The organism is Neptuniibacter sp. 2_MG-2023, from assembly GCF_030547495.1.
GTDB lineage: Bacteria > Pseudomonadota > Gammaproteobacteria > Pseudomonadales > Balneatricaceae > Neptuniibacter.
The window spans coordinates 173,015-230,685 of sequence record NZ_JAUOQC010000003.1 but is presented as its reverse complement, the minus strand read 5'-3'; the positions used below and the strand labels follow the sequence as shown (position 1 = coordinate 230,685).

Annotated in this window: 50 protein-coding genes and 1 other RNA gene (2 of these 51 running past the window's edge); 37 read left to right on the top strand and 14 right to left on the bottom strand. The window is 41.8% G+C overall.

From position 1 onward, the window contains the following. Window positions 1–825: the 3' portion of an EAL domain-containing protein gene (locus Q4486_RS04925; RefSeq protein WP_303417159.1), read on the top strand. It extends 393 nt beyond the left edge of the window; only the last 825 of its 1,218 coding nucleotides appear in the window; its start codon lies beyond the left edge, outside the window; it ends in the stop codon at window positions 823–825. A gap of 1 nt (window position 826) precedes the next feature. Here the strand turns inward: Q4486_RS04925 and Q4486_RS04920 are convergent, their stop codons facing one another. The 3 genes from Q4486_RS04920 to purM are packed head-to-tail and all read right to left on the bottom strand — an operon-like array spanning window position 827 to window position 3,270. Continuing rightward, the gene (locus tag Q4486_RS04920; RefSeq protein ID WP_303518563.1) at window positions 827–1,540 is read right to left on the bottom strand and encodes a DUF3108 domain-containing protein; all 714 of its coding nucleotides are present in this window, start codon (window positions 1,538–1,540) and stop codon (window positions 827–829) included. 12 nt (window positions 1,541–1,552) lie between these two features. Next, window positions 1,553–2,203 (bottom strand): phosphoribosylglycinamide formyltransferase, encoded by a 651-nt coding sequence (gene purN / locus Q4486_RS04915; RefSeq protein ID WP_303518562.1) that lies wholly within the window; start codon window positions 2,201–2,203, stop codon window positions 1,553–1,555. An 8-nt stretch (window positions 2,204–2,211) separates the two neighbouring features. Beyond that, window positions 2,212–3,270 carry a phosphoribosylformylglycinamidine cyclo-ligase gene (gene purM / locus Q4486_RS04910; RefSeq protein WP_303518561.1) on the bottom strand — a complete coding sequence of 353 codons (1,059 nt, stop codon included), beginning with the start codon at window positions 3,268–3,270 and terminating at the stop codon, window positions 2,212–2,214. Window positions 3,271–3,465: 195 nt separating this feature from the next. On the opposite strand from purM, the gene Q4486_RS04905 reads away from it, so the two are divergent. From Q4486_RS04905 to tcdA, 7 genes are all read left to right on the top strand, one after another. Beyond that, window positions 3,466–4,524, top strand: coding sequence for a DUF2066 domain-containing protein (locus tag Q4486_RS04905; protein WP_303518560.1), 1,059 nt, complete (start codon window positions 3,466–3,468; stop codon window positions 4,522–4,524). A gap of 19 nt (window positions 4,525–4,543) precedes the next feature. After that, window positions 4,544–5,644 carry an AI-2E family transporter gene (locus Q4486_RS04900; RefSeq protein WP_303417149.1) on the top strand — a complete coding sequence of 367 codons (1,101 nt, stop codon included), beginning with the start codon at window positions 4,544–4,546 and terminating at the stop codon, window positions 5,642–5,644. After that, a complete protein-coding gene (hda, locus tag Q4486_RS04895; protein ID WP_303417147.1) occupies window positions 5,634–6,338 on the top strand; it encodes a DnaA regulatory inactivator Hda in 705 nt (234 codons plus the stop codon). The genes Q4486_RS04900 and hda overlap by 11 nt, the downstream gene beginning before the upstream one ends. A 159-nt stretch (window positions 6,339–6,497) precedes the next feature. Next, window positions 6,498–6,866 carry a hypothetical protein gene (locus Q4486_RS04890; RefSeq protein WP_303417145.1) on the top strand — a complete coding sequence of 123 codons (369 nt, stop codon included), beginning with the start codon at window positions 6,498–6,500 and terminating at the stop codon, window positions 6,864–6,866. 120 nt (window positions 6,867–6,986) lie between these two features. After that, window positions 6,987–7,676 (top strand): TIGR01621 family pseudouridine synthase, encoded by a 690-nt coding sequence (locus Q4486_RS04885; protein ID WP_303417143.1) that lies wholly within the window; start codon window positions 6,987–6,989, stop codon window positions 7,674–7,676. A 5-nt stretch (window positions 7,677–7,681) separates the two neighbouring features. Beyond that, the gene (locus Q4486_RS04880) at window positions 7,682–7,900 is read left to right on the top strand and encodes a hypothetical protein (protein ID WP_303417141.1); all 219 of its coding nucleotides are present in this window, start codon (window positions 7,682–7,684) and stop codon (window positions 7,898–7,900) included. 56 nt (window positions 7,901–7,956) lie between these two features. Then, on the top strand, window positions 7,957–8,766 hold the full coding sequence (gene tcdA / locus Q4486_RS04875; RefSeq protein WP_303518559.1) for a tRNA cyclic N6-threonylcarbamoyladenosine(37) synthase TcdA: 810 nt from the start codon (window positions 7,957–7,959) through the stop codon (window positions 8,764–8,766). A 99-nt stretch (window positions 8,767–8,865) separates the two neighbouring features. Here tcdA and Q4486_RS04870 read toward each other — a convergent pair whose 3' ends face one another. Next, window positions 8,866–9,735, bottom strand: coding sequence for a prephenate dehydratase (locus tag Q4486_RS04870; RefSeq protein ID WP_303417137.1), 870 nt, complete (start codon window positions 9,733–9,735; stop codon window positions 8,866–8,868). A 222-nt stretch (window positions 9,736–9,957) separates the two neighbouring features. Between Q4486_RS04870 and Q4486_RS04865 the strand changes: the two genes are divergently transcribed. The 5 genes from Q4486_RS04865 to lhgO all read left to right on the top strand — a co-directional run bounded on the left by Q4486_RS04865 (window position 9,958) and on the right by lhgO (window position 18,517). Beyond that, window positions 9,958–12,048, top strand: a complete 2,091-nt coding sequence (locus tag Q4486_RS04865) for an ATP-binding protein (RefSeq protein ID WP_303518558.1) — start codon at window positions 9,958–9,960, stop codon at window positions 12,046–12,048. A gap of 15 nt (window positions 12,049–12,063) precedes the next feature. Continuing rightward, window positions 12,064–13,449 (top strand): sigma-54 dependent transcriptional regulator, encoded by a 1,386-nt coding sequence (locus Q4486_RS04860; RefSeq protein ID WP_303417133.1) that lies wholly within the window; start codon window positions 12,064–12,066, stop codon window positions 13,447–13,449. Between the two features lie 395 nt (window positions 13,450–13,844). After that, window positions 13,845–14,876 carry a TAXI family TRAP transporter solute-binding subunit gene (locus tag Q4486_RS04855; RefSeq protein WP_303417131.1) on the top strand — a complete coding sequence of 344 codons (1,032 nt, stop codon included), beginning with the start codon at window positions 13,845–13,847 and terminating at the stop codon, window positions 14,874–14,876. 227 nt (window positions 14,877–15,103) lie between these two features. Further along, complete coding sequence (locus tag Q4486_RS04850) at window positions 15,104–17,245, top strand: TRAP transporter fused permease subunit (RefSeq protein WP_303518557.1); 2,142 nt, start codon at window positions 15,104–15,106, stop codon at window positions 17,243–17,245. Window positions 17,246–17,320: 75 nt separating this feature from the next. Continuing rightward, a complete protein-coding gene (gene lhgO, locus Q4486_RS04845) occupies window positions 17,321–18,517 on the top strand; it encodes an L-2-hydroxyglutarate oxidase (RefSeq protein ID WP_303518588.1) in 1,197 nt (398 codons plus the stop codon). A gap of 22 nt (window positions 18,518–18,539) precedes the next feature. On the opposite strand, the gene Q4486_RS04840 is transcribed toward lhgO, so the two are convergent. Together Q4486_RS04840 and Q4486_RS04835 are read right to left on the bottom strand one after the other, a co-directional pair. After that, entirely contained in the window at window positions 18,540–18,776 is a 237-nt protein-coding gene (locus tag Q4486_RS04840; RefSeq protein ID WP_303518556.1) for a hypothetical protein, read from the bottom strand. Between the two features lie 249 nt (window positions 18,777–19,025). Next, entirely contained in the window at window positions 19,026–19,511 is a 486-nt protein-coding gene (locus Q4486_RS04835; protein ID WP_303417124.1) for a C40 family peptidase, read from the bottom strand. Window positions 19,512–19,647: 136 nt separating this feature from the next. Between Q4486_RS04835 and rapA the strand changes: the two genes are divergently transcribed. Continuing rightward, entirely contained in the window at window positions 19,648–22,521 is a 2,874-nt protein-coding gene (gene rapA, locus Q4486_RS04830) for an RNA polymerase-associated protein RapA (protein ID WP_303518555.1), read from the top strand. A 46-nt stretch (window positions 22,522–22,567) separates the two neighbouring features. Here rapA and hrpB read toward each other — a convergent pair whose 3' ends face one another. Then, window positions 22,568–25,096 carry an ATP-dependent helicase HrpB gene (gene hrpB, locus Q4486_RS04825; RefSeq protein ID WP_303518554.1) on the bottom strand — a complete coding sequence of 843 codons (2,529 nt, stop codon included), beginning with the start codon at window positions 25,094–25,096 and terminating at the stop codon, window positions 22,568–22,570. A 144-nt stretch (window positions 25,097–25,240) separates the two neighbouring features. Between hrpB and Q4486_RS04820 the strand changes: the two genes are divergently transcribed. The 6 genes from Q4486_RS04820 (at window position 25,241) to Q4486_RS04795 (ending at window position 30,684) form a co-directional block, all read left to right on the top strand. After that, on the top strand, window positions 25,241–25,543 hold the full coding sequence (locus Q4486_RS04820) for a hypothetical protein (RefSeq protein ID WP_303417117.1): 303 nt from the start codon (window positions 25,241–25,243) through the stop codon (window positions 25,541–25,543). A gap of 144 nt (window positions 25,544–25,687) precedes the next feature. Then, window positions 25,688–26,290, top strand: coding sequence for a CBS domain-containing protein (locus Q4486_RS04815; RefSeq protein ID WP_303417115.1), 603 nt, complete (start codon window positions 25,688–25,690; stop codon window positions 26,288–26,290). Between the two features lie 129 nt (window positions 26,291–26,419). Beyond that, window positions 26,420–27,577 (top strand): type III PLP-dependent enzyme, encoded by a 1,158-nt coding sequence (locus Q4486_RS04810; protein WP_368500058.1) that lies wholly within the window; start codon window positions 26,420–26,422, stop codon window positions 27,575–27,577. A gap of 130 nt (window positions 27,578–27,707) precedes the next feature. Beyond that, on the top strand, window positions 27,708–28,598 hold the full coding sequence (locus Q4486_RS04805; RefSeq protein ID WP_303518552.1) for a sensor domain-containing diguanylate cyclase: 891 nt from the start codon (window positions 27,708–27,710) through the stop codon (window positions 28,596–28,598). Window positions 28,599–28,697: 99 nt separating this feature from the next. Further along, window positions 28,698–29,174, top strand: coding sequence for a DUF2947 domain-containing protein (locus Q4486_RS04800; RefSeq protein ID WP_303518551.1), 477 nt, complete (start codon window positions 28,698–28,700; stop codon window positions 29,172–29,174). A 736-nt stretch (window positions 29,175–29,910) separates the two neighbouring features. Then, window positions 29,911–30,684 (top strand): helix-turn-helix transcriptional regulator, encoded by a 774-nt coding sequence (locus Q4486_RS04795; protein WP_303518587.1) that lies wholly within the window; start codon window positions 29,911–29,913, stop codon window positions 30,682–30,684. Between the two features lie 35 nt (window positions 30,685–30,719). On the opposite strand, the gene Q4486_RS04790 is transcribed toward Q4486_RS04795, so the two are convergent. After that, window positions 30,720–30,980, bottom strand: a complete 261-nt coding sequence (locus Q4486_RS04790) for a hypothetical protein (RefSeq protein WP_303518550.1) — start codon at window positions 30,978–30,980, stop codon at window positions 30,720–30,722. A 263-nt stretch (window positions 30,981–31,243) separates the two neighbouring features. Here Q4486_RS04790 and Q4486_RS04785 point away from each other — a divergent pair, with 263 nt between their 5' ends. The 7 genes from Q4486_RS04785 to Q4486_RS04755 all read left to right on the top strand — a co-directional run bounded on the left by Q4486_RS04785 (window position 31,244) and on the right by Q4486_RS04755 (window position 39,002). Beyond that, window positions 31,244–31,729: a peptidylprolyl isomerase gene (locus Q4486_RS04785; RefSeq protein WP_067867066.1), complete on the top strand. Its 486-nt coding sequence runs from the start codon at window positions 31,244–31,246 to the stop codon at window positions 31,727–31,729. A 175-nt stretch (window positions 31,730–31,904) separates the two neighbouring features. After that, complete coding sequence (locus Q4486_RS04780) at window positions 31,905–32,210, top strand: hypothetical protein (protein WP_303417104.1); 306 nt, start codon at window positions 31,905–31,907, stop codon at window positions 32,208–32,210. A 187-nt stretch (window positions 32,211–32,397) separates the two neighbouring features. After that, complete coding sequence (locus Q4486_RS04775; RefSeq protein ID WP_303417102.1) at window positions 32,398–33,318, top strand: MoxR family ATPase; 921 nt, start codon at window positions 32,398–32,400, stop codon at window positions 33,316–33,318. Window positions 33,319–33,320: 2 nt separating this feature from the next. Further along, window positions 33,321–34,295 (top strand): DUF58 domain-containing protein, encoded by a 975-nt coding sequence (locus Q4486_RS04770; RefSeq protein ID WP_303518549.1) that lies wholly within the window; start codon window positions 33,321–33,323, stop codon window positions 34,293–34,295. After that, window positions 34,292–36,289, top strand: coding sequence for a DUF3488 and transglutaminase-like domain-containing protein (locus tag Q4486_RS04765; RefSeq protein WP_303518548.1), 1,998 nt, complete (start codon window positions 34,292–34,294; stop codon window positions 36,287–36,289). The genes Q4486_RS04770 and Q4486_RS04765 overlap by 4 nt, the downstream gene beginning before the upstream one ends. Window positions 36,290–36,343: 54 nt before the next feature. Next, window positions 36,344–37,045, top strand: coding sequence for a M48 family metallopeptidase (locus Q4486_RS04760; protein WP_303417096.1), 702 nt, complete (start codon window positions 36,344–36,346; stop codon window positions 37,043–37,045). 166 nt (window positions 37,046–37,211) lie between these two features. Then, window positions 37,212–39,002, top strand: coding sequence for a methyl-accepting chemotaxis protein (locus Q4486_RS04755; RefSeq protein WP_303518547.1), 1,791 nt, complete (start codon window positions 37,212–37,214; stop codon window positions 39,000–39,002). 78 nt (window positions 39,003–39,080) lie between these two features. Here the strand turns inward: Q4486_RS04755 and Q4486_RS04750 are convergent, their stop codons facing one another. Continuing rightward, entirely contained in the window at window positions 39,081–39,875 is a 795-nt protein-coding gene (locus Q4486_RS04750) for a response regulator (protein WP_303417092.1), read from the bottom strand. Between the two features lie 511 nt (window positions 39,876–40,386). Between Q4486_RS04750 and Q4486_RS04745 the strand changes: the two genes are divergently transcribed. Next, on the top strand, window positions 40,387–41,022 hold the full coding sequence (locus Q4486_RS04745) for a TetR/AcrR family transcriptional regulator (protein ID WP_303417090.1): 636 nt from the start codon (window positions 40,387–40,389) through the stop codon (window positions 41,020–41,022). Between the two features lie 92 nt (window positions 41,023–41,114). Here Q4486_RS04745 and Q4486_RS04740 read toward each other — a convergent pair whose 3' ends face one another. Continuing rightward, window positions 41,115–41,570, bottom strand: a complete 456-nt coding sequence (locus Q4486_RS04740; RefSeq protein ID WP_303518546.1) for a hypothetical protein — start codon at window positions 41,568–41,570, stop codon at window positions 41,115–41,117. A 180-nt stretch (window positions 41,571–41,750) separates the two neighbouring features. On the opposite strand from Q4486_RS04740, the gene Q4486_RS04735 reads away from it, so the two are divergent. The 3 genes from Q4486_RS04735 to Q4486_RS04725 all read left to right on the top strand — a co-directional run bounded on the left by Q4486_RS04735 (window position 41,751) and on the right by Q4486_RS04725 (window position 50,036). Beyond that, window positions 41,751–46,661 (top strand): alpha-2-macroglobulin, encoded by a 4,911-nt coding sequence (locus Q4486_RS04735; RefSeq protein WP_303518545.1) that lies wholly within the window; start codon window positions 41,751–41,753, stop codon window positions 46,659–46,661. Window positions 46,662–46,667: 6 nt separating this feature from the next. After that, window positions 46,668–48,995, top strand: coding sequence for a penicillin-binding protein 1C (pbpC, locus tag Q4486_RS04730; RefSeq protein WP_303417238.1), 2,328 nt, complete (start codon window positions 46,668–46,670; stop codon window positions 48,993–48,995). A gap of 78 nt (window positions 48,996–49,073) precedes the next feature. Then, window positions 49,074–50,036 carry an MBL fold metallo-hydrolase gene (locus Q4486_RS04725; RefSeq protein WP_303518544.1) on the top strand — a complete coding sequence of 321 codons (963 nt, stop codon included), beginning with the start codon at window positions 49,074–49,076 and terminating at the stop codon, window positions 50,034–50,036. Between the two features lie 120 nt (window positions 50,037–50,156). Here the strand turns inward: Q4486_RS04725 and Q4486_RS04720 are convergent, their stop codons facing one another. Both Q4486_RS04720 and Q4486_RS04715 read right to left on the bottom strand, forming a co-directional pair. Then, window positions 50,157–50,732, bottom strand: a complete 576-nt coding sequence (locus Q4486_RS04720; RefSeq protein ID WP_303518542.1) for a YceI family protein — start codon at window positions 50,730–50,732, stop codon at window positions 50,157–50,159. Then, a complete protein-coding gene (locus Q4486_RS04715; RefSeq protein WP_303518541.1) occupies window positions 50,729–51,298 on the bottom strand; it encodes a cytochrome b in 570 nt (189 codons plus the stop codon). The genes Q4486_RS04720 and Q4486_RS04715 overlap by 4 nt, the downstream gene beginning before the upstream one ends. A gap of 100 nt (window positions 51,299–51,398) precedes the next feature. Between Q4486_RS04715 and Q4486_RS04710 the strand changes: the two genes are divergently transcribed. Beyond that, window positions 51,399–52,313 carry a LysR family transcriptional regulator gene (locus Q4486_RS04710; protein ID WP_303518540.1) on the top strand — a complete coding sequence of 305 codons (915 nt, stop codon included), beginning with the start codon at window positions 51,399–51,401 and terminating at the stop codon, window positions 52,311–52,313. Window positions 52,314–52,337: 24 nt separating this feature from the next. Here the strand turns inward: Q4486_RS04710 and Q4486_RS04705 are convergent, their stop codons facing one another. After that, window positions 52,338–53,564 (bottom strand): EAL and HDOD domain-containing protein, encoded by a 1,227-nt coding sequence (locus Q4486_RS04705; protein WP_303518538.1) that lies wholly within the window; start codon window positions 53,562–53,564, stop codon window positions 52,338–52,340. 273 nt (window positions 53,565–53,837) lie between these two features. Between Q4486_RS04705 and Q4486_RS04700 the strand changes: the two genes are divergently transcribed. From Q4486_RS04700 to Q4486_RS04685, 4 genes are all read left to right on the top strand, one after another. Then, on the top strand, window positions 53,838–55,070 hold the full coding sequence (locus Q4486_RS04700) for a DUF3422 family protein (RefSeq protein WP_303417075.1): 1,233 nt from the start codon (window positions 53,838–53,840) through the stop codon (window positions 55,068–55,070). Window positions 55,071–55,233: 163 nt separating this feature from the next. Continuing rightward, window positions 55,234–55,330, top strand: an RNA gene (gene ffs, locus Q4486_RS04695) — signal recognition particle sRNA small type. A 178-nt stretch (window positions 55,331–55,508) separates the two neighbouring features. Beyond that, window positions 55,509–55,838 (top strand): hypothetical protein, encoded by a 330-nt coding sequence (locus Q4486_RS04690; protein ID WP_303518537.1) that lies wholly within the window; start codon window positions 55,509–55,511, stop codon window positions 55,836–55,838. A 109-nt stretch (window positions 55,839–55,947) separates the two neighbouring features. Then, the gene (locus Q4486_RS04685) at window positions 55,948–56,286 is read left to right on the top strand and encodes a hypothetical protein (RefSeq protein ID WP_303417071.1); all 339 of its coding nucleotides are present in this window, start codon (window positions 55,948–55,950) and stop codon (window positions 56,284–56,286) included. A 127-nt stretch (window positions 56,287–56,413) separates the two neighbouring features. Here Q4486_RS04685 and cynS read toward each other — a convergent pair whose 3' ends face one another. Continuing rightward, a complete protein-coding gene (gene cynS, locus Q4486_RS04680) occupies window positions 56,414–56,854 on the bottom strand; it encodes a cyanase (protein WP_303417070.1) in 441 nt (146 codons plus the stop codon). A gap of 276 nt (window positions 56,855–57,130) precedes the next feature. Between cynS and Q4486_RS04675 the strand changes: the two genes are divergently transcribed. Beyond that, a protein-coding gene (locus tag Q4486_RS04675) for a DUF2238 domain-containing protein (RefSeq protein WP_303518536.1) crosses the window boundary here: on the top strand, window positions 57,131–57,671 show its 5' portion. 62 nt of this gene lie beyond the right edge of the window; the window shows 541 of its 603 coding nt (coding positions 1–541); the start codon lies at window positions 57,131–57,133; its stop codon lies beyond the right edge, outside the window.

Here is a 57,671-nt window from a genome sequence, read left to right as displayed (position 1 = left end):
TATCGTGAACAAGGGTTTAGAGTTGCTATAGATGATTTTGGTACAGGCTTCTCTCAGCTTGATCGAATCGCGCTGTTGAAACCCGATATTATTAAACTTGATATGACGCTTATAAAGAGCGGTGCTGAAGATGATCGTAGGTCATCTATGATACAGATGTTGGGTGAATTAGCGTCTAAACTTGGTAGTAAAGTACTGTGTGAAGGCGTGGAAACGGAAGATGAGTATTACTTAGCATTGAGTTGTAATGCGGTTTACGTTCAAGGCTTTTTGTTTTCAGCTGCCACTGAGAAAATGGAAGCGCCGGATAGTACTGTCGTAAAGGTGAGAAACTTATTAAGCCATTACCGTGATCGTGCTATAGAGGCAACCTCACGTAGTCATTGGCGAGCGGATAAAATAAAAGCGGAGTTATTGTCCCTTCGTGAGGTGCTAAGAGCCGCAAATGATGATGGGGATTTAGAGCATTTTGTTGCTGCAGACCACCTATTACGTTTCTATCTTTGTGATCGGTTAGGTAATCAGATCTCACCAAACTATGAAAATAGTGATAAAGGTTGGATCAAGGATAATAGCCATAATGGATATAATTGGAGTTGGCGGCCATACTTTTTTGAGTTGTTAGGCTCTGCTGACACACAAAGTCGTTTGGTTTTTTCTGAACCTTATCAAGATATCCATACGGGACTTAGAGCGCAAACGGCTGTTTTATTTCTAGATAATTCTAGGATTCTATTGGCAGATTTGAGGGATGAGCAGCGGGAATCCGACCTGTTTAGCCGCTTTAGTGCAATGCCTGCAGGCTGGATTCCTGAAATAGATTAACTTAGAATGTTAGCTCTTTCAGTAATAGAGTATAAGCTTTATCTTTTTTCTCTATCTGTTTGAGCTTAATTATTTGATAGTTGAGTTCTGGGGCAAACCAGATATAGGTTTGCCTTGGGCTGTTCTCTTCACGAACACGTTTTACTCTAATAGTTTCATAGACGCCTATAGGAGCTTCAATTACCTCTTGGCCATCTACTTGGAATTTATACTCTTTTAAAATACCGCCATCGGCAACTTGATAGATAAAACTGGTTTCCCCTTTAGCTAGCTCCTGCTGGAGTAGCATTTGGTAACTTATTTTATCTTGTACGCCGGGGGTCACATCCATCTGCCAAGGTTTATCGTCTACTTCATTAGTAACGCGATTGTTTTCCCAGTCAAAGCTGATTTCTGCGTTACGTTTTTTGCCAAAAACGCTGCGCTTAAATGTGTAATGAAGAGGTGAGAGTGCTTTGTCGTTCCATTGGAAGTGGCTTTTTTCGAATATGCTGGCAAACATAGAGTTAGCTTTAGATTCGAACGTCCAGCTATCATCGGGTGACTTTTTTAGTTGGCGAATTGTGTCGCCACTCACTGAAATAGGGCCATCCCAATCTAATTCATAGGATGCTGTAAAGGGTGTAAATACAGATACGTCAGCATGAAGAGGGGTTGTTAAGAAGAAAAGAGAGGCTAAAGGTATAAGTGGCGTCCTCAATAAAATTCTAAACATAATTATATCCTCTTAATCTAATGGAGCCACTTGATAGCCTTGCGATGGCAGGGTGTTACCATCCATAAGTATCCCGTTTTGAGTCCAGATTAACTTATTAGTACAGTATAACTCAACGGCAAGTGGGTATATTACATGCTCAATAGCATGTACTTTTTGCTGTAAGCTCTCTTCATTATCATCCATAGTGACACTGACTTTACCCTGAACAGCAAGGGGTCCCCCATCAAGCTCTTCAGTCACAAAATGTACAGTGCAGCCGTGTTCTTTGTCACCCGCTTCAATCGCACGCTTATGTGTATGTAGGCCTTTATATTTAGGGAGTAAGGATGGGTGGATATTAAGCATCCGTCCTTGATAATGACGAACAAACTCCGGTGTCAGAATCCGCATGAAACCAGCAAGTACAATAAGGTCAGGTTGATACTGATCTATCTCTTTAATCATCGCTTGATCAAAGCTGAGGCGATCTTCAAAGTCAGTATGTTTTAACGTGATTGCTGGAATATTAGCATTTTGGGCGCGCTGCAAGCCAAAAGCCTCGGCTTTATTGCTAAGAACAGCTTCGATACGGCCATTGATCTGGCCTGTATCGATAGCGTCCATTATAGCTTGCAGATTCGAACCACTACCTGAAATCAGGACAACGATTCTTTTGGTCATAGGCTGGATTAAACTCCCATGCCTGCAAGTTCAACCTGTTCTTCGCCGTTGTTTGCTTCAGCAATAGAACCGATTACCCAAGCCTCTTCATTGGCATCAGCCAGAATAGAAAGGGCTTCTTCTTGTTTTTCAGCAGGTACACAGATCACCATGCCTACGCCGCAGTTAAATGTACGGTACATTTCAGTTGTTGCTACATTTCCTTGTTCTTGCAACCATGTGAAAACAGGAGGCAAAGTCCAAGACTGCGTATTAATTACCGCTTTGGCGTTAGCCGGAAGTACGCGTGGGATATTCTCAAGTAAACCGCCGCCAGTAATGTGAGATAGCGCATTAACTTGTGACTCTTTAATGAGCTTAAGCAGAGACTTAACATAGATCCGCGTTGGTGCCATTAAAGCATCAGCCAGAGGTTTGCCATCTAATTCAGCAGTTAATTCAGTGCCGCTTACTTCTAAGATTTTACGAATCAAAGAGTAACCGTTTGAATGGGGACCTGAAGAGGCTAAACCGATCAGTACGTCACCGACTTTAACTTGGCTACCATCTATAATGTCATCTTCTTCTACTACGCCTGTACAGAATCCGGCTAAGTCGTAATCTTCGCCTTCGTACATGCCTGGCATTTCTGCTGTTTCACCGCCGACTAAAGCGGCTCCGGCAAGCTCGCAACCTTTGCCTATGCCTGTTACAACATCTGCTGCAGTATCAACGTTAAGTTTACCCGTCGCGTAATAATCTAAGAAAAGTAGAGGTTCTGCGCCGGCTACAATCAAGTCGTTGACACACATAGCGACTAAATCGATACCAATAGTGTCGTGTTTACCTAAATCCATAGCTAAACGTAGTTTAGTACCGACACCGTCAGTACCTGAAACAAGTACAGGTTTACGATAGCCTTCAGGGATACGACATAGTGCGCCGAAACCACCTAAGCCTCCCATTACTTCTGGGCGGGCGGTGCTTTTTGCTACGCCTTTAATACGATCAACGAGGGCATTGCCAGCGTCGATATCGACACCCGCATCTTTATAGCTCAGTGAGCTGCTATCAGAACCGGTAGACATGGATCAGTTAACCTTTCATGTACAAGGGAAAATATGGAAGAAAATTATTGCGCGTATTCTACCGTTTCTTGGGATTTAATACACTCATATCCTGATGCAAAATTAACAAAATGTCATAAGAAACCATCTAAAAAGCATTATCAGCTTGTGGTACAGTTACGCCATCTTCCTGTTTGCAAACTTTGAGGCAGCTTAATGGACGTCTTGCGGACTTATTGCATCACCTTACTTGTATTTGTTTTTGCTGTTGTTACTCCCGTTGCTCATGCTGGCACTATGAGTAACCTTTACAGCGTTGAACTACCCGTGAACGCTGAAACGCAGGCGCCGACTGATGCACAAATTACTGAAGGCCTGAAACAGGTTCTGGTAAAAGTATCAGGTAAACGGTCATTGAATACGCATCCTGTTATTCGTCAGCAATTGCAGACGCCATCGACTTTTTTACAGCAGTTTAGTTTTACGAGTCGAATCATTGCGGGGCAAAATGTTACAAGACTTCTTCTTGATTATAACAGTGCTGCCGTTGATCACTTGATTACTCAAACTGGAGTGAAGCCATTAGGTATTCAGCGTCCGACCTTGTTGGTGTGGTTAGTCTCTGATCAACAGGGTTATCAAGACTTCGTTTCTGCTGATAGTGTTGAGATTAATTTATTAAATTCAACTGCTCGCGCTCGTGGCCTTCCTATTCAACTGCCTTTGTTAGATTTGCAGGATCAGACGGCAATACAGGTGAGTGATGTGTGGGGGTTATTTGAAGATGCAGTACAAGCCTCCTCAATACGCTATCGTCCTGATGCTGTGATTGCTGCGAGGCTGCAAAAATCAAATTCGGGCGTGATTCAGTTAGAAGCTATCTTTTTAAAGGATGGGAAGGTTGAGCGGCTTTCCTATTCAGGTAACGCAGAATCGGTCTTGACTCAAATGGTAGATACTATATCCGATCAGTTGTTTAATCCCGTTGTTAGCCATGATTTGAGCTATTTTCAATCAGGGGTTGCTGTTAAGGTGAGTAATATCAATAGCTTAAGTAATTATGTGCAGATGACTGATTTCTTAAAATCCCTTCCGGTCGTACGTACACTAAAGCCTGAAAGGGTGATGGGTGGTGACGTTGTTTTGAGATTGGAGCTAGATGGAAGTGAGCAGCAGCTGCAGCAAGCAATCGGCGTTGAACCTCGTATTCAAGCGATGGATCAGCAATTAGACCTTAATGGCTTCAAAATATTGAGCTACCGTTGGCAAGGTTAAAACAAATAGGTATAGGGATATGACGGAATCACAACGCTGGTTTTTTTTAATAATAGCTTTAGTACTATCAGGTGTGATCTATCTGTTAGCACCGATCCTTTCACCTTTTTTGATCGGGGCTTTACTGGCATATCTATCTGACCCTATTGCCGACCGTCTTGAAGCTTCTGGTTTATCAAGAACGGTTTCAGTGGTTATTGTTTTTATTGCTATGACCGCATTAGTGGCACTGTTGTTTCTTATCTTTATTCCAAAAATTGGTTATCAGATTCAAACCTTATTAGAACGGGTTCCTCAAGCGATAGTTTTGTTTGAAGAGCAGGTTTTTCCTTGGATTCTGAGTACTTTTAGCCTTGAAGCTTCTGTTTTTGATTTTGCCCATCTTAAAAAACTTTTAGTGGGTGATCTGCAAAAAACGAGCGATATTATGGCGCAATTAGTAGGTGGTATAACAAAGTCCGGCCTAGCTATTGTTGCATGGGTCGCGAATCTCGTTTTGATTCCTGTAGTGACATTTTATCTGTTACGTGATTGGGATGTTATGGTTGATAAAATCAAGCATCTATTGCCGCGTAATCTAGAGCCAAAAGTCTCTCTATGGGCATCTGAATGCGATGAGGTGTTGGGTGCTTTTATGAAAGGGCAGCTATTAGTCATGTTGGCGCTAGGTATTGTTTATGCGTCAGGTTTATGGATAGTAGGGCTTGATCTAGCGCTCTTGGTTGGTATGATCGCAGGCCTTGCGAGTATAGTTCCCTATATGGGATTTATTATTGGTATTGCTGTAGCCAGTGTTGCGGCTTTTATGCAGTTCCAAGATCCTATGGTGCTGGCTTTTGTGGGTGTGGTGTTTATTGTTGGTCAACTATTAGAGGGGATGTTATTAACACCACTTCTGGTTGGTGATCGTATAGGATTGCACCCAGTCGCTGTTATTTTTGCTATTATGGCCGGCGGCCAGCTTTTTGGTTTTGTCGGGATTTTATTGGCACTACCTGTTGCAGCTGTAATTATGGTGTTACTGCGTCACCTAAATGAAGGGTATAAGAGTAGTGCTTTATACGCGCATGACTCTTCGAGTGATATTGAACAATCTGAATCGTTAACAAATGACAACTAACCATCCATTTCAAATCCCATTATCCGTTGGGTTGCGTGACGATGCTCGTTTTGAGAATTTTTATTCTCAAGGTAACGAATTAATATGCGCCAGCTTAAAAGCCGCAGCTCATGCCGAGGGTGAACAGTTCATCTATATTTGGGGTGGGGAGGGTGTTGGTTGTACGCATTTACTGCAAGCGGTTTGTCATGAAGCTGATCCTGCGGGCACAACTGCTGCTTATCTGCCTCTGGATGAGCTAAAACATATGGGTGGCGGTATTCTTGATGGTATGGAATATCTTGATCTTGTTTGCTTAGATAGTATCGATGTAGTGGTAGGTGACAAGCAGTGGGAAGAGGCGTTGTTCCATTTCTTCAATCGTATTCGTGAACAAGGCAATATATTAATTATTGCCGCAAGTTCTGCACCGCGATATTTAGGAATTAACTTACCCGATTTAGCGTCTCGTCTAAGTTGGGGGGTCGTTTTTCAGGTTCAGGCTTTAGATGATGTCACTAAGCTTAAAGCAATTCAGATGCGGGCTACTGCACGCGGACTTGAGTTCTCTGAAGATGTTGCTCGCTACCTCCTTCATCGCGCAAGTCGTAATATGAATGATTTAACGTCGTTACTTGATACCTTAGATCAAGCCTCTTTGAGTGCTAAACGTAAGGTGACTATTCCTTTTATTAAAGAAGTAACAGGGTTGTAAGCAGTCTTTTAGAGCAGACTGCGATTAGTAATTTCCTCCCTCTTTATGCTCTAGTTATCCCTATTTCTTTTCTGGTTTTTCATAAAACTGTCATTATTATCTGTGAAGCTCTTCTATGTAGAGCTCTAATTTCATTGGGGCGCTTTTCTTGGAGGCTATATGGCGAAGAATCATCTTTCTGAAAAATTGCAGAAAAAGATAGACAAAGAAAAGGTGTTGGTTAAAGAGAACAACGTTCGCTTTACGGTGACGCACCTGAGTCCTAAAGGAAAAGTACTGGGCCGTGAATGGTATAAAGGTTTTGCGGCTGTGACGGATAAGCGTTTAGTGTTGGTCTCAAATAGTGTTAAGTTTCTCAATCTAAAAGGCGGTGATGATCGTTTCTCTACTGCAAAGTTTATTGAAGATAATGTTGCATGTTTAGAAGTCGAGTATTTTAAAGAGGTTGGCAGTCATCGTTGCGTAGAATTTCATATATATACAGATAAAGTCGATAAGTTTTTAAAGCAGATCGAGAAATTATCTTAGGTTGTATCTAGGCAGGGTGTCTTCCTGCCTATATTTACCCTACTTCCTCAAGTAAACAGCTCCCTTCCTTGATAAATATAATCAACTCCCGCATTATTCCGCTTTTTTATGGGGCTTTGCGTGTATCAGATCATTGATCAAACAGACGATCTTCTTGTGATTAACAAATCTCAGGGGGTTAGTGTCCATAAAGACCAGAATGACACTGGTTTAACTATGCAGTTAAAAGATGATCTTAAATTAGATGAACTTTATCTCATACATCGATTAGATAAAGTCACATCAGGCCTTTTGCTCTTTGCGAAACAGGCGAAAGCTGCGGCGGCACTCTCTGCGCTATTCCGGGAGCGTAAAGTCACTAAGTACTATCTTGCAATATCTGCAAAAAAGCCTCGCCGAAAGCAAGGTGCTATCATTGGCGATATGGTCAAGGCGAGACGGGGCAGCTGGAAGCTTTTGTTGAGCAAAGAAAACCCCGCGATTACTCAGTTCTTTAGTACTTCACTAGCTCCGGGGTTTCGTCTGTTTATCATAAAACCATATACAGGAAAGACCCACCAAATTCGTGTAGCTTTAAAAAGTGAAGGTTCACCAATATTAGGTGATCAGCTTTATGCGGGTTTGCAATCTGATCGGGTTTACCTGCATGCTTTTAGTTTGAGTTTTAGCTACGACAATCAACAGTATAATTACTCCTGCTTGCCTAACGAAGGGGAGCTGTTTGGCAGTGATTTTAAACGAGTGGTTAGTGATTTTTTCGAGCACCCAGATCGATTAAAATGGCCAAAAATAACGATTAATAAAAGGTAATAATGATGAGTGGTAATGAGCGTATTGAACGTGATTTTAACCTTCGCGATGAAGATGAGAAAAAGGCCTTCCTTGAGGAAACTTGGTGTGATAACTGCCAAGAGGTCAATCTTGGAATGAAAAATCCAATAGAGTATGAGCAAAACGATATTATCTTTATTGAAGGTAAATGTTGTAAATGTGGAAATATTATTCTGACTGAGATAACAGAAGAAGAGTTTTAAGTTAATTAAGTGTTTGAACTGCGTTTTTAGGTTTAGCACAGGTTGGGGAAAGATTGTTGTCCAGCGATTTTGAAAATAGATTTGGTGGTACGCGTCGCTTATACGGTACTGATGTTGTTGATATGTATAGTCGTGCGCATATCTGCGTTATTGGTGTTGGTGGAGTCGGCTCCTGGGTTGCTGAAGCGCTTGCACGCACTGCGGTTGGGAAGATAACACTAATCGATTTAGATGATATCTGTATTACTAATGTTAATCGCCAGATTCATGCATTAGATGGCAATATTGGTCGTTCTAAAGTTGAAGCTATGGCTGAGCGGATTAAACTGATTAATCCTGCATGTTATGTGAATGAGGTTGATGATTTTATTACCCTTGAAAATATTCCCGAGTTGATTACTAGTGATTTCGACTATGTGATCGATGCCATTGATAGCGTGAAAGAAAAAGCCGCTTTAATCTCCCATTGTGGCTACCGAAAGATCCCTATTATTACTGTAGGCGGAGCGGGTGGACAAACAGATCCGACGAGAATTGAGATCTGTGACCTATCCAAAACCAGCCATGACCCACTTGCCGCTAAAGTACGTTCATTATTACGTAGGAACTATCAGTTTAGTAAAAGCGGTAGACGCTTTTCGGTGGACTGCGTGTATTCGACTGAGCAGCTAGTATATCCTCAGCCTGACGGTTCCGTTTGTGCACAAAAAAGTATTACGGATGGAAATACCCGTTTAGATTGTTCGGGCGGTTTTGGCGCATCAACCTGTGTGACAGCCAGCTTCGGCTTTGCGGCAGTTGCTAGAGTGTTGGATAAAATGAAAAAGCGTTGGGAGAGGGAGCAAGCTCGCTTGCATGATGTGTAATGTGAAGGGGGGATGAGTTAAAGCGTAGCCCATATTAGATAAGTGGGTTACGCTGTTTTAGATTTCTTGAGCGCTAATTATATGCTTCAGGAATATAGGTTACTCAATAATCTGATCATCACGCAGACGGAAAGGGTGCCAAGGGTAAGTTCCCATTATGCGTACCTCCTTAGCAAAGAAATCTAACTCTTGAAGAGCATATTTCATAGACTCTTGGTAGGGATGCCCTTCAACGTCAAGGTGAAAACTGGTGGCCGTCATCGTATCTGATGCCATATAGCTTTCAAGTTTCAACATATTAACGCCGTTAGTTGAAAAACCTCCTAGTGCTTTATAAAGGGCGGCAGGGATGTTTCTGACGGTAAACATGATTGAGGTCATGAAGCGCACATCTGGTTTTAACTCAGGCATATGACTATCGCGTGCCAAAATCATAAAACGTGTAGTGTTGCCTGATTTATCCTGAAAATTATCCCGTAGAATATTAAGGTCGTAAAGTTCTGCGGCAAGGCTAGATGCGATGGCAGCTAGACCTTTGTTATTCGGATTTACACTGAGGTCAGCAGCGGCCCCTGCCGTATCAAGGCTGGCAATCGGTTCAATGCCAAGCTCGGCGATATTGCCGTAACACTGTGCGAGTGCTTGGGGGTGAGAGGATACCGATGTAATTTCGCTTATTTTGCTGCCTTTAGGCGCAAGCAAGCAGTGATTGACCGGTTCGAAATGCTCACCAACAATGTGAAGTTTCGTTTGTGGCATTAAGCGATAGATCTCTTCTACTCGCCCCGCAGTAGAGTTCTCTAATGGGATCATTGCAAATCGCGCTTTTCCGCTATCCACCATAAACATCGCATCAGCAAAGGTATGGCATGCTTTTGCTTCTAGCTCTGGGTAAGCTTTACGACAGGATAAGTGGGAATAGGCGCCTGGGACACCTTGGTAAGCGATTATTGCTGGGAGATCGGTCATAGTATTTAATCTATCAATGTAAAACGAGGTGCGTATTATTACACAGAGATAAACTCTCTGTTACTGTTCAAATGAGTTTAATTACGTGTTTCTGTTCCTTTGGGTAGGTAAATAGCACAACCTTATGATCGCTTTTAATCTATTATGCCCTTTTGTTTTAAATCTATTGGCTAAATCACAGTTAATTGGTGATGACTGTTTATCCTGATGAGTACCTCTTTAATGATACATCGTTTACTGATGGCGCTAATTTTTCTGGTTTTTACTTTATTGTTCACTTGGCAAGTGGTTAATGTGACTCGTGATTGGACATTGCAGCGTTTACATGACCAAGGCTCTGCTGAGTTGCTTAAGGTGATTACCGAGCTTCGAGTCGCTTTGGGCGAGTATCGTTACTTACCCTTTCTTATTTCACAAAATGTGAGTGTTAAAGAGCTACTGGCTTTCTCTAAATCAGAAAAAAGCGCTGAAGTGAGTTTATACCTTGAGCAAACGAACCTTGTTGCAGGTTCCTCCTCTCTTTTTTTATTAAACACTGAAGGTAGGGCACTGGCTTATAGTCATTGGCGAGATGAAGAGGATTTTTTTCAGCGCTCCCATAACAATCAAACGTATTTTCAACAGGCGAAAGGTGGCCATCGGGGCAGACAATTTAGTTTGAATGTAGATACAAAGCGACCCGCCTATTTTTTGTCTTCTCCTATCTATGAAGGCACTCGTTTTATTGGCGCAGCAGTCGTCCGGATTGAGCTGCAAAACTTAGTGCAAAAGCTTCGTTCGGTTGAAACTGTGCTTATTACAGATAATAAAGGAACCTTGTTTTTCTCTACGGGCTCTTTTCAGCGTTTTGAGAACCTCCAAGCTCAAGCGCGTATATATCCACATGAATTAAGCAATGGTGTTACTACCACTTTGTGGGAGAAAGAAAAACGCCATTGGCTTGCGCGCTCTGTCGCACTTGATGACTTAGCTTGGGAGGTGACGGTTTTAAATGATACCGATGTGGTTAATAAAAATGTTCGTAATGCCACATTGTTCTCATTTGGTGGCTGTATCGCTTTTGGTTTGCTTATGCTGTTGTTTAGAGAGCGGCAGTTAAAGCTACGATCTCAGAATGAAACACGTCAAGCATTAGCGCGAAATGAAGCGCAGCAGAAAGCGATTATCAATCATGCTCAAGTTGGCTTACTGTTAATCGATAGTCAGGGGCTAATACGTTTTGCAAATAAAATGGCGTTACAGCAGTTTGCGGTAATGATGAAGATGATTCTCAACCGTCCCATTGCGGAGATGGTGGTAGCTGACGGTGGTCCTTTAGTTAATCGGCTTCTGACTAATTTAGATTGGGATGGTTTTTCGCCATTGATTGGTTACGAATCGGTAGGCGTTAGAGGGGACGGTACTGAATTCCCCTTAATGATCTCTGTCCGAAAAATGTTGCCAGAACAGTCTCCCTCTCTACGTGACCTAGCGCTTGAAAAAGATGAAGCAAAGCGATTTTTGGTAACGGTTATCGATATATCCCGCCGTAAAAGCTTAGAAATGGAGCTTAAACGGGCGAATAATTCGTTAGAAACTAAGGTTGAAGAGCGAACAAAGGCCTTAAGCGAAGCGCAAAATGAATTGATTCAGGCCGGAAAAATGGCTGCCTTAGGGCGCATGTCCACGGCGGTTGTTCATGAACTTAACCAGCCTTTAACTGCGATTCGGAATTATGTGGCGATCTGTAAACAGCTGTTGAACCAGCCTGAGATGCTAACTGAGAATCTATCTGAGATTGATCTGCTAACACAGCATATGGCTCAAATTACCTCTCAATTAAAAACTTATGCTTATAAAAAGCCTGAGGATAAACAACCGGTATCTGTTCAGATGGTGGTTGAGCATTCATTGTTACTGTTTAAGCAACGTATTGTCGATGAGCAGGTTGAATTAACGACGCAACTGCCGGGAAATACATTATACGTATTGGGCGACAATGCTCGTTTAGAGCAAGTGATAGTTAATCTGGTTAATAATGCTTTAGATGCGATGGGTACAAGCGCTGAGCGAAAGTTGAGAATCGAGGTGACCTATGGCGATAAGGTCATTATTTCGATCAGTGATTCGGGCATGGGTATTGCTGCGGATCTATTGGATAGTTTATTTGATCCATTTGTAACGTCTAAAAAGATTGGTGATGGATTAGGTCTAGGGCTAGCTATTGTGAAATCTATTATTCGTGATCTAGAGGGTGATATAGAAGTAGGGGAGAGCCCGCTAGGTGGGGCCTCTTTTACGGTGAAATTACCTCTTTTCTCGGAGGATCATTAAAAGGTTATGGGCGAAATGAGTGTAAACGAAAATAACTTCAGAGGTACCGTTCTTCTTGTTGATGATGAAGCAATGGTACGCAAGTCAACGGAAAAGTGGCTAACCATGGCTGGCTTTGAGGTGATTGGCTGCGATAGTGGCGCTGAAGCACTTAAACATATTTCTGAATCTTTCCGAGGGATTGTCGTTAGTGATGTGAAAATGCCCGAGATGAGCGGTTTAGAGTTTATGGCATTAGCATTGACTGAGGTGCCAGGTCTTCCTGTCGTGTTGGTGACCGGGCATGGGGATGTAGATATGGCGATCTCGGCCATGCGGAAAGGGGCTTATGATTTTATCGAAAAGCCCTTTAACCCAGAACGATTAGTGGAAACGATTCAGCGCGCCTGTGAAAAGCGTCGCCTCATGTTAGATAATCTTCGTTTGCAGCAGCATTTAGCAAGCTCAACAGGCATAGATAAACGATTGATCGGAATATCACCTGTTATACAGCGTTTAAAGCAAGAGATTATTACCTTAGCTGATTTAGATACCAATGTGATTATTTATGGAGAAACCGGTACGGGAAAGGAGCTTGTAGCCCAGTCATTGCATGAGTTTAGTACCCGAAATAAAGCGCATTTCGTTCCTATTAATTGTGGTGCTATCCCTGAAGCATTAATAGAGAGTGAGTTGTTTGGCCATGAAGCGGGTGCGTTTACTGGGGCGAGTAAGCGCCGTATTGGTAAATTTGAATATGCGAGTGGTGGTACGCTGTTTCTTGATGAGATTGAGAGTATGCCTTTGCATCTGCAAATTAAGTTATTGCGAGCATTGCAGGAGGGAGTGATTGAAAGGCTAGGTGGTAATGCACCTATAGCGGTGGATCTGCGAGTGATTGCTGCAGCAAAAACGGATCTGAGAGTGGATGATAACTTCCGCGAAGATCTATTTTACCGTCTTAATGTCACCCAATTACATATACCACCCCTGCGGGATCGTTTGGAAGATGCACCTTTGCTGTTTGAGCATTATTTGAGGATGACAGCGCAAAGCCATGAGTGTGAGCCGCGTATATTGCCAGAGCAAGATATAAGAGCACTGCATAGCTATCAATGGCCTGGTAATGTGCGAGAACTTAAAAATGTGGCGATGAGATACGCATTGGATAAGCGGGTGTCTGTATCCGCTATATTGTTTCCAGATGATCAGCCTATGCAGCTAAACGAGTTAAGTGGGGATATCTCTCAGCCATTAGCGATTCAGGTCGCAGCTTTTGAAGCCGAAGTGATTAAACGCTCGTTGGCTGAGCATGAGGGTAATATTAAAGCTGTAATGGATATGCTTGATCTGCCGCGTCGTACGTTGAATCAGAAGATGGCTAAATATGGTCTTCATCGCTCCGACTTTACCCCAGATTGATTTTTACTATCTGATTTATAAGGTTATTTTAAATAGGCGATTTTTTGCTTATTGTGCGTAGTTATCCTCTTATTTGATGTGACTTCCATACTTTTGAATTTCTTCCACTTTTACCGACAGCCCCAAGTCAGTGGCTATGCGCCTATTTTTATATGCTTCTACTTGTTTTGCTCTTAGCTTTTATCGTCTTTAGCTGAAATAAGCTATTTTTTGCTTATATAGCCTGCTTTTGATAAGCGTAATTTTGCCTATTTTTATTGCCTTTAATGTTAATGATTATTAACTTGTTGAAATTTATGGTAAATATTTTATTTTTTAAGATGGCATTATGTTTGCTTGTTATAAATCGTGTAATAGATTTAATAATAAAACACCAAATGAAGAAGGGTTACAGGATGACAATAACAAAACGTACTTTTATCAAGGGTATGGGCTTAGCGCTTGCAGTGAGCACTGCAGTAGGAACGGCAGGCTTAGTTCAGGCAGCTGATGAGAGACACTCTTATATATTGGCAACAGCATCAACAGGTGGAACTTATTACCCGGTAGGTGTTGCGCTTGCAACGTTGACTAAAATTAAACTTGAGCCATCACATAAGATCTCCATGTCTGCGATTAACTCAGCAGGTTCAGGTGAGAACATTAAGTTATTGGGCGAAAACGAAGCTCAGTTTGCTATCCTGCAGGGTTTATATGGTGCTTGGGCTTGGAATGGCGAAGGTCGTCTTAAAGAAGCGGGTCCTCAGAAAAATTTACGTTCAGTAACTATGCTTTGGCAGAACGTAGAACAGTTTGTTATGAAAACTGATCATACGAAAACTGGCACGATTGCAGATATGAATGCATTAGCTGGTAAAAAGTTTTCTATAGGTAAAAAGAACTCTGGTACTGAAGGGTCTGGTAGAACAATCTTAAGCAACTTAAACATTGATGCTGATGGATTTAATCTTGCGTATATGGGTTACGGTGCATCAGCAGATGCATTGCAAAACGGTACGATTGAAGGGATGAATATCCCATCGGGTGTACCTACTTCAGCGATTACTCGTGCTTACGCTGCGTTAGGTAGCGACATTACGGTGCTTAACTTTACCGATGAGCAGATTAAGCAGGCGAATGGTAATTATAAGCTGTGGACGCCATATCATATCCCCGCTAATACTTACCCAGGTCAAAGCAAAGATATCAATACCATGGCTCAGCCAAACTTTTTGGCAGTACGTGATGATGTTTCGGAAGAAGATGTTTATTTGCTGACTAAAACAGTTTATGAAAATCTAGCATTCTTAAATGGTATTCATAAAGCGACTAAAGCAATGTCGTTAGAAAAATCTATCGCCGGTTTACCTGTGCCACTTCATGCAGGTGCTGCGCGCTACTACAAAGAGATGGGTATAGAGATACCTGATCACTTGATTGCTAAATAATTTGATTGGGAGGGAACTATTAATTTAGTGGGTTGTCCATTATTACAGCTCTCCTCCTACTTTTGGTTTGAAGTGTTCAGACCGGTGCAAACTTAGCTACCAGCGAGGTTAAGTTTGCGCCACCTATTTTTTATAACTACTCCAGCAATTGTTACCATCATTCTTCAGAATTGTAATCTGAGGTTATGGGGTTTTTGCGCATCGAATTTGTTTGAGCGATTAGAATTATGGCGACTGAAGCGAACGTAAATGATCAAGAAGATATTAGAGAAAAACTCAAAGGGCTAGAGCTTACGCAGCGTCCTGAGAACTCTGTCACTGGAAAAATTATTTATTGGGTAGGTGTCGCTTTTGCGTTGGCGCATATCTATTTCAACACATTAGGTACTTGGTCTGAGCTTTATGTTGCCGCCGTTCACTTTAGTGGCTTTGCATTTCTGTGTGCTTTGATGGTCCCTGTCTTTAATTCCTCGAATGTAGCTAAGCAGAAAGTCGCTTTAATATTGGATCTTTTGCTCGGTGTTGCCGCAGTTGCTTGTGCGTTGTATTTAATTGGTTTTGAAGATGCTCTCTATGATAGAGGGGTTAAGTTTGTCCAATGGGACTGGGTCTTCTCTATAAGCGCTATCTTTATCGCTTTGGAAATGGCTCGAAGAACAACAGGTTGGTTTATTCCATCAATGATTTTAGTGGCTTTGACCTATGTTTTTTGGTGGGGTCAATACATTGATGGTATGTTCGGTTTTGCCGGCCTTAGTTTAGAAACCTTGCTCTACCGTTCCTATTTTTCGTCTGAAGGTATGTTTGGCCAGATAGCTCGCATATCTTGGACCTATGTTTTCATGTTTATCTTATTCGGTGCCTTTTTAGTTAAGTCAGGTGCTGGCGATTTTATTATTGATCTTTCCCGTTGCGCTGCAGGCCGTTTTGTTGGTGGGCCTGGCTTTGTTGCTGTACTAGGGTCTGGTTTGATGGGTTCAGTTTCTGGATCATCAGTTGCTAACACAGTGTCCACGGGTGTGATTACCATTCCATTAATGCGAAAAGCGGGCTTTCCTGCGCGTTTTTCAGCGGGCGTAGAAGCGGCTGCATCAACAGGTGGGCAGCTAATGCCACCCGTGATGGGGGCTGGTGCATTTATTATGGCATCCTATACGCAGATCTCTTATCTCGATATTATTGCGATCGCGGCTTTACCTGCATTCTTGTACTTTTTATCGGTTGGCTTCTTTGTTCGTGTAGAAGCTAAACGTAGTCATGCTCATGCTGTCGAAATAGATACTCGCACTTTAGGTGAAGTATTTAAGGGGGGCTGGCATTTCTTACTGCCTCTGGTGGTCTTAGTTTCCTTGCTGGTTTATGGTTTTACACCCACTTACGCCGCTGGTATTTCAATTATTTCGGTCGTGGTTTCATCTTGGTTATCTAAGCACCCTATGGGAATCAAAGAGATTCTTGATTCTCTCGCCCAAGGTTCACGGAATATGGCGACCACAGCGATGTTGCTTATCTCTGTCGGCTTAGTTGTTAATGTAGTTGCAATGACGGGGATCGGGAATACCTTCTCACTTATGGTGACTGAATGGGCAGGGGGTAGCTTATTAATCACTTTAGTTTTGATCGCACTCGCTTCACTAATCTTAGGTATGGGGCTGCCGGTAACGGCTGCTTATATTGTTTTGGCAACGCTTTCAGCGCCGGCACTTTATGGATTAATGGCCGAAAGCCGTTTGTTGGATTTGATCGTGACCGGCACGCTACCTGATGCCGCCAAAACCATATTTATGTTAATTGATATGGATAAGGTGAGTTTATTATCGGCACCGATGAGTGAGGTCGATGCTAAGGCATTATTGAGCTCTATACCGGCTGATTTTAAAGGTCAGTTACTAGATCAAGCTTTGGCTCCTGAAGCCTTAGCGATGATTTTGTTGTCTGCTCATATGATTATTTTCTGGTTATCTCAGGATTCCAATGTAACTCCACCTGTTTGTTTGACTGCTTTTGCGGCGGCTGCGATCGCTAAAACACCGCCAATGGCGACAGGCTTTACTGCATGGAAGATTGCTAAAGGTTTGTATGTAGTTCCTTTGCTTTTTGCTTATACCAATTTTATTGGTGGTACTACGGCAGAGGTGTTAAGCATATTTGTCTTTGCGGTCTTTGGTCTATATGCTTTTGTTGGCTTTATGGAAGGCTATCTAGAAGGGCCGTTGAATATAGTGATGCGAGCTTTATGCGGCGTATGTGCTATCGCTCTTTTGTGGCCCCATGATCAAATGTTGGTAAGTTTGGCAGGGGGAGCGGTCTTTATTATGATCTTTATGTTTAGTCGAAAAGCGGATAAAGATGCTCTTCAAGCTGTGTAAGCACTTGGATAGTTATTGGGTTAGTTACTTGGTTTAATGGCAGGGGGTTTTGTGGCACTAGGTTCAGAACAAGAGATTTATGATTTTATTGTCATTGGTGGTGGGATTTTAGGCATGTCAACTGCGTGGCAGTTGCAGCAAAAGTATCCTGACAGATCTGTTCTTGTTCTAGAGAAAGAATCTAGTGCTGCACAGCATCAAACGGGACATAACTCAGGTGTGATTCATGCTGGTGTTTATTATAAACCCGGTAGTTTGAAAGCTAAATTTTGTAAGGATGGGAATAAAGCGACTAAGGCTTTTTGTCTTGAGAACGATATTCCTTTTGATCAGTGTGGAAAGTTATTGGTTGCTACAGACCAAGCTGAATTGGAAAGAATGCAAGCGCTGATCACTCGTTGTGCTGACAATGGTATTGAGATTGAGGTGCTAGATCAGCAAGCGCTGAAAACTAAAGAACCCCATATTCAGGGCGTAGGTGCGATATTTGTACCCTCAACGGGGATTGTGAACTATACCCAGATTACTCAGCGGATGGGGGATCTTGTAGCGTCAGCAGGTGGCCAGATCCACTTTAATACAGCTGTGACAGAGATCGAAGAGTTTGCAGATCGTGTGACGGTTTATACGGAAGGTAAACGCTTTCATAGTCGCTATTTAGTGGCGTGTGCAGGCTTACATTCTGATAGAGTCGTTGAAATGATGGGGTTGGAGCCTGATTTTCGAATTATTCCGTTCAGGGGTGAGTATTATCAGTTATCGTCTAAGCATAATCAGATCGTAAATCATTTGATCTATCCAATCCCTAATCCCGATCTACCTTTTTTAGGTGTTCATTTAACACGAATGATTGATGGTTCTGTGACTGTAGGGCCAAATGCCGTGTTAGCCTTTAAGCGGGAAGGGTATAAAAAAACCGATATAAGCTTGAAAGATAGTTTCCAGATGCTGACTTATCCAGGAATGATCAAGTTACTGGTTAAGCATTTTAGAGCGAGTCTTTCAGAGCTGAAAAACTCCATCTCTAAAAAAGGTTACCTACGTTTAGTTCAGAAATATTGTCCAGAGCTAACCGTGAATGACCTAGAGGCTTATCCAGCGGGTATTCGTGCTCAAGCTGTTGCAAAAAATGGCGATGTTATAGATGACTTCTTGTTTATGAATACAAGTCGTTCACTCGCCGTTTGTAATGCTCCTTCTCCAGCAGCTACTTCAGCTATCCCTATTGGTAAACATATCGTTGAGAAAGTTTCATTATTGGTGGATCTATAACCATTGTTATTTATACGGTTATTTATACGTCAAATCGGGTAAAAGGGACCTGTCCATTTTTTGTGCTGAAGTGCCTACTGTCGAATAACTGACGGGGTGCGTCGCAGGTTTTACTGATTCGGTAATTAGCTGCCAGTAACTGTTTACAAATATCGCACCAAGGCTTAACTCCCTCTTTACCTAACTCATTTAATTGTTCAGGGGATGGGTAACCTTGGCTATTTTTAATGGTTTCTACACACTTCTCGCAACTCTTCATCCTAGATCGCCTTTTATTATTGTAATTGCATTTGTTGATTATTAGTGCGCGGGCTATTTTAGACCACATAAAAAATAAGGCTATAAGAATAATTCTTAATTGTTTTGTTCTTTTATTAAAGGGTCGAGTTGAGAGGGTTCTCCCATCTGTTATTAGATGAGAGCGCTCTTGCAAAAAAAATAGTGATAATAATCTGCTGCAGGAATGATCTTTTTCGTCATTTTTTTGAAAGTAGGTAAACGATCCGTATTATTTTTTTGGGCGTACTGCCGTCCAGTAATGTTGTTTCCAATAGGGGTTATCTAACCGGCTTAATGTCACGCCTTGGCTGGTGGATGCATGAAGAAAAATGCCCTGTTCAACATAGACACCTACATGTCGTTGTTTATTACCGCCTAGTTTGAAAAACACAAGGTCGCCGGGAATTAGCTGATGTTGTTTAACCTTTATACCGCTATCTACTTGTGCGATTGTCGTTCGAGGTAAATGCTGTCCAAAAATTGTTTTATAAGTAAGTTGGGTAAAGGCCGAGCAATCAACCCCTTGACGTGATTGGCCACCCCAGCGATAGGGGGTGCCTTTCCAGCTTTTATGTTGACCTAAAAGAGCATTAGCAACGGGCGATTGAGGTTGAATGTTAACGGTTGCCGTTGATGTACGAGTGGAATAAGAGCTACAGCCCTGTAGAATAAGAATCAAAAATAGTAGTAGGTTAATTGAGCGTAAATTTATCATGAGTCCTCTTTAAATGGGCGCTAGAATATTGGCTTAGAGTATAACCCCAACTAATATGTACTAAACAGATTGGCTTTCTAAGCGTAACTGCCTATTATGCCCACCTATTTCCACAGTCTCTAGAAAGCGATTTATCATGACCGAAGATTTTCAGATTGGCCAGCGTTGGTATAGTTACACAGAAGCGGAGTTAGGTTTAGGTGTAGTTACTGAACTGGTAGATCGACGTGTAGATATTTTATTTCCTGCCACAGGAGAAGAACGTACCTATGCACAAAACAATGCTCCTCTGAGCCGTATTGTTTACCCTATAGGCGATCAGATCACGGATGATAACGGCGTTTCAGTCATTGTCACACAGCATGAAGAGAGTAAAGGTTGTGTTATCTACTTTGGGGATGATGAAAACGGGGATGAGCAAATTATTCATGAAGCCTCCCTTGAAAGTTCAGTTCACTTTAGTAAACCTTATGAACGTTTGTTTGCAGGCCAGATAGATAAACTGCGTCATTACGAATTAAGATTAGAAACCTTAAAGCATCAGCATAATCATCAGCAATCCGCAGCTTATGGTTTATTGGGGCCGCGGGTTCAATACTTACCCCATCAATTTTATATAGCCTCTGAAGTAGGTCAGCGAATAGCGCCTAGGGTTCTGTTGGCGGATGAGGTTGGTTTAGGGAAAACCATTGAAGCGGGCTTGATCATTCATCAACAGCTCGTAACAGGGCTGGCTAGCCGTATCCTTATTATTGTACCGGATAGCTTGATTCATCAGTGGCTAGTGGAGATGCTGCGCCGCTTTAATCTACACTTTTCTATTTTGGATGAAGGGCGCTGTTTAGATAGTGAAGGTAATCCGTTTGAGGATGCTCAGCTTGTTTTAAGCCCACTCTCTTTATTTACTCGCGATGAAAAATATTTAGATCAAGCCGTCCAAGCGGGTTGGGATCTAATGGTGGTGGATGAAGCACATCATTTAGGATGGAGCGAAGAGGGGGCAAGTCATTCCTATCGTTGTATCGAATCTTTAGCGCTTAAAGTTAAAGGTTTATTGTTGCTGACAGCTACGCCTGAGCAGTTAGGTATTGAAAGTCATTTTGCACGTTTACGTCTTCTTGATCCCGATCGTTATTACGATTTAGAAAAATTCATCACAGAAGAGCAGGACTTTAAATGTGTTAACCAATTAATTGAGACCCTACAGGCTCCCGATAGTTGGCATGATGCGTTACAAGATCAAGTATTGATTGCACTGCTGAATAAGTATTTGGGCGATGATATTGCTGACCTACTTGCTCAACATAAAGATGATGATAGTGAGGAACGGGCAGAATTAATCGATAAAACCGTCCGAGCGCTATTAGATCAGCATGGCACAGGGCGTGTCTTGTTCCGTAATACCCGTGAAAGTGTTCAAGGCTTCCCGCAGCGTAAGTTACATATTTATCCTTTGTCGTTACCACAAGCCTACGCAGATATTATTGATTCTGCATCGATGGAACGCCGCTTACATCCTGAAACGCTTATTGCTGATGGGCAGGGCTCCGCATGGTTGTTAGAAGATAACCGCGCGGACTGGTTGATCAAATGGCTAGATGATTACAAAGGCGAGAAGATACTCGTTATCTGTGCCCATGCGCAAACGGCGATAGCGTTGGAAAAGCAGTTGCGTTTATTTGAAGGACGACGAACAGCACTTTTCCATGAAGGTATGAGTCTTGTTGAGCGTGATAGAGCTGCCGCTTACTTTGCCGATAGTGAACAAGGGGCGCAGCTGCTGATCTGTTCAGAAATTGGTAGTGAAGGCCGTAACTTCCAGTTTGCTCATCATATGGTGATGTTTGATCTGCCGATGAATCCAGACCTTCTTGAGCAACGTATTGGGCGTTTAGATCGTATAGGACAGCTTAAAGACGTTAATATCCATGTACCTTATTTTGCGGATAGCTCCCAAGAGGTTCTATTGCGTTGGTACGCTGAAGGGCTAGGTGCTTTTGAGCAGGTTTGTCCCACCGGGCAAAGCTTAATGCAGCAGTTTGCGTCTGACCTACACCACTGTATGGAAAATACAGAGGATCAAGCGGGTATTGATCGCTTAATTAAAGAAACCTCTCATAGCCAGCAGGCATTACTTGAAGAGTTGCAGCAGGGGAGGGATCGTCTTCTGGAGTTAAACTCCTGTAATACATCAGTGGCTGAAGCTTTGCTGGATGCTGTTGAAGAGGATAGCCAGCCTGGAACTTTGTCATCCTATATGGGCCGCGTGTTTGATCATTTTGGCGTAGAGCAGGAGAGCACAGGTATCAATGGTGTCATCCTCCACCCAGGTGATCATATGCTCAGCAGTCATTTTCCAGGTTTGCCTTCTGATGGTATGACAGCGACATTTCAGCGTAATGAAGCGCTATCACGTGAAGATATGCATTTCCTTAGTTGGGAGCACCCAATGGTCTCCGGTGCAATGGAGATGATGCTTGAAGGCAGTTACGGAAGCTCAACGCTTTGTACGATGAAGCTCTTGCCGCTCAAAGCGGGTAGCTTATTAATTGAAGCGGTCTTCCGAGTGCATTGTATCTCTGATAAATCACTACAGTTGCAGCGTTACCTATCAGAAGCTTGTGTGCGGCGTGTGATTGATAGTAATGGTAATGATTTGACTGATGTTATTACGGAGCAACATTTTGCGAGCTTAGGTAAGCGGGTTGGTAAAAATGTGGCGTATAATTTGGTTAAGCATACCCGCGAAGATATTAGTGCTTTGGTTGCTAAACTTGAGACACAAGTGGAAGAAAAGGGCGAGCAGTTAATGACTGATGCGCTTGAGATGTTAAAACGACAGCAACGTGCAGAGAAAGATCGTCTTGTTGCTCTGGCTAAAGTGAATCCAAATATTCGTCAGGAAGAGCTTGAAGCACATGATCAATTGACAGCTCATCTTGTGGATGCGCTACAGGAAGGTGCTTTGAAAATGGATGCTATACGAGTAGCAGTTATTACTCACGAGTAATTTGAGGAATGCTTTTAATAAAAGAAGCTAGCTCTTGCTAGCTTTTTTATGTCGTTTTCTTTTTTGTTTTTGCAGTAGGTAGCGCTTGTAAGGGGTTATCTGGCCAAGGGTGCTTAGGGTAGCGTCCTTTCATATCTTTTTGTACCTCACTATAGGCGTTGCTCCAGAAACTTTTCAGATCTTGTGTTACTTGCAGAGGCCGTTGTGCAGGTGATAATAAGTGCAGTTGCAGAGCTGTGTTATGAGCAATCGTTGGTGTTGTCTCGCAGCCAAACATCTCCTGTAGTTTTACAGCCAGTACTGGTGGTGTTTGAGAATAGTCGATTTTGATATTAGAGCCGGAGGGAACGCGATACCGTTCAGGTGCGAGTTCATCAAGCTGCTGAGGTAATGGCCAAGGCAGTAGCGCAAGAAGAATATTTTTTAAATCTAATTGCTTAAGGTCACTTAGGCGGGAAATATTATTTAGAAACGGCGCTAACCATATTTCTAAATTCTCCAGTAACCACTGATCGGTCAAGTCTGGCCAATTGTGTTCCAGCCCCCCTTGTTTGGAATTATTTGTGTTGCTGCGATAGAGAAAGTTTACTCGGTCACGCCACTGATTAAGTTCGTTATTCCAAGGTAAAATGTTGATGCCTTGTTGGCGTATATAACTCAATGTTGCATTGATTATAGCCTCTTTTGATGGTGACTTAAGGGGCTCCTTTTTTACAATGATTTGGCCAATGCTGAGCTGTTTTTCAGCAATAATTCTATTTGAATCCCATCTGATTACTTCATTGATTGAGGTTGAGTCAGTTAAATACTGCGCTATATGTGTAGGGTTTAATATTCCTGCAAGGGGGATAAAGTCAGTTGAGGAACTCTCCTTCCCTATAACTATACCGGCAGTAATCCATGGGCTGGTGGCTAAATTATCGGCTTTAAATAAGCTAGCAGCTCTGCCATTACTGAGCTTGTAAGTGGAGCTTCCTTTGCTGCGTTGTTTAGCCACGCGGTCTGGGTAGGCGAAGGCTAAGAGTAAACCGGCTTGTTGTTCTGATTGTATATGGGTATTGGTTTGTTCAGAGGAGAACGATTGGCACAGTTTTAAATAGTGTTTTGCCTGTTTATGTAAGCGTTGCCATAATGTTTTATGTTGCTTAGGTTTTTCTGTAAGCCAGTCTAATCGGATATTAATATCTGCCCCTGAATCGCGAAAAGGGTCTTTCTCCATAAGTAGAGCAGCAATAAAACAAGCTTTCTCGACTAATCCTATTTGCGCTCCTCTTATCAGCATATGACTAATACGCGGATGTGCCGGTAAGGAAGCCATTAACTCTCCATGTTTGGATAGATGCCCACTGCTATTAAATGCGCCTAGTTGTGCTAATAGCGCTTTGGCTTGTTGGTAGGCACCTGTGGGTGGTTGGTCTAACCAAGAGAGGGTTTCTGGGTCGTCTATTCCCCAGCTAGCGAGCTGCAGGGCTAAGCCTGTTAGGTCTGCTTGTAGAATATCCGGTGTACTAAAGGAACTTAGTTGCGCATGTTCCGATTCGCTCCACAAACGATAGCAGATTCCGGGGGCTAGTCGACCTGCGCGGCCTGCTCGTTGTGTAGCTGCAGCTTTGGAAACCGGTCGAGTAAAGAGTGTCGTCATTGCCGTATTAGGATTGTATTTTGCTTCACGGCTGAGGCCACTATCTATAACAACGGTCACGCCTTCTATCGTTAAACTGGTTTCTGCGATACTGGTGGCGAGCACAACCTTTCGTTTACCTATAGGAGCAGGGTTGATCGCTTGTTGCTGTTGTTCTAATTTAAGATCTCCGTACAGCGGTGCAATAATAACTTGATCAAGTATCTGAGCTTGTAAAGCGTCTATTAAAAGGTTTTCGACCTGTCTTATCTCTCGGATACCTGGTAGAAAGCATAAAATACTGCCTTCTTGTGTGGTGATTGCGTCTAATAGGGTATTAACTACATGTTGTTCTAACCAAGTTCCCTGTTTTGCTTTTCCTGTGTAAATAAATGAAACAGGATAGGATCGCCCTTCACTTTGAATGAGGGGAGCATTGTTGAGCAATTTCGCAATAGCGTCTCCATTAAGGGTTGCTGACATAATAAGTAGTTTAAGCGGTGTGTCATCCCGAAAAATAGTGCGTGCTTCTTGGCATAATGCCAAACCTAAATCAGCGTCTAGGCTGCGTTCGTGAAATTCATCGAAAATAATGAGGCCATAACCTTCAAGACTTGGATCTGCTTGGAGTAAGCGTGAGAGTATGCCTTCGGTTACGATTTCAATGCGCGTTTTAGCACTGATCTTTTGTTCTAATCTAATGCGGTAACCAACAGTTTCTCCCACTTGCTCGTTGAGCAGATTAGCCATGCGTGAGGCCGCATTTTTTGCTGCTAAACGTCTAGGTTCTAACATCAGTATTTTCTGTGTTTGTAACCAAGGCTCATTAAGTAGAGATAAAGGGACTTGAGTTGTTTTACCTGCACCGGGAGGAGCTTCAAGTATGGCTTCATCATGCATATTGAGTGCATTTTTTAGGGGGGTAATAACAGCTTGAATCGGCAGTGATGACATATTGATCGCATTTTTGATTTTATGCCCATATTCTAACAGTTTTATTGAATGAATTTAGCTATACCGTTTTACTCTGCACCGAGTGACGCTACAATTACACGACAGTGTTTTTCTATTTTATCTTTAAACTGTCAAGGAGCCTTAATGGCTGGGAATTTTCAAGGTCGCAAAGGCGGCTACAAAAAAACACCAAAACTAGCCGGTCGTGGTGTATTAGAAAGCGTAGAAACTGACGGCCCTCATACAGAGTGGGTTGGTATGCCACCTTATTATATTCATAACATCGTTGTTGATGGTGAGAAGTACTCTTATATGTCTTCAGATAAAGAGTTGGAGATTGCTTTAGGTAAGAAAGTCACTTTTCGTTATAAGGAAACCAGCAAAGGTAACTTTATTGATAAGCGTTCGTTAGGCGTTGTTATTGATCCAAGTGAATTGGGATATTAAGCATTTTTTCCTCATAGTAGAAAGCAGCATTCGCTGCTTTTTTTGTTTTTATACGGTGTGTATTTTATATCAATAATTATCGCTTTTAGCGCAAACTTTCTGAATTGTACTATCCTGAATTAAAACCGATGTTAGGGGTGATTTATGCTTCAGGAATTCAAAAACATAAGACTGTTTGACGCCGCTGAGGTTGACTATATTCTGTCGCCCGACAATAAGGCGATCCCCACTAATTTGTACAGCCCTGCACTCGATGTATTTACTGACTTTGTTAATATTAAGCCTGTCACGGTTTCGGAATCAATGCCGGTCCTTGAAGCACTTGAGTATATGAAGAGTCAGCATGTACGGTTACTTTTTGTATTAGATAATAAAGATGCTTTTGCTGGAATTATTACTGCTGGTGATGCTGGAGGGCGAAAAGTGATGGCCTTTATGCAGAAAAACCAAGTAAGCAGGGAGCAGGTACAAGTTAGACACATCATGCTAAGTAAATTTAATATTAAAACACTTACCTATACTCAACTTTGTGATGCTCGTGTAGGTGATGTGATGCTAACAATGAAAGATTCGGGTGATCAGCATGTGGTTGTTATTGATGAAAGTACAGCTGGTGTTTTAAGAGTTAGAGGCATTATCTCTTCAAGTGATATTTCCCGAAGACTTAAAATTAGTTTTGACATAATGTATGAAGCAAAAAGTTTTGCTGAAATAGAGAATGCCCTTACTCAAAACGGTGGTTTTTAAAAGGATGAAAAAGTAATTTTATAACGCTGGACTTGTTAATCTAAACCTTACTATACTTCGCAAAATTTCACTGTTAGGTTCGTCTAGCGGACTTTTATCATCAACTCTATTTCTGTGGTGCCATTGCGCATGAACTTACCTGAGCATTTTAGCCAGTCAGCTGCAGAGCGTCTGAAGTTATTAACTGAAAAGCATCCGACACCTTTTTTGGCGTTGGACCTCTCTATTATTAAAAACCGTTATGTTGAATTGGAGCAAGGTTTTCCTGACGCGGACCTCTTTTATGCGGTCAAAGCGAATCCCGCTAATGAAGTAATACAGTTGTTGGCTGAGTTAGGTTCCAGTTTTGATATAGCTTCACCTCAGGAGCTTGATAAGGTTCTTAAACAGGGCGTTTCTCCTGATCGAATGAGCTATGGCAATACAATAAAGAAAGCCTCCGCGGTTAAGTATTTCTTTGAAAAAGGAGTACGCCTTTATGCGACAGACTCTGAAGCTGATTTACGAAATATTGCGCTTAATGCACCGGGATCACAAATTTATATACGTGTATTAACGGATGGTTCTGAAGGCGCCGACTGGCCACTTTCCCGTAAGTTCGGCTGTAATCCAGAAATGGCAATTGAGTTAGCGGTGTTAGCGAAAGATTTAGGACTTCAGCCTTATGGTGTTTCATTTCATGTCGGTTCACAGCAGAGAGATATTGATGTTTGGGATGGGGCTATAGCGAAGGTAAAAATCATCTATGAACGTCTGAGTACTGAATATGGTATTAATCTAGGAATGATTAATATGGGCGGCGGCTTTCCCGCTAACTATATTCAAAAAACGAATGACTTTTCCACTTATGCAGAAGAAATTCAGCGTTTTCTAGCGGAAGACTTTCCAGACAATCTACCTAGAGTTATTCTTGAACCTGGACGCTCTTTAGTTGGTGATGCGGGTGTTATTGTTTCTGAAGTTGTTTTGATCTCTAGGAAATCGACTACAGCTTTAGAGCGTTGGGTTTATACAGATGTAGGCATGTTTAATGGTTTAATCGAAACCTTAGGTGAGGCGATCAAATATCCGCTAGCGACGTCTAAGGAGGGGCCTGTCGAAGAGGTGATTCTTGCCGGACCTACCTGCGATAGTGTCGATATTATGTATGAGCAGCATAAGTATGAGTTGCCGTTATCACTAGAAATAGGGGATTACGTCTATTGGTTTTCAACGGGTGCTTACACGACAAGCTATAGCTCTATAGAGTTTAATGGCTTTCCTCCGTTGGACTACCATATTCTTTAAGTTGAGTTCTACTGCTTATTAATTGATAACATTGCCATAAAATTGATCAAACGGGTTGTTCCTTGCGAGGCAAACAGCTATCTTTTTGATATGCCGATTTTAATTGTCTGGTTTGGTTGGAGAATATTGGATGTCCGATAAACAGATTCATGCACGTTATGATGCTCTTTTAACAGCAACAGCGGATGCTGTTATGGTGATAGAACCTACAGGTCTGATCATGGCGTGTTCTACGGGAGCTGCTGACTGGTTAGATAAAGACGCCATTATAGGGCGCAAACTAGAAGATATTTTTCCCGTAGATATCAATAGTGAGATCACTGCCGCAGCGGTAAAAGCGATTGATACCTCAACGGTGATCAAAGTTGATTTCCAACTTCGTCCTGAGCATGTGCCTGTACTGCGAGAACAAGGTTTACATGAAACTAAGTGGATTGAGTTACGTTGCTCATCGGCTAATGACGAAGTTGTTGTGGTCTTGAGAGATATCTCTGATAAACGACGTTTGGAACGCCAAGTGACCAGTCAGGCTCAGCGTGATCCATTGACGGGTGCCTATAATCGCAGAGCATTAAAGCCAGTTTTAGAACAGGCTGTTGCGCAAGCGCAACGTTATGATTGGGTCTGTAGCTTGATGGTAATTGATGTAGACAATTTCAGTGATCTTAATGATAATTTCTCATGGGATTGTGGTGATCAAGTTCTTCAGCAATTAGTCACCTCCGTACATAGTATGAAAAGAACATCTGATTTTTTAGCCCGTTACGGCGATGATCAATTTGTTATGTTTATGCCGGAAACGAATCATGATCAAGGCATGGCAGCAGGGCAGCGTGTTCGACGGATTATGGAGGAGATGGAAATCCCTTATGCTGCAGGTGATGTTCATTTTACGGTGAGTGTCGGTGTGGCGGCATTACATGGGCCTGAAGATGATCCTGATAACATGCTTCGGCGTGCGCTAGAGAATTTGTTTATAGCGAAGCAGAGTGGCCATAATCGAGTTGAAGGTGAAGCTTAGTTGTTGCTCCTCTTGTTAGGATAGAAGGGAGCTATATGCTCCCTTTTTTTTAAGCCTTTATTAACTCTCTGTTCAAAAGAATATACCTAAGAGTCTCTAATGAATTATTTACCAATGGAAAAATATACTAAGGCTTGGATCTTTAGACATAAAGACTTGCCTATCTCTACTGAAGATCTGGAGGAGATAAAACCCCTCTCAGAAAAGAGAGCTGAGCAGATTTGGTCTGAGCATATTAGTCGCGGCTGTTCTCATCCTGAACATTTTTCAGGCGATGATTGGGTCGGGCAAGATAAAAACTGGGTAGATAAGGATTATTGGCAGTCAGCTTGGGATTCAAGTAAGGAAGCGTTGCCCCCATTGCTTGAGGAGTTTCTAGGCAATTGGGACGATAATGTAACGGTTTATTTTTGTTATCAAAGTGACCATATTCTTGAGACTAAATGGGGCATTTTCCGTCATCATTGGAAGAATTTCTTGTTTTTCGATAATGGTCCGATCTTATTAGGCCGTAAGCGCAGAGAGGTTGTACAGTTTTTTGATAATGGAAGTTACCGTATCGGACAGCGTCCATAGTTTCTTTGGATTTGATTTAGTTAGCGTTAAGCTCTTTTGTATCGACCTTTCCCGATGCTTCTCCCCTAGAGCTTAACTTCTCCATGATTTCGTATTCCCTCTTCAGGCTTCATACTTGCCCCTCTACTTTAGCTCAAATGGGCTATAATTATTTGTAAGAAGGCTAGGCTTAATTAAGGTGCAGTTAAGTCTATTTGTTAATACTTAATGTTTTAAATATGTTCAGCCTTTCTATTAACTCAGTCGTTTTCTTATTAAGAACCTATTATTAAAGTTTGTTTGAATTTTGGACTAGGTTTAAATCTCCCTTTTTAAAAAAGGGGAATGGTTTTACTTATATAACCTTACAATATGTAAGTGAAAATTATGGATCTATACTGATCTAAATAGTATGTTTTGTATCTAAATCATAGTAATTTAGTATGGTATGAAAAATGGTTAATTTAGCTGAGTAGTACATAAATCAATGTTTTTACGGTGATTTTGTAGCATTATATTAGATAAGGCTAAAAATCAGACTCTATACTATAGGTTTTGGTACTTCTGCATATTTTTAATAAGCTTATTATTAGAGTGTGGCTAGGGTATTGATTATAAAGTCCGAAATTAACATCAGTATTGTAAAACTATTTTTGTTTGAATCCTTTAGTTGTAAGTGTATTCGATTGTATAAAATGGATTTTATAACCCCCCTAGTTTAAGGGCTAACATTTAGAGGGAGTGTTGAGTGCAAAATATGGAAAACTTTATTTCACAGCTAAAAAAAGAACCTGCGTTTCAGGAAGCTTCTGTGCTTGCTTTTGAGTGTACTTGGGAGAAGCTGTTACATGAGATTGATGAACTGCTTACTCAGCTTGGTTTTGTATATTTCACTTATTCGGTTTTAACAAGGGGGGTCATTAACCCTAGTTCAGAAAGCCAGAAGCAGCGATGGGATAGCGGTAGTGATATTGTGGGATCTTTGCCTGATGCTGTGGTTAAAAGTTATTACAAAGATATTGCCCAACATGATCCATTGTGGAATGTTTTACCGTCTATAACTACACCGTTTCTAGTGAGTTCATTGGATGGTGGGCAGGGGACGTTGTCTGAGAATTTTTGGTTGAAACAGGGAATATCATCTAGAGCCTATATCCCGATGAAGAGTAAGAGCAGTCGTTATTGGTTCCATTACTTTAGCCTGTTTCATAAGCTCCCACCTCAAGAGTTTGATGTATTTTTTAATCGTATAAGTGAATGGCTGGTGCCTATGCTGTCTCGCTATCACGAGCTTCTTCAGGTGGTTTGTGAGCAAGAGCAGAATCCATATCTAAAATCAGAGGTGTTATCACCAACCTGTCGCCAGGTAATATTAATGACTGCTCAAGGTATGCCTGTTAAGCGAATAGCTGATAAATTGGCGCTGACGGAAGAGGGTATTACCTACCATATTACTCGTGCTAAGAAAATCTTTGGTGCAAAGAACAAAACTCATCTTGTTGCAATGATGTACGAAGTTGGATTGCTGTAGGTGAACAGGTATTCTAACTATTAAGTTGAGAACAACTAACGCTGATTGCTTCGTAGATCTGTTGCAGTCGGCGTTTTGTTTTCAGCCGCAATGATAGTGGAGGTGTTTTGCTTAGGTGCCCCCATAAACTCCCCGCCACTGATGATTTCCCATTCAGCATCGTGTTTATGCAAATAAGCATAACAACAGCAGCACTTATACAGTTCACTACCTTTTAATTCGCTGATTTTTTTAAGTGCAGCGTGTGGTTTATTGTGTAGCACTAAGTTGTAACAAAGAGTGCATGCATTTTCCATTGGTCGTCCCTCGATGAGTTCCTTTCCCCTACCAATTAAAACTAGCACACAACTTTTAAAATGAGTCTAAGAAAAATTCCTATTTTTCCCACTGTTTATGAAAAATATTCAGTAAGGTGATAAGGGCACTGGTAGCGAAATCAGTCAGACGGTATTATTTAGCTTTTAATCATTTGGGTAGCTCTTTGCTTTTTAAGGCCCGCTATGACGTAGGGTTATGGTGCCAATTAATACAGCAAGTTCCCGTTATAAGAGATTTGTTTATGCAAATTGCTGAAAATTTGGTCGCACTGATTCACTACACCCTTAAAAATGAAACGGGAGAAGTTCTGGATTCTTCTGCGGGTCAAGAACCACTATCCTTTGTTTGTGGAGCTAACAACATTGTTTCTGGTCTTGAAAATGCATTATTAGGGAAAGTTGTAGGCGATAAACTAGATGTTGTCGTGAAGCCTGAAGAGGGTTACGGCGATATCCGTGAAGAGCTTGTTCAAAAAGTAGATCGCGCAAATTTTGAAGGTATCGATAATATTGAAGTCGGTATGCAGTTTATGGCTGAAGCTCCTTGGGGACAGCAACCTGTAACGGTTATTGCGGTAGAAGAGAAAGAAGTTACTCTTGATGGAAATCATCCCCTTGCCGGTCAGACTTTGCAGTTTAGTGTAGAAGTTACAGACGTGCGTGAAGCAACTGAAGATGAGTTAGCTCATGGTCATGTACATGACGAAGGTTGTAATCACGATCACTAATATTGAGTATGAGATGATAAAGCCCGGTTGTCCGGGCTTTTTTCTTATATGGACTAGGGTGTGCCTGTTTTTATCGTTTATTAGCTATGCTTAGGAGGCTTGGTTAACTGGAATTATGCCGGTCAGTTTTTCATTGCAGCTACATTAGATCTTAACCTAATTGTGGAGGCGGAAGGTGGACATTAATTACTTACAAAAGCTAAAAGAGCAACAAAGAATTAAAGCTGTAAATTTTATTGAGGCGGGCCATTCACCCATTGTTATTGAGGTTGAGTATCTGCATCAGGGCGAGGTTGTTAAAGCCTTACTTAAGGATGAAGAGGGCATTGTCACTGCCTACAATCACCTTAAAGAGGGATATGATGTTTGTTTAAAAGCGGGCATCCATTCAGCCAATTTGATACAGATAGAGACAGACGAAGAGGTTTGTCGATCAGAGTATGCGAATTACCATAGGCAATTGATCCCTTTAACGTTTTAGAATGTGTTCGGGTGCTGTACTGTTATATATCTTAGGACATGATTTTCTTCTGATTGTAGTCTCAGGGCGGCGGGGATCTAGCAATTAGGAATGATGCCTGTTTGTGTGTTTTCGACTATTAAAAAAGTCGCTTTCTTTTAGAATGAGAATATTACTAATTTTCTTTTTTTGTTGGAGTCAGGGGTTAATGAGAGACAAACTGAAGCAACTGATCGATAGTGTGGGGGAAATTCTTTACGGTAAAGAGGAACAGATCAAACAAGCGGTGACTTGTTTGATTAGCGGGGGGCATCTGTTAATTGAAGACCAACCAGGGATGGGGAAAACATCTTTGGCCCACGCATTAGCACAAGTGATGAGTTTGGACTTCCAACGACTTCAGTTTACAAGCGATATGTTACCGGCTGATATTATAGGTGTATCTATATTCAATGGTAACAGTGGGGAGTTTGTTTACCATAAAGGACCTGTTTTTACGCAACTGTTATTAGCTGATGAGATCAATCGGACAACGCCTAAAACGCAAAGTGCGCTTCTAGAAGCGATGGAAGAGGGGCAAGTCAGTGTTGAAGGCGAAACCTATAGTTTGCCCACTCCCTTTTTTGTTATAGCAACTCAAAACCCGATTTCTCAATACGGCACATTTCCACTTCCTGAATCCCAACTCGATCGTTTTCTTATGCGAATTCAATTGGGGTATCCGAGTGAGAAGGCTGAACGTGAGCTATTAGTCGGTGGTGATGCAAGAAAAAAAATACCTAGCTTAACGCCCTGTTTAACCCCAGCTGAGCTGCTCGAGCTGCGGGATTTGTGCTCAGAGGTTAACGTATCCGGTAGCGTGTTAGATTATATTCAGCGTCTTATACGTTTTACCCGTGATGCCACTCATTTTGAGTTCGGTGTCTCGCCTAGAGGAAGTTTAGCCTTATTGAATACTGCGAAAACTTGGGCGTTTTTACATGGCAGGGACTACGTCGTGCCTGAGGATGTTCAAGCTATGCTACAGCCTGTATTTGCCCATAGGCTGCGAGGGGTAAAAGAGAGTGGCGAATATGCTGGTGAGGGGTATATTAAAAAAATATTAACTCAAGTAGATGTATTGGCTTAGCTATGTTGAGTCTGTTGTTTAAGCCTATTGTCGAGTTATCTGAACGTTGGGCGGTTAACAGAAGGCCTAAAGGCCGTTTAATCGAGTTAAATCAAAGAAGTATTTTTATCTTTCCTACCTTGGCGGGCTGGGCTTATTTAGCGGTTTGCTTCGTCTTATATTTAGTTGCAACAAACTATCAGAATAATCTTATCCATGCGGTGTCTTTTCTATTAATTGCGTTAGGTGTTTTGGCAATCCATTACACTTTTTTTAATTTATCGGGTTTATGTATTTCTGCTGTTAAAGCAGGGCATTGTCATGTAGGTGAATTAGCTGAATTTAAGCTAAAAATCTATGCGAATAATCTAAGAAATTATGAAAATGTGTTTCTGTGTTGGCGTGGGGAGCGGGACGGTCAGAGAATATATCTAGATAAAACACGAGAAAAAAACCTATCTCTTTATGTAATGGCAAAAAAGCGAGGCTACCTTACCCCACAGGTACTTAAGCTTGAAACTGTTTTTCCGTTTGGCTTGTTACGGGCATGGAGTTGGGTCGAGCTGGATCTTACAGCAATTGTTTATCCTAAACCTGAAGAAGGCAGATTACCGACGTCTTTTGACGATAGTATTGATGGTCGGCAAGGGAAAGAGAATGCAGGGGATGATTTCTCAGGGTTAGATGAATATCGACCTGGTTCATCCTTACGGCACATCGCTTGGAAACAATACGCCCAAGGGCGGGGCTTGTTAACTAAAAATTATGTTGGCCAAGAGAGTAAAGAGATCTGGTTGTCATGGCGGGAATGGCCTGAACTATCAACAGAAGATCGCTTATCTGTTATGACATATTGGGCGCTTGAGTGTGAACATCATTATCGTGAATATGGACTGCACCTTCCTAACTTATCAATTCAACCCGCTACGGGGCCTGAGCATTTAAATAATATATTAGGTGAACTGGCATTATTTAAAGCTGAGGGATCTCTGCAGTGAATGATCAGCAGCTAACGCGCACCGCTTTATTGTGGCAATTACTGAGTGTGGTTATTGTTACATTACCCCATATATCGCATCTGCCTTACTGGATTACTCTTGTTGTGATTTTATGCATTGTTTGGCGCCTGATGGTTTATTTAGGGCGCTGGTCACTGCCTCCTAAGTGGTTGAAAACCTGCTTAGTCTTAGCCGCAGGTGTCGGTGTATTGGCGAGTTATAAAGAAGGGGGAGGGATCAGTGTAACGGTTGCATTGCTTGTTGTTGGTTTTGGTCTGAAGGTCATCGAACTCTATCATCGGAGAGATTCCTTAATAGTGCTCTATGTCGCTTACTTAGTTGCTTCAACCATCTTTCTTTTTAGTCAAAGTGTGGGAACAGCGATCTATGTGATCCTTGCCATTATTATCGTTACAAGTGCTTTGATGAGTACTAATTTATCGCGAGAGACCGGTTTTATATATCCGTTGAAACGCTCTGTTTTAATGCTTATCCCCGCTTTCCCTCTTATGGTTGTGTTATTTATTGGTATGCCTAGGTTAGGCCCTTTGTGGGAAGTCGGTTTAGATAAATCTGCGGCTAAAACTGGGTTAGCTGACACGATGACACCGGGTGATATAACCCGTTTAACACGTTCAGCAGAGGTTGCTTTTCGGGTGCGTTTTGATGGGGATGTTCCAGATCAAACACAGTTATATTGGCGCTCAATTGTACTGTCTGATTTTGATGGACGGGGCTGGTTAAAGGATGAAGAGAAGGTGCCTAAACTGCCACGAAATCGCGACATTAAAGAGACTGGAACCTTTCAGTACGAAGTGATTTTAGAGTCGAATCAGAGAAACTATATTCCTGTATTGGACTACCTTTCCGCATGGCCAAGTGAGCTGAATGCTTATGCTGACATGACACTTGCTTCCAAAACTAAGATCTTAAATCGAGAGCAATATAAAATATCTTCGCGCTTAGATCGTGGTTTTGGTTTAGATAAAACCGCAGATGATTTTGCAAAGGAACTGCATATCCCTCTTGGGAACAATGAGGCGAAGCGCTTAGCTTCCAGCTGGTGGCAGGAGTCTGCGACGCCCCAAGCGTTTATAGATAAAATGAAGCAGTATTATCACCAAAATTTTAACTACTCGTTAACCCCCCCTCCGTTAGGTGATGACAGCATTTCAGAGTTTTTATTTGAGACTAAGACCGGGTTTTGCGGTCACTTCGCGAGTGCAAGTGCATTTTTATTAAGATCGGTTGGTATTCCTGCACGTGTGGTCACAGGCTATCAGGGAGGTGAGTGGAACCCTTATGAAAACTATTTCTTAGTACGTCAATATGATGCTCATGCTTGGATTGAGGCCTGGTTCCCTGAGCAAGGCTGGGTGCGTATGGATCCTACGGCTTGGGTTGCTCCTGATCGAGTTGAGAAGCCAGCAGATGATATTTTGTCGAAAGACAATGCATTTTTACAAGATAATTTGTTAAGTGCATGGAGTATTTCAAATAATCAAATACTGATGCAGATACGGCATAGAATTGAGGCATTGAATTATGGCTGGCATCGCTGGGTACTCAATTATCACCACCAACAAAAGGGCTTGCTAGAACATTTATTAGGGGCATTGTCACCTCTGAAGCTTGCTCTGTTCCTGTTGATTCCCTTTTCGCTTGTTATCTCACTGACCTTGTTGCTCTTGAATTACAAAAAGAAACGATCTGCAAATCCATCAGATAATATGATTAATGCCCTATCAGCATACTTCGCAAAAGAAGATATGGCTCGGCGGACGGGGGAGACCGTTACCCATTATTGCGATCGCCTCGCACAATATAAGCCTGAGTATGCTGAATCTTTTATTCGAGTTTCAACCTTATATGAAGATATAGAATATGGACAAGTGTGTGATGCTCATAGATTAACGCAACTGAAGCAGGAGATAGGATATTGCCTTAACGTTAACAAGAACCTATTAGTCCGTTTACAGTGGTTTTTAACTTAGCAAACAGACTTTTTACATCGACTTTAATGACTATTTTTTGCAGTGATCTCTGTTATGAATGATCTTATAAACCCTGCTAGTTACCGGATAATACGCAGCAGAAAAAGAAAAACGGCGGCTATCCGAATTAGCGAGAAGGGCGTAGAGGTTAGAGTGCCGCATTGGGTGTCCGATCTATGGGTACGTAATTGGGTACAAAGCAAAGAGGTATGGATTCGCCAAAAAAGTGAGAAACTCAGCAGTGAATTAGCTGAAGGTTGTTTAAAGGTCGCTGACGGAGCAATGTTCCCCTACAAGGGGGAGTACTATGCAATTACTTGGGATATTGGTCCAAAAAATAGAGTCAGTTTAGATGATCAAAAACTGAATATATGCATCACCAATCGCTCTAAAAAAGCAGTAGAGGAACGAGTGAAAGCCTGCTTACAAGCCTGGTATAAAACTGAAGCTGAAAGCTATTTTTCTGAGCGTATTGTGTATTGGCAAAATATTATGGGATTACGGTCTAACTCATTGATTATAAAAAATTATAAAAGGCGATGGGGGAGCTGTACAAGTAAAGGTGATATCTCTTTGAATTGGCGACTGATCTTTGCTGAACAATCGTTGATCGATTATGTCCTGATCCATGAACTTGCGCATTTAGTGCATTTAAATCACCGTCCTGAGTTTTGGCAATTAGTTGAAAAATATTGCGAAAATTGGAAAGAATGCAGAGATAAGCTACAAAAGTGTACAAGTTGGATACTTTGGTAGTGGGTGGCTTGAATTTGATGGATGTTATGCTGAAACTTTAGTTTAATCTTGAAGTTGGCAAATGGATACGTTTATATTGAGTTATAACTGAATGATAAAAAAGTTATAACTCAATTATAAAAAACTATAAAAATTATAAAAGCCTATAACAATAAAGAGTGCGTAAATGAGCTTGTATAAGAGTGTAGAGAAAACCTGCTTTAATTCGTTGACGAAGAAAATAACAGGCAATGTGGTATTTCTACTTTTACCTCATATAGTCTTGTTATTTGTCGGGTATAACCACTTCAGTCAAATTGATGCCAGCTTAGCTGCTGGGAACGTTTCTGGAGAGGCAATCAGACAAGAGTTAGATTCATTTTGGTTTTATGGGCTAGCGACGGTTAGCTTTGCTTTAGTGTCGGGTCTGTTGACCATCTTCTTCATGCGTCATCTATTTTTACGACCTATAAAAAAGATGACCGATGTCTTACAAGCAATTAAAGATAAAGATGGGGATATATCAGCGACATTACCTGAATATACCTATGATGAAATTTCAGATATGGCTGAGAGTTACAATACATTCTCGACAAGTTTGAAATCGATGATTGCTGAAAGTCGACGTCGAAGTGTTAGTGTTGCTTTAAGCTCAACTCGATTACAGAAAGTACTTATAGAAGCTCAAAGTTCGGCAACTAAGCAGGAAGAGCAGGCTCAAAAAGTCTTCCAGTCTAGTCAAGAAGCGACTCAAGCAATTGATAATATTGCAGGCAGTACTCTCCAAATATCTGAACGCAATTCGCAAAACTTGGATGAGATTAGAGCATCGAGTGTCGAGTTAGGGCGTGTGCAGCAGCAAGTGGAAGCCATTAGAACTCAAGTAACTGATTTTCAGGATACTGTGCATCAGTTAGAAATGAATTCAAAAAATATCACTGAAATACTAGGTATGGTTAAAGATTTTTCTGACCAAACCAATTTGCTTGCACTTAATGCTTCCATTGAAGCGGCGCGAGCAGGTGAAGCGGGGCGTGGTTTCTCTGTAGTTGCTGATGAGGTACGAAACTTATCTCAAAAAGTCAGTGTTGCTACGAGTGAAATTGATCAGAACATTAGCCAGATGTCCTCTTTAGTTGATAAAACGGGTTCTAGCTCAGTAACTATTCTTGAGTATGTTGGGTCTACTGAAGAATTTATTAAAAGCACTAATAACCAATTTCATGGCTTAGTGAGTGACTTTGAGGATCTGAATGGTCAATTAAGTAGTATCAGCGCAGCGATTGATGAGCTGGCTTATACAAATAAAGAATCCCATGGGCTTGTATCTGAAATTACCTCTTTATCAACCGAGATGCATGGTGAAATAGAGGAGTCGCGTCGTTATTCTGAAGAGCTAGAACACTCTACGGAAGAGACTCAAGAGCTTCTATCTCGCTTTATCATTGGTTATGGTGGTTTTGAAGGCATGATTCAAACGGGGCGTCAGTGGGGGGTGGAGATCCAAACGGCACTGGAAGAGCTGGCTTCACGGGGTGCTAATCTGTTCGATACTAACTATAAACGTACCAACGATGGTCAACTGCCTGAAAAATATGATACGAGTTACGCTGACCAGTATGATGCGGTTATGCGTCCATTATTTGATGGATTTATTTCCCAGCGGCCAGAATTTATCTACGCTATAGCCGTAGATAAAAATGGATATGCCGCAGCTCACCACACTAAAGTTTCAGAGCGTATGACGGGTAATTTTGAGGTTGATAACCTTAAGAGCCGTAACCGTCGCATATTCGCAAGTAATCGTGCAGAAGTACGACGTGCATCGTCTACAGCACCATTCCTATTGCAGACATATATTCGTGATACGGGTGAAATTCTTAACGATTTATCAATTCCCTTATATGTGAATGGACAGCATTGGGGTGCGTTGATTATGGGCTTTATTCCTGATCATCTTTTGGATGATAAAGGCTAAAGCCGGCAGCTTCACTGTCGGTGGTAATAAAAAACGCGGCTTAGGCCGCGTTTTTTATTAAGCTTTAAAATCAACGAGTTAAAATTCAGTTACTAGCTGTTCAATCAGGTGTTTAACTGTATCGTATGAGAGTGGTTTGCTGCATAAGGCGGATACCCCCGCGCTTTGAATGGCCGCTAATCGACTTTCATTCTGCTCACTGGTCATCATAAGGATTGGCACTGTAGGCTGCTCACTGGCTGTTCTAATATGCTCTGTTAACTCTTTGCCATCAATATTAGGCATATTGTAATCGGTAATGATGAGGTCAAAGAGGTTGCCTTGATTGATCAGTTCGAGTGCTTCTGATCCATCTTTAGCTGTTTGTATGGAGTGGATCGAGAGGGATTTGAGCATTTGCTGAATATATTTACGTGATAGAGAGCTATCATCAACAATTAATACGTTAAGGGCCTCGTAGTCATCGTTGTCACTTTCTGACTCAAAATCAGTTATATAATCTAAGGTGCTTCTTAGTGCGACTCCCATCTCTTCTCGGCTAAAGGGTTTTGGTAATATAGCGATCGCTCCAGCCTGGCGAATGGGTTCGAGATAACGATAATGAGTTTCTGATGAGACCAGTAGAAAGGTTATATCTTGAAGGGTGTTTAAACCACGCATCTGGGTGACTAATTCGGTACCGGTAATATCAGGAAGATGCATAGAGGAGAGGACAAGATCTGGCGGCGAGGAGAGCATATGGTTAAGTGCCGGTCGCGCTTCTTCAAACTCTTCTATCTGTTCAATGCCAAAACTATTTAAGTGTCCTGTAATTATCTGGCGTTGAACTTTTGAAGGTTCAATAACAGTGACATAAAGACTGCTTAATTCCATATCCAAGATCCATGATTGAGTATGCGGTGTTATCTAACCATTCATAATGACAGACATATAGCTTAGATAATGACAGAGAAGAGTTGACTGTAAAAGTGTTAGTAAACGCTTATTGTGAGGAACTTGAGCTAATCCTAGTGTTTTATTGTTTGTGAATGACTCTGGATTAACTAGTGTTTGTTTTTTGTTCAGTTGTTTTCTGTTAAGTCAATATTCATGAGTGGGGTGTTTTAATGGCTATGAATCATTCCTACTCTTCGTGAATGTTTTGTCTTTATCTCTTTCAGCCAGGGTATTTTTTACCCTGGTTTTTTTATTTAAATACCTCAGAAATTCCCCTTTTCATCTACTGCAAACCGGCTTTATCTCTCCGTCTCATGCAGGCTTGATCTAAATCAGTAAATCTATATCTATCAATGTAACCCTCTTTCTGTAAGGCGTAGCATAAAGGTGGAGGGGCTAGATAAGTTTGTAAGTCCTGTGTAGTTCATTGTTACAGAAGGTCAGAGCTATGTGTGCTAATAGTAATTCCAATCTTACACGCCGCTCAATATTGCGGGCGGCTGTTGAAATAATCAGCCACAGTGGATTGGATGCCCTAACTGCTGGTCGGTTAATCGAACAGGCTTCCATAAGTAAGGGCGGTTTGTATCATCATTTCAGAACCATGGAAGCGGTAGAAACTGAAGTTTTAGAGTTGTTAACTCAGAGTTTGTTGATGGATATTAGAGAGTATCCATCTCCAGAGTCTAAAGATGACTTTTTTGAATTGATGGAAAGTCAGTTATTGAGATGTTTTGCTGTAGATAATTTATATGTCAGAGCGTTGTTTGGTTTTATCTCAGCGTCAGCTCACAATAAAACAAGACAGTGTATGATTCGTCGATTTATAGATGAGGTTTCATTAATCCGTTTAGAGCAATTGAAAAAGGTTTCGCCAAATGTTTCTCATATAGAGTTGCACGGTATTGTGCAGATGATCTCTTCTTTACAGATCGGCTTAGTTACTCGGCATTTTTTAGCTGAAGATCTTGTGAGTTTAAAAAACTATTGGGCTGATTATCGTAAGATGTTGGTTGAGCTATTGGAAAAGTGTGAAGCTCATTCTTTTGCTCAGACCCGTGAGAAAGTGCGTGAAATGAGCTAGGTAGGGGTTTCAATTCGTTGGTATTGTCAGAGGTTATTTAAGGAAAGATACCCTCTGACTCAAGATTAACGGTGCTTCCTGTTAAGTTACTCTTATTGTTCATTAACCGTTTTTATCGCAGTTTTGAGTTGTTGGATAAGCTGCTCAGTGTCTTTCATTCCTTTAAGTTGAACCTTCTTATCATCTTGTTTTAGATATAGGCTGATGATGTGCACAAAGTTTTCTTTGTGAGCCTCTACTTCATCTATCTCTCTAAACGTTATACGGGATTCTGTTTCTAGCTGAGGAAAGGAGATAAGGATCGATTTAGGTGAAAATGTCAAAGTGCATCCTTTCATTTCATCTTTAATGTTATCTAGGTTGTGTTTGTACCAACTAGATAGAATCAATCCCACGACTAAGGGCGCTAATAGATAGATTTTAGAAAGATCCATCATCATCAGCATTAACGCCGCGCCAATGAAACCCATTTGGAAATTACTAAATAGGGTAGATCTCTTCTCGAAAAACGCTTTATCCCATGTGTAATCAGACTGCTCTGTATCCACGAACAAACCTCTATACTATTGTCTATTTCTGATATATGCCGGAGCTGAGTCTCGCTTGCTACTCGGTATTTTGCAAGCCAGATTTATAACGAAATAGTGGTATAAACCTATAAGGCCATTTTTATCTAAGTCTGTATAGATTAAGCTGTGCAGATATCAATTCGGTTAGGGAGTTTCTGAATGTTGAGTAACAAAGTATTGGGTTTTGGGTTGTTAATGGCGCTATTTTTGGCAGGCTGCTCTGAAGATCCAAATGATAGTAAAGGGATAGCTGAAAGCGCTTCTGCTCCAGAATCCATTTCTGTCCAAAGTAATACTCAAACTACCGTCCAGAAAAATACTCAAAAATTAACGGTATTAGATATATCTGAACGAGAGTTTGGTGATGTAAATGCAATATCGCTTCTGTTTAATACACCGATAAAGCCGGATCAGGCCTTTACATCTTTTATCAAAATCGAGCCTGAATTAGGGAAACCTGTGTTAAGTAAAGATGGAAGAACTCTCTACTTTACCGGTATCTCTCCCGTTACTGAATATGATATCCATGTTGCTTCTGGCTTAGTGGCTGAAAATGGAACCCGTATTAGCAAAGGATTATCAACAACAGTTAAAACCCGAGCACTTTCTAGTTTAGTTTCTTTTGAAACCGATGGGGTTGTTATGATCCCCGGCAAGGTTGATTCACTTGCCCTATTGGCGATCAATGTACCTGAAGCTGACGTCACTATTTATAAGGTTAAACCGGATCAACTGGTCTCTTTCTTTAATGAATATGCTTCACTGTCAACAGGGGACCGTTGGTATAATGATGAAACACGTTTAGCTAATACTGTGGATCACCTGTATAGCACAAGAGTGAAAATTAGTGAGAAAAAGAATCAACGTAACCGTGCTAGTTTTCCGATTAATTTAGTGCCCAATATTGATAATGGTGGTTTATACCTTGCGACGGTAAGAGCGCCAGGTGGTTTTGATTTCCAAGCAACTTGGTTTACGGTTTCATCTATAGGTATTCAAGCACGTGATTACGGTAAGCATACCCGTTTTATTACCCAAGATGCTAAGAGTGGTGCTTTACTCGAAGGTGTTGATTTAGAAATCTTAGATTACAATAATAAAGTTATTAGCTCAGGTACCAGTGATAAAGAGGGTGCTTGGGATCTTAGTAATGCTTGGCAAAAAAAATCCCCTCGCTTGATTATGGCAACCAAAGGTAATCAAGTTTCTGTATTAGCCTATCATACCCCTGACTTTGACCTTTCTAGTTTTGATCTATCTGGCCGAGCTGTAAGGGAGGTTGAGCATTTCGTGTACTCGCCTCGGGATATTTATCGTCCAGGTGAAGAACTGATTTTAAGCACATTGACTCGTGATATGGATGGTCAGTTAATCGGAGGCCCCATCTATATTGAGTTGATTAAGCCTGATGGCCAGAGTGCAGGAAAGTGGCGGGTAGGTGCCTCAACGCCTGGTTATTATGAATTTCGACATGCAATTTCTGATTCTGCACCGCTTGGCGAGTGGCAGGCACATGTATTTAGCTCAGCGCAGCCGAAACCTAAAGTACGTTTTAAGTTTAAAGTAGAAGAGTTTTTACCTGAACGCCTACGTCTTGTTTTTAATCAACAAAAGCTTCTGAGCTTTAATCAAAATGATCTTATTTCTGTACCGGTTGTGGGTGAGTATCTATATGGTGCGCCAGCGGCAGGAAACCGTTTAGATACTCTAGCCATCATCAGCGGATGGGCGTCCCCTTTCGATGAATTAAAAGATTTTAGATTTGGAGAGGCTGAGAGCGTTGCTCGTAATCAATTTAGTTTAGATTCGGTTGAGCTTAATAGTCAGGGCGAAACGACAACCGAGCTGAATAAAAATCAGTTTGATTGGAACCGTATCTCTACACCTACACGTCTACGTTTAAGTTATAGCTTATTTGAGAGTGGTGGTCGGGCAATTAACCGAACTCAATCAGTACTGCTTTGGCCTCGTAGTAGCTTCATTGGCGTCAAACCAAGGTTTAAAAATAATATATCTGAGACAGAGCAGGATGTTGAATTTGATCTTGTTCGAGCGGATGGGCAGGGTAATCTGCTGGCAAAAGGTGAAGCTAAAGCAACCCTCTATCGTATTGAAGAGAAATATTTTTGGAGCCATACCCCCGAGCGAGGTTGGCATTACCAGATAGAGAAGAATGAATACCCTGTCGCTAATGATGTGATCAATTTTGCGGATAATACTCGCCCGTCACTCAAGGTACCTGTTGAGTGGGGACGTTATCGATTAGAACTTGATGACTATGAGGGTAAAAGTAAGACTGTTTATAGATTCCAAGCAGGGGAAGGCTGGTACAACCGTTGGAATAGTGCATCGGATCAAATTCGCCCAGATAAAGTTACAGTGGCGCTGGATAAGGCTGCTTATAAAGCGGGCGATAAAGTTAAAGTTCGATTGGCTTCACCAACTGAAGGTCGGGCTTTAGTTCTGCTTGAAACAGACCAAGTGCTAAGTACCGTTGAGGTGAAATTAGATAACCGCGAGGCGGAAGTTGAGATTCAACTGCCGCAACTTCTTGCTCGGCATGATGCTTATATTTCTGCTTTTGTTATTGCACCTACAGATCAGAAAGAGAAAGTGAGTAAGCGTAGCTTTGGTATAGCTCACCTTCCTTTAGATCGTTCAGCGCGCGAGCTGGATGTCAAAATTGATGTGGCTGACAAATTGCTGCCTGAAAGCCGTGCAGATATTAAAGTACGGGTTAATGATAAAAACGGTAACCCCGTTACAGGTGATGTTTATATCACGTTAAGTGCAGTCGATAGTGGTGTTTTGAGTGTAACCGGTTATAAACAGCCCGATCCGTTTCAGTTCTTCTACGGTCAACGTCGTTACAATGCATCGATTACCGATATGTATGATGACTTAGCTGAACCGGTCTTGAGTGATCAGGCGGAAGTACGTTGGGGTGGTGATGGCGAGCTAGAACGAGGAGGTGAGGCTCCACCCAGTGATGTGCAGATTGTTAGTTTATTTAGCTCTATCGTGAAAGTGGAGCAGGGTGAGGCTTCTATCCCGCTAGAGCTTCCTGCTTTTGATGGTGAGTTAACCTTAAATGCAGTCGCTATGGGTAGTGATCAGTTTGGCACTAAAATGGAGACAACTAAGGTTGCTTCACCGGTGGTGGCGCAACTCTCTATGCCAAGGTTTTTAGCTATAGGGGATGAAGCGGTTTTAGCGTTGGATCTAGCTAATGTAAGCGGCTTAACTCAAGACGTTGAGATCTCTATTGATGTCCAAGGTTCGGTTGTGTTTGATGCTAAACAACATCGTGTTCAGCTGGATGATGGGCAAAAGCAGATCATTCACCTACCTGTTAAAGCGAGTGCTATAGGCGAAGGTGATATCACTGCTGAAATTACACTAACGGATGACAAGGGTAAGGTTATTAAACTTCACCGTGAGTGGTCTATAGGTGTGCGTGCTGCTTATCCTGCAACCTACGGCCAGATCAGTGAGTACTTGAAGAAGGGCGAGAAAATTAGCTTCCCTGCGGATGCCTTGCAAACACTCGCCGGTGATACGCTTAAAGCTCAGTTAAGAGTGGCAGATACACCCGATTTAGGTGCCGCTAATCACTTTAAAAGTTTGATGCGTTATCCCTATGCTTGCTTAGAGCAAACCACGAGTAAGTCCCAACCTATTGCGGTGCTTTTCGAACATGAGGAACTACCCGAATTTGCTCAAGAAGTGAGTAATAGAGAGATTGAACAACGGGTTAATAACGCGTTGGCTCGTTACACTGAATTACAAAAAGCGAATGGTTCATTTGGTTTGTGGGATAAGTTTTCACCAGAGGAACATTGGTTGACAGCGTATGCAACTGACTTTTTGTTGCAACTTAAACAGTCAGGCGTTTCTGTACCTGAGCCACTGTTAAATAATGCTCGAAATCGTTTAAACACTTATGTGCATAAACGTACCGCTCAGACTGTAAAAGTGTGGACAGACATTCCATCCCATTATGAGATCTCATACAGAGCTTATGCTGCTTACCTTTTAGCTCAAGAGGGGCGCGTCACATTAGGCCCTTTACGGGAGATGGCAGAAAAACAACTAGATGATGCACGGGGCGTGTTGCCAGGGGTTCATTTAGGATTAGCGATGATCGAAACAGGTAGTGTTGAAGAGGGTGAGAAATTAGTCTCTGATGCGCTTTCTGTAAAAAGAGCAGAGGGATATTTAGGCGATTATGGTTCGGTTGTCCGTGATCAGTCGATGGCGATGTATACTATTATCGCTGCTAAATCTGCGTCTGAGGGATTGACTCTGCAGGCACTGCAACAGTTACCCGAGCTCCTTGTGGAGTTGAAACAGCAACGATGGCTGAGTACTCAGGAAAAAGCCGCTTTGTTACGTTTAGCGTCTGAACTATATCAGTTGGATAAAGATGGGAACTGGACCGGTGATCTGGTACAAGGCCAAATTGCTGAACTGGTTTCAGCATCAGGGGCGTTAGGTAAAAATATTGATAAGGAATCTCTACATGAGACACACTTTATCAATAAAGGAGATAAGCCTGTATTTGCTAGTTTTAGCTGGACAGGGCTACCTATAGAGATGCCATCTTCATTGGATGAAGGGGTGCGTGTTCGAGTTGATCACTTCAAAGTGGTTAATGAAAAGGCTGTCGAACTTAAGAAAGATCAGGTGCTTAAAATAGGCGAAGTTGTATTAACACGGGTTCGTTTATACAGTGAGAAACCTGTACCTGATGGGCTACTTGTGAACTTAATTCCTGCCGGTGTGGAACTAGAAAATCAGAATCTACAGAATGCATTAAAACTAGATAGTATTCAGCTTTACGGTAAGGCTATTCAGCAGGAAGCAAGCATTGTTTATCAGGCTTATAAAGATGATCGCTATGTAGCTGCTGTTAATCTTCCTGCTAAGCGAGAACAAACTTTGTATTTCTTATCAAGAGCGGTAACTCCAGGCTCTTATGCTGTGCCGCCTGCGATGGTTGAATCGATGTATAAACCATCTATACGAGGTATTAGCAATAGTATTAAGTCGATTTCGGTGATGCCATAACTTGTGATGGGTCGGTTTAAATATGCTTTAGGTTTGCTGGTGGTGGTTTGCTTTGTTTTAAGTGGACTACTGCTAGCAGATATTTTTTATCCCTTAAAGCAGCCGCAACATGATCAAAACTTTGCCAGTATCGTATTAGACAGGCAAGGGGAGCCTCTACGTTCATTTGCAGACAGTAAGGGGGTATGGCGCTACGAAGTCAGCTTAGCGGATGTATCCCCTTATTATCTTGAAGCGCTGATAGGTTATGAAGACCGCTATTTCTATTCCCATTGGGGCATAAACCCTTTCAGTTTGGTGCGGGCCGGTTGGCAGTATCTAAAAGAGGGTAAGATTATTTCGGGCGGCTCAACGCTTACAATGCAAGTGGCCCGTATTCTATATCCACATCCGAGAACCTTTGCTGGGAAATGTCAGCAATTACTGCGGGCATTACAGCTAGAGTGGCACCTTAGTAAACAGGAGATACTGGAGCTTTATCTAAACTACGCCCCTTTTGGTGGAACTTTAGAGGGCGTCCAAGCCGCCAGTTTACAATATTTACATAAGCCTGCTTCTTCATTGAGATATTCTGAGGCCGCCTTGTTAGCGGTATTGCCTCAAGCGCCATCGCGGTTGAGACCTGATAGACATCCACAGCGAGCAGAGCGGGCGCGGAATAAAGTGCTGGAGCGTATGCTCAGTCAACGGCTTTGGAGTGACGCTGTTGTAACGTCTGCTAAACAAGAGCATGTAGCGGTGTGGCCATTAGCAACACCGGTTGATGCGCCTTTGTTAAGTCGTCGATTACATCGGCAGTATGCCGCAGAGCGAGTGATTAGTAGTACAGTAGATCTAAGTTTACAGCAGCAGTTTGCAGATAGAGTCAAAAGTTACGTCTCACCCTTACAGGGGGAACTATCCGCTGCGGCTCTGTTAGTGGATAACCGTTCACATCAAGTATTAGCCTATGTAGGTTCTGCTGATTTCTTTGATAATAAGCGAGCGGGTCATGTTGATATGACAACCGCTGTTCGCTCACCAGGCTCAACACTTAAACCTTTTCTATTTGCCTTAGCTTTAGATGAAAACCTAATTCATAGTGAATCTTTGTTGGCGGATGTGCCCAGAGTGGCGAATAATTATCGGCCTGGAAATTTTAGTCAAGGGTTCTCGGGGCCGGTGTCGGCTTCTGAAGCATTGACCCGTTCCTTAAATCTCCCATTCGTACAGCTTATTGAAGCTTATGGAGCACAAAATTTTGTTAATAAATTACATCATGTAGGCACAGAGTTAACGATCCCAGATGATGATGCAAACCCCGCTATTATCTTAGGTGGCACTGGATTTACTTTGGAAAAATTAGTGACGATCTATAGTGCATTGGCTAATAAGGGGAGTGTTTATCCACTTAGGTATACGCCAGCTACGGCTGAGGAAAAGAGTCGTCAATTAATGACCCCCGAGGCGGCTTGGATTACATGGAAAGTTTTGAACGGAGTCAAGTTGCCACGTAATCTACGTTACGGTGTATCACGTCAGAATTTGCCAGCAATCGGTTGGAAAACGGGTACTAGCTGGAATTATCGTGATGTTTGGGCGGTCGGGGTGTCAAAGGAATATACCTTAGGGGTGTGGTTGGGTAGACCCGATGGTAAACCTATGGAAAAGACTATGGGTAGCGTATTGGCAGGTCCTTTGCTATTTAGTTTGTTCAATCAATTAAATACCAGAGGAGAGGAGATTGAACAGCCCGCATCGGTTTCAGAGCAAAAAGTGTGCTGGCCTGATGGGAGGAAAGAGACGTTTGTTGATCCTGAAAACTGCCATATAAAACGTATGGCTTATGTAATTAATGATTCTACTCCAAGGACTTTAGCATTTGGTTATCAGTGGGGAGAGAAGTCCCCTCAGTTTTTTACACCTGAATTGAATTATTTAGTTAATCACGACAGCTTACAGCGTGTTACACGTGAGTGTGATAGCGATGCAATCGCGCAAACCGCTTATCTTTGGCCTAATGCGTTAGAGCCTTGGGTGAAACCCTCACAGAGAATGTTTTATCAACTGCCTCGGTTTGATTCTCGCTGCAACGTGATCCCGCAAGAGAGCGCACCTCTACGTATTACGGGCATAAATCAGGGGCAAGTTTACTATGTTTTAGATCATCAGATGGTAACGCTTAGTGCTGAAGTGGAAGGTGCTGCAGGAGAGCTGTATTGGTATCTTAATGGCAAGCTACAGGATTCCCGTAGTACAAAATTAACCCTCCAATTAAAAACTCGCCAGCAATATAAGCTTTATGTTCAAGATAAAACGGGGTCGAATGGGCGAGTTGAGTTTGAAATTTTATAATCAACTTGCTGCTAAATAAGCAATAGCTTATATTTGTAAGGGACTATCAACAATACAAATAAAATAAAGATGGCGCTTATGAACTTTACTCATCGATTTAAAGGCTTGAGCCTTTCCTGTTTACTTCTATCTTCTTCTATTTATGCTGCGAGTCCTGCAGATAAATATCCAGAATCTATGCTTTATAGCCATCCTGTCAAAATTGCAGAGCATGTGTGGTCTGCTATTGGAGCCACTCAGTATTACAGTTATGAAAATGGTGGGCATAATAATAATTTATCTTTTGTGATTGGAGAGGAAGCGGTATTAGTTGTTAATGGTGGCGCTTCTTATCAACTTGCTAAAGCCTTACATGATGAGATTAAAAAACAGACAACGCTTCCAGTAAAGTACGTGGTTGATGAAAATGGTCAATCCCATGCAACACTCGGTAATAGTTATTGGAAGGAGCAGGGTGCGACGATAATTGCTCATGAGGATGCCCTAGAAGAGATTGAGGAAAAAGGCTTGGATGGTTTGGAAAGCCTTAAACTTATTCTTAAAGAGCGCTTTGAAAATACATCCTTAGTTGAGATTGATCAGACATTTGAAGACACAATGTCACTTGATTTAGGTGGATTGCAGGTCGAATTAATCCATTTTGGCCCGGCTCACTCTGCGGGTGATATTTCTGTTTTTATTCCATCCAGTAATGTATTAATTGCGGGGGATATGGCTTTTCATCAACGCTTATTGCCCGTTTTTCCTGACACGGATACCGCCGAATGGTTAGCGACATGGCAGGCTAAATTTGCACCTTATGCGGCGGATAAAATTATTATCCCAGGCCATGGTGAGGCGACTGATTTTAAAACAGTAGATCAATGGACGCGGGGTTATCTCGAATATATTCGCGGTAAAGTGGGTGAACTTATAGAAGAGGGGGGCATGCTTGAAGATGCCTATAAAATTGACCAAAGTCCTTATGCCCACTTAGAAACATTTGATGCCTTGGCCGCTAAAAACGCAGGCCGGATTTTTGAAGCAATGGAGTTTGAATAAAAGATATCCAATAGATGGAGCGTAAATTCCATTGAACTCTTATTAGAGGCTAATATCAAACAGACGAATTAAGATTAATTCATCTGTTTGATTTATTCTGCCAGTTTTAGTCGATCCAGCTTATTTACGGATACCTTCGATATTAAGATCCATATAAACGGTTTCTGCGGCTGGGCCTAGCTCATAGTTCATACCAAACTCTTTAGGTGTGAGCTCAAGAGTGCCAGAAAAACCAACTCGGTAACCGCCCCAAGGGTCTTCACCTTCGCCAACTTTGTTCACATCAATAGCAACCTCTTTAGTGGTTCCGTAAAGCGTCAGCATTCCTTTCATTACACCACCGCCATCAGCATTAGGAGTAAAGGATGTACTTTTAAATGATGCTGTAGGATGAGCCTCTACATTTAAGTATTTGTCACCACGGATATGCTTATTACGCTCCGCATGATTAGAGTCAAAAGAGGCAACATCAACCTCTACATTAATAGAGGACGCCGCTGGATTTTTTGCATCGTAAGAGAAGTCGCCATTGAACGTATTAAAACGGCCTGTGAGCCAACTAATACCTAAATGGCTAACACGAAACTCAATAGATGCATGAGCGCCTTTGGTATCAATGACATAATCTGCGGCATACAAAGGTGATGCTGAGATCAGTGTGGCTAGTGTTAACCCTTTAATAAGTTTTGTTTTCATTCTGTTTCCTCGCGTAGCGCAAGCATGCGCTTCAAAGTTGTGTCTTTGTCGATAAAGTGATGCTTTAAGGCTGCGGCTGCGTGTAGTGCCGCAATGGAAATTAAACTGGTTGCTACAATGAAATGTATCTCTCCAGCAATATCCTCTTGGTTGCCGATCTCAAAAGGTAGTGCAGGAAGACTAATAAGGTTAAATAATTCAATGGTTCGGCCATCTGCGGTAGAGATTAAATAACCGGAGATAACAGTTAACAGTACTAATAAATACAATAAGCCATGAGCCATTTTTGCAATGAATAAGAGAGGTGCCGGTTGCGGCAGCGCAGCAGGTGGTTTATTAAAAATACGCCAAACAATACGTAGAAGCAGAGTCATTGCGACAAGAATACCAATGCTTTTATGCCAGACAGGCACCGTCTTATAGGCTGGGTCGTAATAATCTAAGGTCTCTATATACCACCCGAGGGGGTAGAGCCCAATAATGGCAAATGCCATCAGCCAGTGCATGAAGACAGGTCCCCAGCCATAGCTTGTTTCATCGTTAGTGAGTTTATGATTAAAAACCATTATCAACTTATTCCGTTGGCTGCGATTAATTGCTTTTTGTAATATAAAGACCGATTATTAATGCGTCCAATGCATATTTAACATCATGGTTATGCCTTAAATGAATTTACGTTCAGTCGATCTTAATTTACTTGTTGTGCTTCAAGTGCTTCTCGATGAGCAGCATGTTTCTAAAGCAGCAAACAAATTGCAAATGAGCCAGCCAGCAGTAAGCCGAGCTTTACAGCGCTTACGGCAGACACTCGATGATCCTATTTTAGTTAGAACGCTCAGTGGTTACGATCTGAGCGCTCGTGCAGTTACTATTCGCCAGCAGCTTAAGCAGGTTTTGTTAGATGTAGAAGGCATTATGCAGCCCGAACATTTTGATCCAAGCAAAGCTGAAGGTGTATTGAAATTAACGGGTTTAGATTTAGAGCTTGTTTTGTTAATGCCTTCAGTTGTCAGGATGTTACGTCTTAAGGCGCCTAATTTACGTGTTGAAATTGTGCCACAGCGGAGTGAACACTTTGATCTTTTAGAGCAAGGGGAGGTGCATTTTTTAGCAACAGGTTTACAGCCAAAAACCGTGCAGGATCAGTATCGAAGGATGGAGGTGGTTAAGACGAACCATGTTTGTGTGATGGATAAAAATAACCCTTTAGCTAAAGGGATGACACTAGAGCAATATGTTGCCGCTCCCCATGGTCTAGTTTCTATTACTGGTAAAGGACCGGGAGTCATGGATGAAGTATTAACAGAGATGGGCTATAAGCGAAAAATTATGCTTCGTTTAGCTAATTTCATGTCTGTTTCAGCGTTTTGTAGTGGTTCGGATCTGGTTTTCACATTGCCAGAGATTATGGGTAAGCATTTAATGTTTAATGATGACTTAGTTATTCGACCACTGCCAAAAGAGGTTGATCTGCCGAATGTGACGTTTTATTTTTATTGGCATGAACGCTTTCAGCATGACCCTATGTGCTGTTGGGTACGCTCAGAGTTGGAAGAATTATTGGAAAATAGCTCAGTCTAAAGTTAATTTAAATAAGTCTTTCCTCTACAGGTGACTTCCCTCCATCATCTGCATAGCTTCATTGCTCCAGCGTAGTGATTCAAAATAAGCTTCAGCATATAGCTTACGTAGTTCCTCAGGGAGGGTGAAACTAGATTGACCGATTATATAGAAATTAACTGTTTGTAATAGTTTTCCTGCTTTACCCTCATAACCGGAAATAGCTCTCACAATATCTTCTGATACAGATAATTGGCCGAGAAGCGTACTTTGTTCTACTCCAAGTAGTGCGTCTAAGATGGATAGCACCCCTGTGATAAAAGCTAATTCAGGGTCAATTCCATCAGTTGCTTGGGCTATAAATTCACACATACGTGCGGTGATAAGTATCTGCCGTATCAGTTCACTTGGCTTATCATTATTGCTCGATAGAGCTAAAAGAGTGGCCCATTTGTTTATTTCATTTAAACCTAGAGCAACAATCGCTTGGGTTAAATTTTCTATTTTATTCGGTAAATTGTACTGTGCAGAGTTAACTATACGTAAAAGCTTAAAAGTGAGCTGAGGGTCCCGACAGATAATGTCCGAGAGGGTCGCTGCGGTTACATCCTCATCTTGAAGGGCCGCCAGTAGATGAATCACAATGGCTTGGTTAGAGGTTAACTTCTTCCCTTGGATTTTTGTGGGTTGCGATAAGAAGTTACCTTGGAATAGTCGAAACCCCAATTTATAGCAGGTTTCATACTCCTCGTAACTTCCAACATTTTCTGCCAAGGCTGTGACTTTAAAACGTTGAATCTGTTTTAAATGGGCCGATATATCAGACTGACTATGTTTGATGATATCAACCCTAACTACATGGGCAAGCTCAAGTAGGGGATTGTATTTTTCAGAATAGGTAAAGTCATCGATGACTAGACGGTATCCGGCTTCGACATAACCTTTAAGTGAATTAAGGAGTTTTGGTGTGATCTCCTGATCTATTTGGATCTCAATGACTAAATTATGGCGGGATAAGCTTGGTAAACTCTCTGTTTTGATAAAACTCTCAGTAACATTGAGAAAAGCGGGTAGTGATTTTAAAGTGCCTGAATCATAGATGCTGGTGAAGTTATTAATCAGCACATTGCAGGCTTCCTGATCGCCGTTTAAAAATTTTGCTACCTCATTACCATTTTCGGAATGGTAGAGCAGTTCGTAAGCAACAACGTTAAGGTTACGATCGAAGATTGGCTGACGTGAAAGGCCTAATTGATTAAAGTGTTCATCCATGTTGCTTTACCTTTGATTATTCCAAGACGCATATACTTAAGTTAGTGTATGGGCCTATAAATATTGCCGCAATAATTGATCCATCTAAAACAGAAAAAAATTAGATCAATATCAGTAAATTACGATCTTTCTCGTCTCAGTATAGCCCTATCTTTTGGGAATCTTCGTTCATATCCGGTTTTATTATTTAAAGTTAATTCTTTTTAGAAAAGCTATAAGTTTTAGTCATAGGACTTTAGTATATGTGTAAAGAAGATCTATGAGAGTTATCCCATGCAGAACCATCCGTTACGTAATCAGATCACCCAAGAGGTGCATGCTCGACCTTTTCAGCGCTTTAAATCGAACTTAGGTTTAGTGCATATTGCTGCCTTTTACGGTGCGGGTGGGGAGCAAGAGTTAAGTGATGCTTTAAGTCAGCTGCTCTCAAAAATTAATGTATCAATGCCTGAGACAGTTGATGGCTTCTTCTATGTGGAGAATGATTTATACGGAGTTCGTTATGAACCACATAATGAATTTTATACCTTAACGCTTTATCAACTGGATTCAGCTAAGGTGGAAAAACTAACCGGGCTATGGGAATCCCTGCCAGGTGAGCTTTTGTGTGGGGTTAAAATCTTCTTTTCTGGACAGCAAGCTAAACCTAACTTAAAAGAATTTTTTGGTATACATCAGGTGTCTGGTGCTGAAGTGATGGGTGGTGCAGCAAAGGTTTGGACCGATTTTTATCCTGATGATGAAATGGGGTTTGTCACTATGGTAGTGCATAATACCGCCTTGAAAACGTTCCAAGCAGGGCGCTTATTACAACGTTTATGTGAGATCGAAACCTATCGTCATACTGCGTTACTTGCCTATCCCATTGCGCAAGCGTTGATGCCTCAATTAACAGAGATGGATCAATCCTTATCTGAAATAACCCATGAGATTGCCACTAATGCTGATGCACCTGAGCTGCTTAAAAGGTTAATGGCCTTGGCGGCTGATGTAGAAGCCTTGTCTGCCGAAACCGCGAACCGTTTTTCCGCTTCCCAGGCTTACTTTGCTGTTGTTGATAGCCGGATAGCTGAGTTAAGGGAGGAGAGAATTGTCGGTTTACAGACGGTCCAGCAGTTTATGGATAGACGGTTAGACCCTGCTAAACGAACCTGTATCGCAGCTAATGAGCGTTTAGAGCGACTTTCACGTCGTATTGCTAGAGCAACAGAGTTGATACGCTCCCAAGTAGATCTTTCAATTGAACGGCAGAACCAGCAGTTATTGGAAGGGCTAAATGATCGAGCAAGAAGACAGTTACGTTTACAAGCGAAATTGGAAAGTTTCACTATTATCGTGGTGACCTATTATGCATTTGATCTGTTGGAACGGTCGATTAGAAATACAGTTTCAGCGGATATTCTTCGGGATCAGGTCTTAATGGTGCTCAGTTGTTCTGTACCGATTATGGCAGGGGTTATATGGTGGTATGTCAGAAAGTTACTAAAGCACTACGGGGATGATTAAGCACTTTTGTTGAGCTATTTAGGTGGTTTTGAAACATAGAAAGACTAAAAAACAATAAGTTAAGCATATTGCATTTGCATCTTGTTTTTTCACTGGTATACTGCGCGCCTGTCTTACGGAAACGCCCTTAAGGCAAGGCTTACAGGCCACGCGATGGTGGCCCTGTTGGTCCTTCCGCAATGATAAATCGTGAACCTGGTCAGGCCCGGAAGGGAGCAGCCACAGCGATGGATTCATGTGCCGGAATGTGGCTGGCGGGGTCACCCCCAATCTTTACTTCTAGTACTATCTCTCCACTTTCTAATTCCTTATGTATGAAAAATTCTCATTCAGCTTTTCAATTTAGACGTCTACACTGATTTTATCGTTTCAATTATTAATGAATAAGCGATAACTGCATTGTTATAAAACAGGATGTGAACAAGGTGGCGCCTTGCTATGTTGAAACTTATAAAAGATTTCCATAATTATCAGTTTGTTTATTACTGGATTAATAATCAGCGAAAGAAAGTCAGTCCCAATCTACCGACAAAGCAGTATGCGGAAGAGTGGTTAATTCATTATCATTTTGAAACCTACTCGGGGCGAGAGCGGCGCTGTCGGATGCTTGATCGTCGTTCTGAATCTCAGAAGATAAATTTGCGGGGTGTACAGATTTTCTTCTCTAAACGAAAGGGATTAACGAAAGGGCGACGTCGCTCAGACCTTAATGTAGAAGTCGATTTTGATCTGTCTAAAAAGAAACTGAATAAACTGCGCCGCGCTTAATTCGTTGACTTATTGCTCAGTGGTACTATATTTTACAGTAGTATTTCAAACGCTTGTTAGATTGCTAGTGTTTAATTCGATATCGGCATAAGCAGTATTGTCGTTTCTTATGGATAAGTTGGACGGTTCATTGAGATTGGTTAAAGATCTAAGTTCATCGGGCATTGTTTATTTTTGGATAGATAAAGACGAACAAAAGCTGAGTCCCGATATTCCTAGCCTACCGCTTGCTGAGGAGTGGTGGACAAGTTATCTGTTCTCACTGTTTGATGGGCCAGAAAGACGTCACTCTCTGATCGATCGCCGTCAAGATAAAAATCAACGTACAGATTTAGACCGGCAGCTGTTTTCTAACCGTTTAAACCCCGCTGGTAGGCGGGAATCGGATAAACCTATTAAGGTGGATTTAGACCGGGTTGCTGATAAGCTCAAAATTTATTACAGCTAACCCTTATCCCTTATCCCTTATCCCTTATCCCTTATCCCTTATCCCTTATCCCTTATCCCTAATTTTGCTCCTGAAGTGAGGTGCAGTTTTTTTCTGTATTCAAAAACTGCACACTACTTAGTTATATTTACCAGCTTTTATAAGGTAGGAATTTACCATTTAGCGTGAGTAATACGCGGTCACCTTTAGGGTCTTCAATCTTATCGACCTCCATGGAAAAGTCGATTGCACTCATAATGCCATCCCCAAATTTTTCTTGGATCACCTCTTTCAGTGTTTCTCCATAGACTCCAACTACCTCATATAATCGGTAGATAAGTGGATCTGTTGGCACTTGCTGATCCCAAACCTTTGTTGGATAAGCTTCTAAAGCAGTTGTAACTTCTGGGCCTAAGCCTAAATAATCGGTGATTTTCTTAGCGGCCTCTGGGGAGGCGCTGTTCATGCCAAGGCAGGCAGATGTGAGCCATACAGGAGACATGCCGAGATCAGTCCCTATTTTTTCCCAGCTTAGTTTCTTCTCTATTTTGGCTGTGACTATAGCATCGGTCATCGCTAACTTGTCCATTCAAATCTCCTCACTATCGTAAATAACGGCGTACTGAGAATCTGGTGTATATAAGGGCGATCATCGAAGTGTTAGGTAGTAAATTGCACAATATTGGTGCTCGAGTTCTTCGATATCTAACTACAGCCAGTTATTTACATTGATTTATTTAGTTTCATATAGGTAAAAGCAAAGGAGGTGCCAAGTTATTTAATGGATCTGTCTAAGCTTTTTAGGACGCTTTTGGTTATATTGAGTAATCGTTTTAAGTACATGGCAACGTTGAGGTTAGTGTCAGTGGAGACAGTATTAAAATATATCTGGATAGCTGTTTTCATTACAGTACTGGTCTGGTCAGGTATTCATCCGAAAGAGCAGATGACGTGGTTTTTAGAGGTATTACCTGCACTGCTTGGCGTTGGCTTATTAATAGTGACCTATAATCGCTTTAGATTAACGCCTCTCTTGTATCTGTTTATCTTAATACATTGCATTATTTTAATGGTGGGAGGTCACTATACCTACGCCGAGGTTCCTCTATTTGATTGGCTAAGAGATGGCTTAGGTGGTGAACGTAATAACTACGATAAAGTAGGGCACTTTGCTCAAGGTTTTGTGCCTGCACTTTTAGCTAGGGAGATATTACTTAGAAAAGCAGTAGTCAACGGTGCTACGTGGCTGAATTTTTTTATTATCTCGATCTGCCTAGCGGTGAGTGCTTTTTATGAATTGTTGGAATGGTGGGTTGCTTTAGCTATAGGTCAAGATGCAGATGCGTTCTTAGGTACACAAGGTTATATCTGGGATACTCAGTCAGATATGGGCTGTGCACTATTGG

Bases quoted from the DNA above. Each gene is read 5' to 3' on its own strand.
- Q4486_RS04920 (WP_303518563.1), bottom strand. From the start codon at position 1,540: ATGTTTAGAATTTTATTGAGGACGCCACTTATACCTTTAGCCTCTCTT.
- purN (WP_303518562.1), bottom strand. From the start codon at position 2,203: ATGACCAAAAGAATCGTTGTCCTGATTTCAGGTAGTGGTTCGAATCTG.
- purM (WP_303518561.1), bottom strand. From the start codon at position 3,270: ATGTCTACCGGTTCTGATAGCAGCTCACTGAGCTATAAAGATGCGGGT.
- Q4486_RS04905 (WP_303518560.1), top strand. From the start codon at position 3,466: ATGGACGTCTTGCGGACTTATTGCATCACCTTACTTGTATTTGTTTTT.
- Q4486_RS04900 (WP_303417149.1), top strand. From the start codon at position 4,544: ATGACGGAATCACAACGCTGGTTTTTTTTAATAATAGCTTTAGTACTA.
- hda (WP_303417147.1), top strand. From the start codon at position 5,634: ATGACAACTAACCATCCATTTCAAATCCCATTATCCGTTGGGTTGCGT.
- Q4486_RS04890 (WP_303417145.1), top strand. From the start codon at position 6,498: ATGGCGAAGAATCATCTTTCTGAAAAATTGCAGAAAAAGATAGACAAA.
- Q4486_RS04880 (WP_303417141.1), top strand. From the start codon at position 7,682: ATGAGTGGTAATGAGCGTATTGAACGTGATTTTAACCTTCGCGATGAA.
- Q4486_RS04870 (WP_303417137.1), bottom strand. From the start codon at position 9,735: ATGACCGATCTCCCAGCAATAATCGCTTACCAAGGTGTCCCAGGCGCC.
- Q4486_RS04865 (WP_303518558.1), top strand. From the start codon at position 9,958: ATGATACATCGTTTACTGATGGCGCTAATTTTTCTGGTTTTTACTTTA.
- Q4486_RS04860 (WP_303417133.1), top strand. From the start codon at position 12,064: ATGAGTGTAAACGAAAATAACTTCAGAGGTACCGTTCTTCTTGTTGAT.
- Q4486_RS04855 (WP_303417131.1), top strand. From the start codon at position 13,845: ATGACAATAACAAAACGTACTTTTATCAAGGGTATGGGCTTAGCGCTT.
- Q4486_RS04850 (WP_303518557.1), top strand. From the start codon at position 15,104: ATGGCGACTGAAGCGAACGTAAATGATCAAGAAGATATTAGAGAAAAA.
- Q4486_RS04840 (WP_303518556.1), bottom strand. From the start codon at position 18,776: ATGAAGAGTTGCGAGAAGTGTGTAGAAACCATTAAAAATAGCCAAGGT.
- Q4486_RS04835 (WP_303417124.1), bottom strand. From the start codon at position 19,511: ATGATAAATTTACGCTCAATTAACCTACTACTATTTTTGATTCTTATT.
- rapA (WP_303518555.1), top strand. From the start codon at position 19,648: ATGACCGAAGATTTTCAGATTGGCCAGCGTTGGTATAGTTACACAGAA.
- hrpB (WP_303518554.1), bottom strand. From the start codon at position 25,096: ATGTCATCACTGCCGATTCAAGCTGTTATTACCCCCCTAAAAAATGCA.
- Q4486_RS04820 (WP_303417117.1), top strand. From the start codon at position 25,241: ATGGCTGGGAATTTTCAAGGTCGCAAAGGCGGCTACAAAAAAACACCA.
- Q4486_RS04815 (WP_303417115.1), top strand. From the start codon at position 25,688: ATGCTTCAGGAATTCAAAAACATAAGACTGTTTGACGCCGCTGAGGTT.
- Q4486_RS04810 (WP_368500058.1), top strand. From the start codon at position 26,420: ATGAACTTACCTGAGCATTTTAGCCAGTCAGCTGCAGAGCGTCTGAAG.
- Q4486_RS04805 (WP_303518552.1), top strand. From the start codon at position 27,708: ATGTCCGATAAACAGATTCATGCACGTTATGATGCTCTTTTAACAGCA.
- Q4486_RS04800 (WP_303518551.1), top strand. From the start codon at position 28,698: ATGAATTATTTACCAATGGAAAAATATACTAAGGCTTGGATCTTTAGA.
- Q4486_RS04795 (WP_303518587.1), top strand. From the start codon at position 29,911: ATGGAAAACTTTATTTCACAGCTAAAAAAAGAACCTGCGTTTCAGGAA.
- Q4486_RS04790 (WP_303518550.1), bottom strand. From the start codon at position 30,980: ATGGAAAATGCATGCACTCTTTGTTACAACTTAGTGCTACACAATAAA.
- Q4486_RS04785 (WP_067867066.1), top strand. From the start codon at position 31,244: ATGCAAATTGCTGAAAATTTGGTCGCACTGATTCACTACACCCTTAAA.
- Q4486_RS04775 (WP_303417102.1), top strand. From the start codon at position 32,398: ATGAGAGACAAACTGAAGCAACTGATCGATAGTGTGGGGGAAATTCTT.
- Q4486_RS04770 (WP_303518549.1), top strand. From the start codon at position 33,321: ATGTTGAGTCTGTTGTTTAAGCCTATTGTCGAGTTATCTGAACGTTGG.
- Q4486_RS04760 (WP_303417096.1), top strand. From the start codon at position 36,344: ATGAATGATCTTATAAACCCTGCTAGTTACCGGATAATACGCAGCAGA.
- Q4486_RS04755 (WP_303518547.1), top strand. From the start codon at position 37,212: ATGAGCTTGTATAAGAGTGTAGAGAAAACCTGCTTTAATTCGTTGACG.
- Q4486_RS04750 (WP_303417092.1), bottom strand. From the start codon at position 39,875: ATGGAATTAAGCAGTCTTTATGTCACTGTTATTGAACCTTCAAAAGTT.
- Q4486_RS04745 (WP_303417090.1), top strand. From the start codon at position 40,387: ATGTGTGCTAATAGTAATTCCAATCTTACACGCCGCTCAATATTGCGG.
- Q4486_RS04735 (WP_303518545.1), top strand. From the start codon at position 41,751: ATGTTGAGTAACAAAGTATTGGGTTTTGGGTTGTTAATGGCGCTATTT.
- pbpC (WP_303417238.1), top strand. From the start codon at position 46,668: ATGGGTCGGTTTAAATATGCTTTAGGTTTGCTGGTGGTGGTTTGCTTT.
- Q4486_RS04725 (WP_303518544.1), top strand. From the start codon at position 49,074: ATGAACTTTACTCATCGATTTAAAGGCTTGAGCCTTTCCTGTTTACTT.
- Q4486_RS04720 (WP_303518542.1), bottom strand. From the start codon at position 50,732: ATGAAAACAAAACTTATTAAAGGGTTAACACTAGCCACACTGATCTCA.
- Q4486_RS04715 (WP_303518541.1), bottom strand. From the start codon at position 51,298: ATGGTTTTTAATCATAAACTCACTAACGATGAAACAAGCTATGGCTGG.
- Q4486_RS04710 (WP_303518540.1), top strand. From the start codon at position 51,399: ATGAATTTACGTTCAGTCGATCTTAATTTACTTGTTGTGCTTCAAGTG.
- Q4486_RS04705 (WP_303518538.1), bottom strand. From the start codon at position 53,564: ATGGATGAACACTTTAATCAATTAGGCCTTTCACGTCAGCCAATCTTC.
- Q4486_RS04700 (WP_303417075.1), top strand. From the start codon at position 53,838: ATGCAGAACCATCCGTTACGTAATCAGATCACCCAAGAGGTGCATGCT.
- Q4486_RS04690 (WP_303518537.1), top strand. From the start codon at position 55,509: ATGTTGAAACTTATAAAAGATTTCCATAATTATCAGTTTGTTTATTAC.
- Q4486_RS04685 (WP_303417071.1), top strand. From the start codon at position 55,948: ATGGATAAGTTGGACGGTTCATTGAGATTGGTTAAAGATCTAAGTTCA.
- cynS (WP_303417070.1), bottom strand. From the start codon at position 56,854: ATGGACAAGTTAGCGATGACCGATGCTATAGTCACAGCCAAAATAGAG.